The sequence below is a fragment of the Pseudomonas sp. GM55 genome (assembly GCF_000282395.1).
GTDB classification, from domain to species: domain Bacteria; phylum Pseudomonadota; class Gammaproteobacteria; order Pseudomonadales; family Pseudomonadaceae; genus Aquipseudomonas; species Aquipseudomonas fluorescens_CC.
In genome coordinates, this window is sequence record NZ_AKJJ01000035.1 from 1 (window position 1) to 57,671 (window position 57,671).

46 protein-coding genes and 3 pseudogenes (1 of these 49 running past the window's edge) are annotated in these 57,671 nt (G+C 57.1%); 16 read left to right on the forward strand and 33 right to left on the reverse strand.

The features are described from left to right. A pseudogene (locus PMI31_RS06855) lies at positions 1-377 on the forward strand (hypothetical protein); the annotation flags it as partial. Between the two features lie 106 nt (positions 378-483). Beyond that, positions 484-690: a co-regulatory protein PtrA N-terminal domain-containing protein gene (locus PMI31_RS06860; RefSeq protein ID WP_008017072.1), complete on the forward strand. Its 207-nt coding sequence runs from the start codon at positions 484-486 to the stop codon at positions 688-690. 135 nt (positions 691-825) lie between these two features. Here the strand turns inward: PMI31_RS06860 and PMI31_RS06865 are convergent, their stop codons facing one another. From PMI31_RS06865 to PMI31_RS06895, 7 genes are all read right to left on the reverse strand, one after another. Next, positions 826-1,632, reverse strand: a complete 807-nt coding sequence (locus tag PMI31_RS06865; RefSeq protein ID WP_008017073.1) for an alpha/beta fold hydrolase — start codon at positions 1,630-1,632, stop codon at positions 826-828. A gap of 305 nt (positions 1,633-1,937) precedes the next feature. Then, entirely contained in the window at positions 1,938-2,267 is a 330-nt protein-coding gene (locus tag PMI31_RS06870; protein WP_008017074.1) for a DUF190 domain-containing protein, read from the reverse strand. Between the two features lie 296 nt (positions 2,268-2,563). Then, positions 2,564-2,914, reverse strand: a complete 351-nt coding sequence (locus tag PMI31_RS06875; RefSeq protein ID WP_008017075.1) for a copper-binding protein — start codon at positions 2,912-2,914, stop codon at positions 2,564-2,566. Further along, entirely contained in the window at positions 2,911-6,069 is a 3,159-nt protein-coding gene (locus tag PMI31_RS06880) for an efflux RND transporter permease subunit (protein WP_008017076.1), read from the reverse strand. Before PMI31_RS06880 ends, PMI31_RS06875 begins: the two co-directional genes overlap by 4 nt. Then, on the reverse strand, positions 6,066-7,550 hold the full coding sequence (locus PMI31_RS06885) for an efflux RND transporter periplasmic adaptor subunit (RefSeq protein ID WP_008017077.1): 1,485 nt from the start codon (positions 7,548-7,550) through the stop codon (positions 6,066-6,068). The genes PMI31_RS06880 and PMI31_RS06885 overlap by 4 nt, the downstream gene beginning before the upstream one ends. Then, positions 7,547-8,803: a TolC family protein gene (locus PMI31_RS06890; RefSeq protein WP_008017078.1), complete on the reverse strand. Its 1,257-nt coding sequence runs from the start codon at positions 8,801-8,803 to the stop codon at positions 7,547-7,549. Before PMI31_RS06890 ends, PMI31_RS06885 begins: the two co-directional genes overlap by 4 nt. A gap of 99 nt (positions 8,804-8,902) precedes the next feature. Then, positions 8,903-9,244, reverse strand: a complete 342-nt coding sequence (locus PMI31_RS06895) for a hypothetical protein (RefSeq protein WP_008017079.1) — start codon at positions 9,242-9,244, stop codon at positions 8,903-8,905. A 359-nt stretch (positions 9,245-9,603) separates the two neighbouring features. Between PMI31_RS06895 and PMI31_RS06900 the strand changes: the two genes are divergently transcribed. From PMI31_RS06900 to PMI31_RS06915, 3 genes are all read left to right on the forward strand, one after another. Further along, positions 9,604-10,281: a DUF3313 domain-containing protein gene (locus PMI31_RS06900; protein WP_008017081.1), complete on the forward strand. Its 678-nt coding sequence runs from the start codon at positions 9,604-9,606 to the stop codon at positions 10,279-10,281. A 787-nt stretch (positions 10,282-11,068) separates the two neighbouring features. Continuing rightward, a complete protein-coding gene (locus tag PMI31_RS29430) occupies positions 11,069-11,929 on the forward strand; it encodes a lipase family protein (protein WP_008017082.1) in 861 nt (286 codons plus the stop codon). A 740-nt stretch (positions 11,930-12,669) separates the two neighbouring features. Further along, the gene (locus PMI31_RS06915) at positions 12,670-13,803 is read left to right on the forward strand and encodes a hypothetical protein (protein ID WP_238539269.1); all 1,134 of its coding nucleotides are present in this window, start codon (positions 12,670-12,672) and stop codon (positions 13,801-13,803) included. A 236-nt stretch (positions 13,804-14,039) separates the two neighbouring features. On the opposite strand, the gene PMI31_RS06920 is transcribed toward PMI31_RS06915, so the two are convergent. Together PMI31_RS06920 and PMI31_RS29435 are read right to left on the reverse strand one after the other, a co-directional pair. Continuing rightward, the gene (locus PMI31_RS06920) at positions 14,040-15,470 is read right to left on the reverse strand and encodes a UvrD-helicase domain-containing protein (protein ID WP_008017084.1); all 1,431 of its coding nucleotides are present in this window, start codon (positions 15,468-15,470) and stop codon (positions 14,040-14,042) included. Further along, complete coding sequence (locus PMI31_RS29435; RefSeq protein WP_008017085.1) at positions 15,463-17,175, reverse strand: ATP-dependent nuclease; 1,713 nt, start codon at positions 17,173-17,175, stop codon at positions 15,463-15,465. Before PMI31_RS29435 ends, PMI31_RS06920 begins: the two co-directional genes overlap by 8 nt. A 686-nt stretch (positions 17,176-17,861) precedes the next feature. Here PMI31_RS29435 and PMI31_RS29740 point away from each other — a divergent pair. Continuing rightward, on the forward strand, positions 17,862-18,224 hold the full coding sequence (locus PMI31_RS29740; protein ID WP_081500288.1) for an NUDIX hydrolase: 363 nt from the start codon (positions 17,862-17,864) through the stop codon (positions 18,222-18,224). Positions 18,225-18,390: 166 nt separating this feature from the next. Here PMI31_RS29740 and acs read toward each other — a convergent pair whose 3' ends face one another. From acs to gabT, 5 genes and pseudogenes are all read right to left on the reverse strand, one after another. Next, a complete protein-coding gene (gene acs / locus PMI31_RS06935; RefSeq protein ID WP_008017088.1) occupies positions 18,391-20,346 on the reverse strand; it encodes an acetate--CoA ligase in 1,956 nt (651 codons plus the stop codon). A gap of 184 nt (positions 20,347-20,530) precedes the next feature. Continuing rightward, positions 20,531-20,902: pseudogene (locus PMI31_RS06940) on the reverse strand (TonB-dependent receptor domain-containing protein); the annotation flags it as partial. Positions 20,903-21,081: 179 nt separating this feature from the next. Beyond that, positions 21,082-21,570: an Lrp/AsnC family transcriptional regulator gene (locus PMI31_RS06945; RefSeq protein ID WP_008017091.1), complete on the reverse strand. Its 489-nt coding sequence runs from the start codon at positions 21,568-21,570 to the stop codon at positions 21,082-21,084. Positions 21,571-21,617: 47 nt separating this feature from the next. Continuing rightward, the gene (locus tag PMI31_RS06950) at positions 21,618-22,274 is read right to left on the reverse strand and encodes an HAD family hydrolase (protein ID WP_008017092.1); all 657 of its coding nucleotides are present in this window, start codon (positions 22,272-22,274) and stop codon (positions 21,618-21,620) included. Between the two features lie 93 nt (positions 22,275-22,367). Beyond that, on the reverse strand, positions 22,368-23,660 hold the full coding sequence (gene gabT / locus PMI31_RS06955) for a 4-aminobutyrate--2-oxoglutarate transaminase (protein WP_008017093.1): 1,293 nt from the start codon (positions 23,658-23,660) through the stop codon (positions 22,368-22,370). Between the two features lie 286 nt (positions 23,661-23,946). Between gabT and PMI31_RS06960 the strand changes: the two genes are divergently transcribed. From PMI31_RS06960 to PMI31_RS06985, 6 genes are all read left to right on the forward strand, one after another. Then, complete coding sequence (locus PMI31_RS06960; RefSeq protein ID WP_008017094.1) at positions 23,947-24,873, forward strand: 2-hydroxyacid dehydrogenase; 927 nt, start codon at positions 23,947-23,949, stop codon at positions 24,871-24,873. Positions 24,874-25,294: 421 nt separating this feature from the next. Next, positions 25,295-26,635, forward strand: coding sequence for an OprD family porin (locus PMI31_RS06965; protein WP_008017095.1), 1,341 nt, complete (start codon positions 25,295-25,297; stop codon positions 26,633-26,635). A 334-nt stretch (positions 26,636-26,969) separates the two neighbouring features. After that, positions 26,970-27,827: a GNAT family N-acetyltransferase gene (locus tag PMI31_RS06970; protein ID WP_008017097.1), complete on the forward strand. Its 858-nt coding sequence runs from the start codon at positions 26,970-26,972 to the stop codon at positions 27,825-27,827. Positions 27,828-27,886: 59 nt separating this feature from the next. Further along, a complete protein-coding gene (locus tag PMI31_RS06975; protein WP_008017101.1) occupies positions 27,887-28,594 on the forward strand; it encodes a cupin domain-containing protein in 708 nt (235 codons plus the stop codon). Positions 28,595-28,678: 84 nt separating this feature from the next. Next, the gene (tatA, locus tag PMI31_RS06980; RefSeq protein ID WP_008017102.1) at positions 28,679-28,903 is read left to right on the forward strand and encodes a twin-arginine translocase TatA/TatE family subunit; all 225 of its coding nucleotides are present in this window, start codon (positions 28,679-28,681) and stop codon (positions 28,901-28,903) included. Positions 28,904-29,046: 143 nt separating this feature from the next. Continuing rightward, positions 29,047-30,231: an aminotransferase class V-fold PLP-dependent enzyme gene (locus tag PMI31_RS06985; protein ID WP_008017103.1), complete on the forward strand. Its 1,185-nt coding sequence runs from the start codon at positions 29,047-29,049 to the stop codon at positions 30,229-30,231. 83 nt (positions 30,232-30,314) lie between these two features. On the opposite strand, the gene PMI31_RS06990 is transcribed toward PMI31_RS06985, so the two are convergent. The 15 genes and pseudogenes from PMI31_RS06990 to PMI31_RS07055 all read right to left on the reverse strand — a co-directional run bounded on the left by PMI31_RS06990 (position 30,315) and on the right by PMI31_RS07055 (position 47,835). Further along, positions 30,315-31,145, reverse strand: coding sequence for a substrate-binding periplasmic protein (locus PMI31_RS06990; protein ID WP_008017104.1), 831 nt, complete (start codon positions 31,143-31,145; stop codon positions 30,315-30,317). 229 nt (positions 31,146-31,374) lie between these two features. Continuing rightward, complete coding sequence (locus tag PMI31_RS06995) at positions 31,375-32,454, reverse strand: tartrate dehydrogenase (RefSeq protein ID WP_008017105.1); 1,080 nt, start codon at positions 32,452-32,454, stop codon at positions 31,375-31,377. Between the two features lie 41 nt (positions 32,455-32,495). Beyond that, entirely contained in the window at positions 32,496-33,953 is a 1,458-nt protein-coding gene (locus PMI31_RS07000; RefSeq protein ID WP_008017107.1) for an NAD-dependent succinate-semialdehyde dehydrogenase, read from the reverse strand. 176 nt (positions 33,954-34,129) lie between these two features. Next, entirely contained in the window at positions 34,130-34,993 is an 864-nt protein-coding gene (locus PMI31_RS31830) for a methyl-accepting chemotaxis protein (RefSeq protein ID WP_443216990.1), read from the reverse strand. Beyond that, positions 34,988-36,211, reverse strand: a pseudogene (locus PMI31_RS31835) (nitrate- and nitrite sensing domain-containing protein); the annotation flags it as partial. The gene PMI31_RS31830 and the pseudogene PMI31_RS31835, both read right to left, overlap by 6 nt. A 210-nt stretch (positions 36,212-36,421) precedes the next feature. Beyond that, positions 36,422-37,579, reverse strand: a complete 1,158-nt coding sequence (gene argE, locus PMI31_RS07010) for an acetylornithine deacetylase (protein WP_008017109.1) — start codon at positions 37,577-37,579, stop codon at positions 36,422-36,424. Beyond that, positions 37,576-38,730: an NAD(P)/FAD-dependent oxidoreductase gene (locus tag PMI31_RS07015; protein ID WP_008017110.1), complete on the reverse strand. Its 1,155-nt coding sequence runs from the start codon at positions 38,728-38,730 to the stop codon at positions 37,576-37,578. The genes argE and PMI31_RS07015 overlap by 4 nt, the downstream gene beginning before the upstream one ends. Then, positions 38,727-40,118 carry an FAD/NAD(P)-dependent oxidoreductase gene (locus PMI31_RS07020; RefSeq protein ID WP_008017111.1) on the reverse strand — a complete coding sequence of 464 codons (1,392 nt, stop codon included), beginning with the start codon at positions 40,116-40,118 and terminating at the stop codon, positions 38,727-38,729. Before PMI31_RS07020 ends, PMI31_RS07015 begins: the two co-directional genes overlap by 4 nt. Beyond that, positions 40,100-40,408, reverse strand: coding sequence for a (2Fe-2S)-binding protein (locus tag PMI31_RS07025; protein ID WP_008017112.1), 309 nt, complete (start codon positions 40,406-40,408; stop codon positions 40,100-40,102). Before PMI31_RS07025 ends, PMI31_RS07020 begins: the two co-directional genes overlap by 19 nt. After that, positions 40,405-42,249 carry an ABC transporter ATP-binding protein gene (locus PMI31_RS07030; RefSeq protein WP_008017118.1) on the reverse strand — a complete coding sequence of 615 codons (1,845 nt, stop codon included), beginning with the start codon at positions 42,247-42,249 and terminating at the stop codon, positions 40,405-40,407. The genes PMI31_RS07025 and PMI31_RS07030 overlap by 4 nt, the downstream gene beginning before the upstream one ends. 1 nt (position 42,250) lies before the next feature. Continuing rightward, positions 42,251-43,123, reverse strand: coding sequence for an ABC transporter permease (locus tag PMI31_RS07035; protein ID WP_008017119.1), 873 nt, complete (start codon positions 43,121-43,123; stop codon positions 42,251-42,253). Further along, on the reverse strand, positions 43,120-44,076 hold the full coding sequence (locus PMI31_RS07040; protein ID WP_008017120.1) for an ABC transporter permease: 957 nt from the start codon (positions 44,074-44,076) through the stop codon (positions 43,120-43,122). The genes PMI31_RS07035 and PMI31_RS07040 overlap by 4 nt, the downstream gene beginning before the upstream one ends. A 46-nt stretch (positions 44,077-44,122) precedes the next feature. Continuing rightward, complete coding sequence (locus PMI31_RS07045; protein ID WP_008017121.1) at positions 44,123-45,769, reverse strand: ABC transporter substrate-binding protein; 1,647 nt, start codon at positions 45,767-45,769, stop codon at positions 44,123-44,125. Positions 45,770-45,855: 86 nt separating this feature from the next. Beyond that, positions 45,856-47,130, reverse strand: coding sequence for an NAD(P)/FAD-dependent oxidoreductase (locus PMI31_RS07050; RefSeq protein WP_008017122.1), 1,275 nt, complete (start codon positions 47,128-47,130; stop codon positions 45,856-45,858). 36 nt (positions 47,131-47,166) lie between these two features. Beyond that, positions 47,167-47,835 carry a haloacid dehalogenase type II gene (locus tag PMI31_RS07055; RefSeq protein WP_008017124.1) on the reverse strand — a complete coding sequence of 223 codons (669 nt, stop codon included), beginning with the start codon at positions 47,833-47,835 and terminating at the stop codon, positions 47,167-47,169. Between the two features lie 875 nt (positions 47,836-48,710). Here PMI31_RS07055 and PMI31_RS07060 point away from each other — a divergent pair. Next, entirely contained in the window at positions 48,711-50,198 is a 1,488-nt protein-coding gene (locus PMI31_RS07060; protein ID WP_008017129.1) for an aldehyde dehydrogenase family protein, read from the forward strand. Between the two features lie 1,076 nt (positions 50,199-51,274). On the opposite strand, the gene PMI31_RS07065 is transcribed toward PMI31_RS07060, so the two are convergent. Next, on the reverse strand, positions 51,275-51,727 hold the full coding sequence (locus PMI31_RS07065; protein ID WP_008017132.1) for an Lrp/AsnC family transcriptional regulator: 453 nt from the start codon (positions 51,725-51,727) through the stop codon (positions 51,275-51,277). A gap of 147 nt (positions 51,728-51,874) precedes the next feature. On the opposite strand from PMI31_RS07065, the gene PMI31_RS07070 reads away from it, so the two are divergent. Genes PMI31_RS07070 through PMI31_RS07080 form a run of 3 tightly spaced genes read left to right on the forward strand, consistent with a single transcriptional unit; the run spans position 51,875 to position 53,866 of the window. After that, positions 51,875-52,492, forward strand: coding sequence for a LysE family translocator (locus PMI31_RS07070; RefSeq protein ID WP_008017133.1), 618 nt, complete (start codon positions 51,875-51,877; stop codon positions 52,490-52,492). Between the two features lie 24 nt (positions 52,493-52,516). Then, complete coding sequence (gene panB / locus PMI31_RS07075) at positions 52,517-53,350, forward strand: 3-methyl-2-oxobutanoate hydroxymethyltransferase (protein WP_008017134.1); 834 nt, start codon at positions 52,517-52,519, stop codon at positions 53,348-53,350. A 30-nt stretch (positions 53,351-53,380) separates the two neighbouring features. Then, positions 53,381-53,866 carry a MaoC family dehydratase gene (locus PMI31_RS07080; protein WP_008017135.1) on the forward strand — a complete coding sequence of 162 codons (486 nt, stop codon included), beginning with the start codon at positions 53,381-53,383 and terminating at the stop codon, positions 53,864-53,866. Positions 53,867-53,962: 96 nt separating this feature from the next. Here the strand turns inward: PMI31_RS07080 and PMI31_RS07085 are convergent, their stop codons facing one another. The 3 genes from PMI31_RS07085 to PMI31_RS07095 form a co-directional block, all read right to left on the reverse strand. Continuing rightward, a complete protein-coding gene (locus PMI31_RS07085; RefSeq protein WP_008017137.1) occupies positions 53,963-54,679 on the reverse strand; it encodes a TerC family protein in 717 nt (238 codons plus the stop codon). Positions 54,680-54,837: 158 nt separating this feature from the next. Continuing rightward, complete coding sequence (gene gpmI / locus PMI31_RS07090) at positions 54,838-56,361, reverse strand: 2,3-bisphosphoglycerate-independent phosphoglycerate mutase (RefSeq protein ID WP_008017138.1); 1,524 nt, start codon at positions 56,359-56,361, stop codon at positions 54,838-54,840. Positions 56,362-56,369: 8 nt separating this feature from the next. Next, positions 56,370-57,671, reverse strand: the 3' portion of a protein-coding gene (locus PMI31_RS07095; RefSeq protein WP_008017139.1) for an NADP-dependent glyceraldehyde-3-phosphate dehydrogenase. The gene runs 324 nt beyond the window's last position; 1,302 of the gene's 1,626 nt are visible here — the last part of the coding sequence; its start codon lies off the right edge, out of view — the gene reads right to left on this strand; it ends in the stop codon at positions 56,370-56,372.

The following is a 57,671-nucleotide window of genomic DNA, read 5'->3' on the forward strand; positions in this document are numbered from 1 at the left end:
ATTTCCTCAATCCAAAACTGCAGGCCAAAATCGGCATCGTTGTGCTGTTGACCTTTAACGGTTTCCTGTTGCATAGCGCTGTATTGCCGGCGCTGAAAAAAGCCGGTTCGATACTTAATCTTTCCTTCAGCTTGCGCATGCTGGCGCTGTTCTCGGGCGCGCTCTCCGCCGTGTCGTGGTTCTATGCCGCCATGCTGGGTGTTGGTCGTCCGCTGGCCTGGAAGTACTCGCTGGTCGAGTTGCTGGCAGCCTATCCAGTTCTCATCGTCGGTGGATTCGCAGCGATGGTACTGCTCACCGCCTATGCAAAAAACAAAGGCACCGAAGGGCGTCTGGAACAAGACACCTGGACCGCACGCAACGCCGCCCTGGCTTGATGGTAAAGCCAGGCTGAACAGGCAGGTTCTGCTTTAGCCAATACATACCATTATTAGTTATTTACAAACTTTAGTTATTTACCAGTTCTCACTTGAGGAAACCCAAATGAAATCCATGAAAGTTCTCTTCGTAGCCGCCGCGCTGACCGCTTCTTCCCTGGCAATGGCCACAGGTGGCGGTGATCGGACCTTCACTCGCATGGAGTCGGCCCGGAAAGTCTCGATGGAAGCCTTCCAGGTTGCCCAGAAACAGAAAGCTGAAGCCGCTGTAGCTCAAAGTAAAGCCAAGGCCTCCGATCACAGCAACAGCTGATCCGTGCAGCGCGCCGAGGCCGCCAAAAATGTGCGGCCTCAAGCCTCAACTACAGCGCCGGTTCAACCGGAATCCTGCTTACCAGAATCCAATTCGTTGCATCACCCCGTTGAATCCACACCCAGAATCAGTCATTCAGCAATGGCTGATTCGAAGGAGTCGAGCGACTGCATCCAGAACGACATCGGGGGCCTCTCGATGGGGGACATGATGACAATTTCCCAGTATCCGGTATTCCCCCAGTGACGTCGCAAGTCTGGCGATGCGCATGGGATGCAGAACGGATCCGTACTCGTCCTGCTCTCCATGAAGCGCAAGCAGTGGGCAGTGAATCGAGTCAATGGCGTCTTCAATCGTCCAGCCGCTGAATGCCTCCGATAGCCAGGTATCCGTCCAGGCTGACAGCACCCATTGCGCTTTATCGCCATGATATTTCTCAAGACGCGCCATTTGCCCCGGCGCCTCAAACTGCGCCTTGGCTTCCCGAATGCCGCGCAGTGTCTGCTCCTCAACGAACGCTTGTGCTGAAACGGTGATCAATGCAACGCAACTCTGCGGGTACAAGAATGCGCAGTTCGTTGCCATCGCGCCGCCAACACTATGACCAAAGGCGACAAACCGATCGAATTGGAATTCGGCCCTTACCAGCGCGAAGAAGCGCTCGGCTTCGTCGCGAATGAAATCCATGGGCAAGTTCCCCGGGTACGGATCCGACTGCCCGAAGCCGAGTCGGTCATAGGCGATCACCTCGCGCTTTGTGGCCTGACAGAGTCGTTCAGGGAAATCTCGCCACAATTCGACGCATCCCAGGGAATCATGAAAAAGGATGATCGGCGGTTTTACCTGGCTGTATTCCACGCCCGCCGGAAACCAGCGCCGGGTAAACAGTCGCCCATGTGGCGTATCGATCCAAAGCGTTTCGGCACAGACAAACGATGACATTGGAATCCTCGACTGATCATTCAGGCGGATAAGAGTAAACGAAGTGTTGCGGTCGCGAGGACAGCGATCAGCACGATCGGGAAAATCCGCAAATATGTCAGTGGCGGTTCAGTCAAGGACTCTGTAGGAGCGAGCTTGCTCCGGGCGGCGTTCCGACGATGGACTCAAGAGCGCCGCGTTTAGCCAACAAACACGCGTAATCGTTAACGACCATCGCGAGCAAGCTCGCTCCTACAGTGGATCATTTTTTAACGGGCTTTTGTGTCTTGGGTATCAGGCATCAACACTCCTGTTTTTCTCAGATTTCAAGGCTGGTTCGCCTGTTTACCGACAGCTCCGAATTCAACCGGGGTCTTTATGTAAAACAGGGAGATATCTTCGGCCTCAAGTCGCTCAAACAGGCGAACGGACTCTTCTTCGGTAATTGCCATATGAATTTCGGTAGGTTGATCGGCCAGCTCAAAAAAATGCGAGGAATGCAGTTTCCCTGAATGTCCGAAGCCTTCGATACCCGTTGCCAGGGTGGCACCGCGCAGCCCCATCTCCTGGGCCAGGTCGACGAGCCAATCACCCAGCATTTTTCCGTGATGTCGACGGCTCTGTTGGGTAATGAAAATCACCAAAAAGCCTTTCATGACCCATCACCTCTCTAGCGTGTGCCAATCAATTGAAGCGATACAAGCCCTGCAACGTTCATCGCCAGCGAGCCTGCCACGTGTAGCCTGCGTTACCAGGTCCCGAGGGATGCGCCGTTAGCGATAACGAATAGTAATTTCAGCATAGCTGTCCGTCTCAGCCACGCGAAAGGGTTGAAGATGGTCATCCGATTCGTACGCAAACGCACTCGCCGCTTCGGATGACCTTGACTGTCCGCATTGGGATTGCAGCCCGTCGCGAAGAGCAACAACGGGCCACAAGCAACATCAGTGCTTCATTTTTTTATGGAAACAATCTTGGCTCTACCGCCCTCCAGCTGAAAGGAAAACGATACATGGTCTCCCACCTTCAGCCCTTTCAGCTGATCTTGCGTCACTGAAAAGGCCATGGTCATCGGCGGCCATTGCACCGCTGGAACGGCGCCGTGAGCGAGGGTCACCGTATGCTTTGTGGTGTCCATGGCCTTGATCGTGCCCTCGGCGTTGGCGACTGGAGCCTGTTTTGTTTCCTGCTCCATCTTCATGCCCTCCATACCGTCCATTTTCATGCCTGGCATGTCCTCCGCTTGGGCAGAAAGCGATAGTGCAAATACGGTGCTTGCAACTGCAATAAGGGTCAGTTTCATACGACTTTTCCTTTATGGGTGATTGATTCGATAGAGAGCTGCCGGCGACGCATCAAGCGATACGCTGCCGGAATGACAAACAGGGACAGTAAAGGCGCCGTGACCATACCGCCGACCATTGGCGCGGCGATGCGGCTCATCACTTCGCTACCCGTACCGCTGCCCAACAGGATGGGTAACAGGCCAGCGATGATGACGGCCACGGTCATGGCCTTGGGGCGAACCCGCTGCACAGCACCTTCGCGAATCGCCGCCACCAGTCCGCGCTCAGTGCTGTCACCGAGGTCTTCACGTTCGGCCCAGGCGTTCTTCAGATAGAGCAGCATGATCACGCCAAACTCGGCAGAAACACCGGCCAAGGCGATAAAGCCGACCCCGGTGGCGACCGACAGGTTGAACCCCAGCAGATAGAGGAACCATGCCCCGCCGGTCAGCGCGAATGGCAGAGTGGCCATGATCAGCAATGCCTCGTCGAAGCGGGCGAACGTCAGGTACAGCAGCACGAAGATGATCAACAGCGTGGCCGGCACCACCAGTTTGAGGCGTGCGTTGGCCCTTTCGAGAAACTCGAACTGCCCGGAGTAACTCAGGCTCATGCCCGGTTGCAACTTGACCTGTTCATTGACGACCCGCCGCAGATCGGCAACCACCGAGGCAATGTCCCGACCTCGCACATCGATGTACACCCAGCCCGAAGGTCGTGCGTTTTCGCTCTTGAGCATCGGCGGACCGTCGCTGACCTTGACCTTCGCCACCGTGCCCAGGGTGATCTGACTGCCCAGCGGGGTATAGATCGGCAGTTGCTCCAGGGCGCCGAGCGAGTCGCGCCACTCTCGTGGGTAACGTACGTTGATCGGGAAGCGTGCAAGCCCTTCAATGGTCTCGCCGACATTTTCACCACCGATGGCACCGGCGACGATGGCCTGCACATCGGCGATATTCAGTCCGTAGCGGGCGGCGGCTTTACGGTCGATATCCACATCGATATAGCGGCCACCGGTCAGCCGCTCGGCCAGCGCCGAACTGACACCGGGCACCTCCTTGGCCACCCGCTCGACGGCCTGGGTGACCGCATCGATTTCCGCCAGATTGGCGCCGGCCACCTTCACACCGATCGGGCTCTTTATACCCGTCGCCAGCATGTCGATGCGGTTTCGAATCGGCGGTATCCAGATGTTGGTCAAGCCGGGAACCTTCACCACGCGATCCAGTTCCTCCACCAGTTTTTCCTGGGTCATGCCCGGGCGCCATTGCGCATGCGGCTTGAATTGAATGGTGGTTTCGAACATCTCCAGCGGTGCCGGGTCGGTGGCGCTTTCGGCACGACCGGCTTTACCGAAGACATGTTCGACCTCCGGTACGGTCTTGATCAAGCGGTCGGTCTGCTGCAGCAGTTGCGCCGCTTTCTGCGCCGACAATCCCGGCAGGGCCGAAGGCATATAGAGCAGGTCGCCCTCGTCCAACGGCGGGAGAAACTCGCCCCCCAAACGAGACATTGGCCACAGCGCACTGGCAAAAACCAATAGCGCCACCAGCAGAGTGATCTTTGGTCGACGCAAGACTGCGTCCAGGGCTGGCTGATAGATCCGGATCAACCAGCGGTTCAACGGGTTCTGTTGCTCACTGGGAATTCGTCCGCGAATCCAGTAACCCATCAGCACAGGCACCAGAGTCACTGACAATCCCGCCGCCGCGGCCATGGCGTAGGTCTTGGTGAAAGCCAGCGGACCGAACAGACGCCCTTCCTGCGCCTCCAGGGTGAACACCGGAATGAACGACAGGGTGATGATCAACAAACAGAAGAACAATGCCGGCCCCACCTCTGACGCCGCTTCGGTCATGACGTGCCAATGACGTTCCCCCTTCAGTTCTTCCCCGGGATTGGCCAGGTGCCAGGCCTCAATCTTCTTGTGGGCGTTTTCAATCATCACCACGGCGGCATCGACCATGGCGCCGATGGCGATGGCAATCCCGCCCAAGGACATGATGTTGGCGTTGATGCCTTGGTAGTGCATGACGATGAAGGCAATAAGCACCCCCACCGGCAGGGAAATGATCGCCACAAGCGATGAGCGCAAGTGCCAGAGAAAGATCCCGCAGACCAGCGCGACTACGATGAACTCTTCGAGCAGCTTGTGACTGAGGTTCTCCACGGCGCGGTCGATCAGCTTGCTGCGGTCGTAGGTGGTGACAATCTCCACTCCGGCCGGCAGACTGCCTTTCAGTTCATCCAGTTTGCTCTTGACCGCCGCAATGGTCTGGCGAGCATTCTTGCCACTGCGCAAAATCACTACACCGCCGACCGTCTCACCTTCGCCGTCGAGTTCGCTGATGCCGCGGCGCATTTCCGGTCCCGACTGGATCGTGGCGACATCGCCGAGGGTCACGGGCACGCCGCCCGCACCGAGCTTGAGCGGAATCGCCCGAAAGTCGTTGAGCGACTTGAGGTAACCGGAAGCACGCACGATGAACTCGGTCTCCGCCATCTCCAGCACCGCGCCACCCGTTTCCTGGTTGGCCTTGCCGATAGCCTCGGTTACCTCAGCCTGAGTGATGCCGAGGCTGGCCAATTTGAGCGGATCCAGCTGCACCTGATACTGCTTGACCATCCCGCCGACCGTAGCCACCTCGGCGACGTTGGCAAGGGTCTTGAGCTCGAACTTGAGGAACCAGTCCTGAAGTGCGCGCAGCTGTGCCAGGTCGTGTCCGCCACTGCGATCCACCAGTGCGTACTGGTAGATCCAGCCCACCCCTGTCGCATCCGGCCCCAATGCCGGCTTGGCACTCGCCGGCAAGCGGCTTTGTATCTGACTCAAATATTCCAGGACCCGCGAGCGAGCCCAGTACAGGTCGGTTCCATCCTCGAACAGTACATAGACAAAGCTGTCGCCAAAGAACGAGTAACCACGCACCGTCCTGGCACCCGGCACCGAGAGCATGGTGGTGGCCAGCGGATAGGTCACCTGGTTCTCGACAATCTGCGGTGCCTGTCCCGCGAAGGGGGTACGGATGATGACCTGAACATCAGAGAGGTCCGGCAATGCATCGATGGGCGTGTTCTGCACCGACCAGATGCCCCAGGCCGTGACGAACAGCGTCGCCAACAACACCAGGAACCGGTTGGCCACGGACCAACGTATGAGGGCAGCAATCATGGCTGGCCTCCGGTTTTTTCCAGGCGCTCGACCCGCAGGCCATCGTCAGTCTGGCTCACCGCGACGCGAACCCTGTCGCCCGGCTTGAGGCCCTGCGTCAGCGCCGGATTGGCGAGTGGGAACGTCATCGTCATCCCCGGCATGCCCAGTGTCTTGAAGGGACCGTGGGCGAGCGTGACTTCCTTGTCGTTGATCTCGACGATCTGCCCCTGCGCCTCATGCAAGCCGGAGGCTGCTGCACCGGGTGGCGACGCTTGCTCCGGGCTGGCAACAATGCCCTTCAGGCTGGCCTCCGAGTCGAGCAGGAACTGGCCGGACGTAACGACCTTCTGGCCATCTTCCAGACCTTTCAATATCTGCGTCTTGCCATCGCTTTCCTGCCCGGGTTGCACCTCCACCGGCCGGTAGCGGCCCGCGTCTTCGGCAAGCATCACCAAGGCACGTCGGCCTGTGCGGATGACGGCCTCGCTCGGCACCCACAACACACTGTGCGGCGTTGAGCGGTTCAAGCGTACCTGCGCGGTCAAACCCGGCCTGAGGCGTCCCTCCGGGTTGGGCAGTTCCACCCGCACGCGCAGGGTACGGCTGTCCGGATTGGTCTCCGGCAGAATGGCGCTGACCTTGCCATTGAGTTTTATCCCCGGGAACGCTGGCAATTGCGCTTCAACCGTTTGCCCCACAGCGATGGTTCCTGCCTCCGACTCTGGAACGGCCACGGCCATCCAGACACTGCTCAAACCGTTGACGCGAGCCAGTGTCTCACCCGCTGCAACGGTCATTCCCGCGCGGACATTCAACTCTTGCAGCACACCACCAATCGGGCTGGTCAGCGTCAGGTAGGGTTGCACCTTACCGCCCCGCTCCACCTGAGTGATCAGTGCTGCCGGCATCCCGGTGAGCTGCAGTCGCTGGCGTGCCGCAGCCAACAAGTCCGCATCACCGCTGCGCTTGAGCGCAAGGAACTCGGTCTGCGCGGCGACCCACTCGGGCACCAGGATATCCGCCAACGCCGCGTTGGCTTTCAACACATCACCTGGAGCGTGGGCGTAGACCCGCTCCACAAAGCCTGGAGTGCGGGCCTGTATCACGGCGACATCCCGTTCGTTGAACGCGAGGACACCGCTCACATCGAGACTGGAATCAAAGGTCCCGCGACTGACTGTCGCAAAACGCAGACCGAGATTCTGAGTCAGGCCTGGATCGATACTGACCGTCGCACGGTCGCTACCGCCACTGGCGTATTGCGGAACCAGTTGCATGTCCATGAAGGGCGACTTGCCCGGCTTATCGAACTTTTGCTGCGGGTACATGGGGTCGTACCAATACAGCGCCTTGCGTTCGTCCGGTGAATTGGGGCTCATCTGCGGGGCGGCAAACGGTACTTCGCTCATGCGCTGGTGAGCGAACCAATAACCACCGGCAACCCCCAATGCCAGCGAGATGCCCACCAGCAATGCCCCGTTCCATTTATTCAGGATCATTGGCTGGACTCCCCATAGGCAAAATACAGTCGCGCGCTGGTCAGCGCTCGCTGCTCTTCCACGTCGATCTGTTTGAGCCGAGCTTCGATGAGCTCACGTCGGGCGGCGACAACGGCATTCAAATCACCTTTGCCAGCACGATAACTGGCCATGCTGAGTTCGACCTTTTCCCTGGCCAGCGGCAACAGGCTTTCCTGGTTTCGCTGTACCGCACGATTCAGGCGCTCGTAGTCAGCCAGCTCACTCTCCAGTTGCTGGGTATGCTCGCGTGACAGGGCTTCGCGCTCGGCCTCAAGCTGGCTGAGTTCAGCCTGTTTGGCTGCAATTTTGGGATTTTGGCGAGAGTCAGGAAACAGCGGCAGATCCCAGGAAAACTGCACACTGACCATGTCGCCGAACTCACGGCCACGGTGCTGGTAATCCACTTCCCAGCTCCAGTCCGACCGTTTCTCCGACGCGGCCTCACGAACCTTGGCTTGCGCTTCGCGGGTCATCGGCGCAAACGCTGCCAACTCGGGATGGTGTTGCAGCTTATGGGCGTAGCTTGAGGTATCGACAGGCCATTGCGGCAGGCTGCCCGCAGGCTTGTCGTTGGCGGCGGGGCCGATCCAGCGCTTGAGGGCTGCGCGTGCCTGCGTTCTCTGGCGAATCAGCTCGTCCTGTTGCTCCGCCAGTTGCACCGCTTCCTGTTTGGGCGTCACCGCGTCGGAGGGTTGAGCGCGGCCACCGGCTATCTGCGCCCGGACGGTGTCCGCCAGCAGGCGGTTTTCCTTGTACAAGTCCTGGAACAGCGCATCCTTGCGCTCGACCGAGTAGCTGCTGATCCAGGCCAATGCCGTGGATTGGCGAACGTTCAGGCGTTCGACCCGACGCTCTGCCGCAGCGCGATCAATGGCCGCATTGGCCACTTCAATGCGCGCCTTGCGCTTATCACCGTTGGGCATCTCCTGCCGAACCCCGACCATTTGCATGGTCATGAAGTCCTGGTCAATGCTCCAGCGATCCGGACCGCCAACAGGGTAGTTCTGCACACCCAGCAGCAGCTTGGGGTCAGGTAGTTCACCGGCTGGAATAGCCGCACTGGCGGCAGCCTGAATTTTTGCGTCCTGTGCCGTCAGCGACGGCGCATTGTTTTCCGCCAGCCGCAACGCTTCGTCGAGTGTCAATGCGCCAGCGAAGCTCGGCAATGCCAGTACGCTTGCCGCCAGGCCGGCCACGAGGGACCAACCTGTGCAATAGCGCTTGGAGTTCATGTTTACGATTCCTGTGATCATCCACTGCACGCATCAAAGGACACGCGCACAGCCATGCCATCCCGCTAAAACGGAATGACGCTCAATGTGGGTCAGGAATCAAACGCGGGGCGGTCGCCATACCCCGGACGGGGTCGATACAGGTACGGAATCGCTGATGAGGGAAAGCACTACGGGGCTGAACACGGTTACAGCTGGCTTGGAGATCGAGACTTGCAGCATACCGCCAGTCTTGCATTCCTGGCCCGGCTTGCAGGGTTTGCCATGCTCGGTCGGGCTTTTCATGTCGTTGCAGCAGTCCATCCCCATGTCGTCCATCATCGCCATGCCCATTGTTTTCATCGGGCACGGTTCTGTCGGCGCTTGAACACCCGCCATCCCGCTGAGGGGAAGCGCCAGGCTGATCACGAAAATGAGGAAAAACCGCAGGTAGCGTTTCATGGGGTTGGAGTGTAGCCGTCAGCAATAGCGCTAACAATCAATTGAACACACGCTCTCGATTGCCCTGCGTCAGGCGTCGATTGCGCGTGATATCAACGAGTCAGGATTAAGCCAGCATTACTGATACGAAAACAGTGCGCCGGTAATACAGGTACGGCCTCGCAGCGCGGTATCGGCCGGTAATCGTAGCGTTATGAAACCTGGTGCAGGGTCACAGAAGCTATCTATGCTCTGGATCAGGACACCGATATCAACGTCAGTCAGGCCAAGGCCTGGATTCAAGCCATGACTAAAAACATGGCTTGGCGCCTCTGACTCTCTGTTGACGGAACACGACTTAATCCCGGAGTGAACCCACCATGACCCTGGCTCATAAGCTGTTCGTAGGCGTCGCACTGGCCAGCCTGCTTCTCGGCGGTTGCACCTCCCAGGTCACTGAGCGCGAGCAGTACTCCGGTTTCCTGTCCAACTACAACAACCTGGAAGAAGTGACCACCACCACGGGTGAGAAGACACTGCGCTGGGTAAGCCCGTCGTGGAACCCGGATGCGTACGACACCATAGCGTTCAGAACGCTGGAGTTTTATCCCGCGCCAAAACCCGATGAGCGGGTCAATCAGCAGACGCTGGCCGACCTGCAGGACTTCATGTCCAGAAAGGCCAAGCTCGTGCTGGGCCGCAAATACCAGAGGGTGTCCAACGCGGCCGCAGCACCGGCCGGGTCACACCCCCTGATCCTGCGTGCGGCAATCACTGGCGTCAGCGCGTCGAACGAAGGCATGAAGTGGTATGAAGTGATGCCGATCGCGGCCGTTGTCGGAGCGACACAAGCCGCCACCGGACACCGGGATCAAGACACCAATCTGTTCATCGAAGCCGAATTCATTGACGCGAGAACCCATCAGACAATGGCCAAAGTGGTGCGCAAGGTATTCGGCAGCCAACTGGAGAACGAAAGTCAGCGCATCACCACCAAGGACTTTAAAGCCGCTATCGAAAAACTGAATACCGATCTCTGGACGTTCGTCAGCAGGTGAACTGACTGCCTTGGGTTGGATACGGCCTCTGATGAGGGGTAACTGTCGGCCAGAAGTGGACGCTCCCGAGTGTCTATTTAATCAGGGGCGATTCAGGGGTTGGGGGTATGCATAGTTGATTGCCAAGCTAATCCTCAAGCTCGAATTGCTGAAAACCTACGCGCCTGACGTAAACCCAAAAGTCATCCCTTGGCTCATACTGCTCCATGCAAACGCTGTGATCCTGGCACAGTTCATCTTCGTCGATCAGGATACAATCCCAATCGAAATCAGGGTTCTTGGAAATGGCGTAGCTAGGGTAAGGTTTGTCGAGATCGAAGTGGATCGAGTACACGAACAACGGAGATGTAGGGTCTCAAAATTGATGACTCTCTCCCACCCGAAAACACAGGGATAAATTCATCTTTTCTGTGACATCCGAAAACAGAAATCACAAAAAAGATGAGAAAAACCTATCGAGTTCACAAAATAAATGCGCCTTCAGTAGAGGCTCAACGGACCCAAGCCATTTGAAATCATTTTCTGCCAGCACGCCGATGGCTATGCAAAATTGTTGTTCTGGTCGTTAGTGGCAGGGGTCAACCAAAACTATGTCGTTAATCTCATTGATTCCATAAAAGGAAAAAAGCCCCCAGAGCGGTGATTGACACCTGAAGAATTTTCCGGGCTTGATCTTTGAACCGGCGCACCTACAGTTGATCCTACAGCCCAAGAACGACGCTGGTTTGGCTGTTTTCAGCGCCAAGGTCAAATATACAGCGAGTACTGCATTGCTAAGGAGGCATCCGTGGCATTGATTGAGTACGACCCCACCACGCATTCGCTATTGCATCCGGAAGATCGGCCATCGCTGTTCTTGCTGGGTCCGGCGCGAAGCCGCGAGGCCTTGGCCATAGAAGCTTCACGCCTGGCTTATCTACGGTTCGAGGACGGTGGCGCTTCCAGGCAGCAATTGCTGGATGAGCTTGCGTTGGTCGGGTACCGCCACGTCACGACATTCGAGCATGCTGATACCGATGGCGCCGGGTTTGGTGCCCTACATACGGACGGCTCCGCCCTGATCACCTTCAGAGGCACCCAGGCCGACCATTACAAGGACTGGCTGATCAACGCCAAAGTGATCCTGCAAGCATGGACCCTCGGCAGTGGCGAGGTGCACTCGGGGTTTGCCGAAACCGCACTGGGCCTTTGGCCTCAGGTCAATACGTGGCTCAAAGGGCCGGCCAAGAATCGCAATGCTTTATGCATCTGCGGACACAGTCTCGGTGCGGCAATTGCCACGTTGCTCGCCCTTCCCGCCGGCGCACACCAGCTGATCACGCTGGGGTCTCCCCGGGTCGGTAATCACGCCTTTGCCGCTTCGCTCAACACAAGCCCCGCGCTCGACATCATTCGCATCGTCGACTGCTGCGACGAGGTTACCCAGGTCCCGCCTCCGCTAATGGGTTACAAACACGTTGGCTCACAGAGTTACATTAACCGCGATGGCGTTCTTGATAGCAGCCTGAACACCATCCAAATCGATGCCGACCGCATTGCTGCGCGCATGGTATATACGACCAGGTATGGGCTCAAGCCAGGTAACGAGGCGTTTCGCGATCTTGCCGATCACGCCCCCATCAACTACGCCCGTGCGTTCTGGCCATAGGAGCGCACCTGTCCATGATTTTGATGGCTCGACCTCAAATTTGGGCGATTGGCGAAGTAACAGTGTGGGTCGGAGTGTTCGATACAGTCGATCCACCACTACCAACGTTCGCCATCGACGGGCTCGCCGTCACCGCCTTGGGCAACCCGAAATGGTTCGCCATTCGGGACCGGCAGACGAAGCCTGATCCAGCAAATCCCCAGGCACGCAAACCTTGCAACTACCAGGGGGTTTCCAGGCTCCCGGCGGCCACTACTGACAAGCCGCATGACATCGTCGTGAACTGTGCCGGTCAATCCTTCCCGCTTCAGGTCCTGTCGCTACCCGACAAAGTGCCGGACCAACTCTCAGACGGTTCCGCACCACATTCAGTGAGCCGAACCATATGGCCAGATCCCAACCATCCTTGTAGGAACTGAACAGCTCAATGACTTGGTGCAAGCCAAAAGCTGGCTGGAATCCATTAAGGGCACTAACGTATTTCCAGCATTGCCTACGCCCAGTCAGCAATGACTCAGCAGCTAGATCAAGATCGGTGCAGAGAACCACCGGCTGAATGCGCCAGTTAGGAATGAGGCATATCTTGTCTTGGGAATAAATAGGGAGCCGAGATGAATCTTTGTGAGTGTTTTAGGTGTATCACCTGCGGAACTGAAATCGACTGTCGGATTGGGATGTCAAATCGTGACGTCCAACCCTTCCAGTTCGCCTGCCCCAATTGCGAAGAAAGGATTTCATTTGTGTTCGGGCAAGCTGACGCCGAGCTGCTGGGGGCTGAAAAGGTCGAGGATTTTGAGGCCCCATTCAAGGGTGATAAGCCTTTCGTAGACCTCCACCTAGATTTTCCTGTCTATGTTGGGAAATACAAGATGGGGATGACTACGTTTCTTCGTGTGACTCAAGAGCTAGGTATGGGGGCGTACTCACATCTTAATCAGCGGCTGCATATGCTGAATTACCTCCACCCGGTTCAACGAGATCTGTTCAGCCTCATTACCCAATACAAAAGAGATGATCTTGACAGTTTCGAAAAGGTTTGCAAAAGGATTCCAGGGGTCAGTTTAACATCGAGAAAGAAGCAAGATGTGTTGACCGCTCTGTATTCTGCGACTTCAATCATGTCCTCGCCATTTACAATACATGAGCATAATGCTGAGATCAGCGATGTGGCTCCTAAAATCTATTACTGGCTACTTGACAATCACCGCGACAGAACTATCGAGTTCATCGACAGTATCTTGAGCAATGGCTTCCTTAAGAATTTACACAACGACTGTCTGTCTCTATACCCAAGATTAGTTTCCATGGACCTCGCGTTTCGGCCTGCCTTCTTCTACGATTACGCTGACACAGAGGAGCTGGGTGACATTCCGGCCAGGATGTCGACTGCAGACTTTGAAACTTGCAATAATTTTTACAAAGACCTTGCTGAAGTATTCTCACGTCAAATAACACTGATTGCCGGTATCAACAACCTGTTGAAACGTGGTGACTACAACCAGTTCGAATCGTCTTTAAAGCAAACTAAAAATGGCACTAGGCCGGGTCTGGAGAGCCTTGATGCGTTTGCTAACGTCGACTTGGGCAACAAAATCGATTTTATAGACAACTCATTTTATGCAATAGACCTTGATGCCATCGATAACAAACTTAGGAATGCGATCGCTCACTACAAGTATGACTACAAGGAGTCAAGTCAGTGCATCACGTATTACCCGAGTAAGGAAGGCATGAGCCGGGAGAAGTACCATGAAATCCAATTCATGAGTTTCATTAGAAAGTCACTACTTCTATTCAGGGAAGTTCACAATGTGAACCACATTATCAAGGCGACGCTTTTTTTATGTGTCCTGGTATTGAAAAAAGATATATGAAAGGCAGGAGTTTTATCGCATTCCTGCCTCGAACATAGCCCCCTGTCATAGGGGACTAGGTCGTAGGCCACCGTCTCGTGCTACGCCGGCGCCGTATGACGCGAGACTGGCTCCGCTCGAACCGATGAAAGCTGGCCCCGCCCCCCGGAACTCACGAATGCACCTCCAACCAAGCGTGGCTTGGTTGGCCCCTTTCGATTCCCCTCAACAACTACCGGATTGCCCTAAGTCATGCCTTATGCCGGAAGGTGCCGACCTGTCCCGATAATGGTGAGAGATTTCGCTCCTCGGGTCATCGCGACGTACAAATCCTTCGCATCAAGCGAGTCGGCATCGAGAATGACGGCGTGGTCATACTCAAGGCCTTTGACCAGCAACGTGGTTCCAATCAGCTTGCGATGGCTGATCGGCCGCCCCGAATGCCTCATGTCGCGCTGGTACAAATTACCGGCCTCCACGAGTGTCGCGGCTTGGCCATCAACATGGATCTTCAGTACGTTGAAGAAGCGATAGAGCAGATCACGGCGGTAGGCTGAAGTCTCAGGGTTGTTCTTCAAGGCTTGGAAGAATGCCCTGAGATGTCTGCTCGACGGGTCAGCTAAATAGCCATTCGCGGCTTGGAGCACCAGTGGGTACTTCGTGGTCCTGCGAAGGTTAGTAACTTCACCTCGTTTGGTTCCTGCCGTCAGCGTGCGAGTTACACCGGTGAAGCATTTCGTTGCGAACTTCACAGCGAGGAGAAAGCCAGCCTGAACGGTCTTTGCAGCCCCAAGTTTTTTGAGAAAAGAATGCAAATCTCTCCCTTCGATTTCCTCGATTGAGGAAAAACGGCCGGCCATGCGGTTGGCCAAGCGGTGAGTTTTGTTCTTGGACTGCTGATCGCCACCGTGAAGTGCAATGACACTCTCATCATGGTTCAACAGGCCACAAAGCGCCGTGTACTGTTTAGCTGCGAGATAGTCGGGCTGGGTGTAGGCACGAATTACGCTCGGTGGCAGATGGGCTGACAGATCAATCTTTTGGCCTAGCTCGATCTTTCGCCTCGCATCTTTGAGCCATTCGCCAAGTTCCGGACTCTTCGCCTTGACCCACCGCCAAGGGATCTCCAGCTGTCCCAAGCAATCAAACTCGGGGTAGACGCTGGCTTCCCAATCAACGGGCTTGCCGTCGTCAAAATCGAATATGGCTTGCAGGGGGTCTCCCAAGAGTCGGCTTGGAAGAAATTCTGCCAGGTTACAGACCAAATCATGTTGCAAGTCTGAGCAGTCCTGGTACTCGTCGACGTAGAGACCTACGTAGCTGGACGACACGGCCTCACGAATGAACCTCTTCCCCAGCAAACGGGAGCAGCACTCGTACAACTTATTCCACTGCTTGCTGGTCGGGTTTTCAATTTTCCACCCCGATGCCTTCGGGTACGCCAGACAGAGTCGAAGTGCCCAGCTAGCGATCGTATCGACCTGGTACTGGGAAGCGCGAACGCCCAAGCCCGCCATTTTCGTTTTGATCGAGTTCACGCCAGCGAAGGTGTGCGTCAGGATAAGCTGCCGTCCACTGGACGCTCGCACCGCCATCGCGATGAGATGAGTCTTTCCAAACCCAGCAGGCGCGATTACATAGCCCTTGGTGGCACAGTCGTTGAGCTTGATTGCCAGATCTTCAGACACGCTCTGCCCACTCCCAAAGTTTTCCCAACTCTAAGGCAAGATTCGTTTTTCCAAACACGGGATCCTTGAACGCCGGGGACACTGTCTTAAACCATAAGTCGCCTCTGGTCGTGTCCTTAAACCAGCCCGCGTTCTTGTTCTTGGCTGCAGCACCAATGGCAGTCCGCAGCTTAGGGCTATCCGGCCATGTGCTCAGGTCTTCGGGAAGCACTTCCTGGTACTGGGTCCGCACTTGGTCGTACACAGGGTAGGAGAGTTCATCTTGGGCAAGCTTCAAACTGGCTAGAACGTATGCCCAAGGCAGATCCTGGAAAGCCCGCTCTTCGAGTGAAAGCTTGTCGCTCCATATGTACGTTGGAACTCCGACGGCCGCAAGATTAGCCGCGTCGTCAGGTGAAAATAGCTTCTCGGCATCGCCGTCAGCGAGTACCGACACGTCGTAGCAAAGCGACTTGAAAGCCTTTGCCATACCCTTGAGGTTGCCGGCGCCTCTGGCATCCAACAGAGCCACACCATTGTATGAAAACGGGTCTCGGCCGTTCTCAACTTGGTGATCGTCAAAGCCTCTGAGGAAGCCGACCTCGGTTGCACCCTCACACACGATGACCTTCTTCGACAAGAATGCTTCAGCGTTTGAGCGAATCTTCCCCTGAACCTCATGCTCTTCGAGTCCTTTCTCAGCAGCAGAAATGATCGTCACAACGCCACCCTTTTTGTGGACGATATGTAGGTCATGCACCGTGAGTTCACGAAGCACCATGGGCGAATGAGTGGTCAGAAAATATTGCCCGCGTTTGTCCTCTCTTATGTGCTTGATGAGCCGTGTGATCCGGTGGGGCTCCAGTCCGAACTCCAACTCATCGAACAAGGTGATATGGCCTTCCTCCAACCCCGCTTTCTGGATTCCACACTGAAGCATGCGGCGAGATCCGAGACCTAATTGGCGCAACGGGATTTCGCCGTCATGCAGGGAAAGACCGCCGACTTTCAGGTTGATGGAGGCCAAGTCGAGATGCGCCTTATACGCATCAAGTACTGGAACACCCAGGAGCTTCGCAATTTCTTGCGACTTGGTTGCTGCAGCGTCGAAATTTGTCAGGGTGATAGGCCGGTCGACATCCAACGAATTCCTGGCGGTCCTCGATGCATTGGCCAATAGTTCGCTCAAGCTCTGCGCCGCGGTAAGCTTGGCAAGGGCAGTTCCGTTTGCCCAAGAAAGCTCTCGTTCGCTGAAAACGCCGATGAGGCCAGCCCCGACCTTGTTTCTGTCTGCCTGCTTAAAGGGAACCCCGTCTGGGTTGCGATCGCACACCACTGTCCATTTGGGCTCCAAGTCCTTTTCGACGGTTAGCCGGACGGTCAATACACTCTCCAGGTCATCATCTGGCTCATCAAACAGCGTCTGAGCGGCAGCATTCCAGCCCCGAAGGTAGAGCCCATACTTATTGAGTGCAGAGAAGTCTGCGACTAGATGACCGATCGTGATCTCAATGGTGACGGGATCAGTGATCTTGCACTGGTAAAAATCAGCGTCGCTAAAGGCTAGATTCCATTGGGGATGGAACGTGTATCGGATGGCTTCCAGGATTGTGGACTTAGAGGAGTCGCCTTTCCCTATGAGGCAAAAGATGTCAGCTGTTGGCACGTTCCAATCAAGCGCTTTCACTCCGCGAAAGTTCTTGATCACGATCTTTCTGATTTTCACCGGCCAGTATCCTTCTGAACTTCATGTGTGAGTAAGGGCGAAATCCGTTGGTTGCGCTCCGATTGGCTCTCTGGAGCGCAGCGGAAGTGGCTATTCGCCTTTCCCCATCATAGATACTGTTGACGCCAACGCCGAATTGACCCACGTGCTGACGCAAGACTGACCCACCTCCAAATCTACACAAACTCAGAAAAGGCAATGGTTCGCGAGGAACAGACTGGGTCAGTGACATATTGGCAACTGCGTCAATTTGCCGTCGACGCCAACATCAGGCGCCCCTAACGCGCGTCAAACCGTGGTTATGGGAGGTCCGTGTCATGTGGAATCATGCTCTGATGCTCGTGGTGGTCTACCTGACTATCACTCTCAGCATCGGCTGGTTATATACCATTGCGCTCCTGTATTGGCTTTGATCCAATTGGTGACGATCGGTCGGGCCGCATTTGGTGCCGTTTTCGGCAGGTAGCTTTGTCCCGATCACAGTCGTTGGGGAGTGCCTGCAACGGGTCGACTGCAGCCCTTATGAAGCGGTCATTTCGCTAAACCCCCATCAAAATCACTCACGCCTAAGACAATCTGGCACTTTTTTGAGTTTGGCTGGCTCTAAACTCTGCGTTCGTCGATAAACGCGCCTTGAAGATGACATTTTTTATTACAATTTAATGACATGCCTTCCAGGTCAAAAGATGAAAGTCAGAGCTACCGTCATATGTGAGAGAGATAGGCATGTCCTGCTCGTTCGCAAACCGAAGTCAAAATGGGCCTTGCCTGGTGGCAAGGTAGAAACTGGCGAGGCTATCGCTGGAGCTGCGGCTCGAGAACTCCAAGAAGAAACCGGGCTAAATGTAGATCAGCTCCTGTACATTTTTGAGTTCGATGCGGGCAACACACGCCACCATGTTTTTGAAGCCTCTGTCCCAGATTCCGAAAACGCTACGCCTCAAAACGAGATCATCGAGTGCATTTGGCATTCTCTGAACAGGTTTCATGACTCAGACACAAGCGATGCTACGAAATCGATTGTCAGATCATTTCTACGTCGCCTTTAACTCCCTCTGGATCGTTCTGGTTCGCACAAAGGTTAATCGCCTCTTCGCATCATTCTGAGTGTCCACAGTTGACTGCGGCCCTTCGCGACTGGCAGCAATCGGCAAAGAAGCTCCTCCCGGTAAATGACCGGGCGAAACTTCATGCTCGACATGGCTTTTTTGTAGTTTATGAAGCGCTCATGGTTTTGTGGGTGTCGATCAGATGCTGCACCACACCCGGATCGGCCAGGGTCGAAATATCGCCCAACCCCTCGTACTCAGCCGTCGCAATCTTGCGCAGAATCCGGCGCATGATCTTGCCCGAGCGGGTCTTCGGCAGCCCCGGCGCCCACTGGATCACATCCGGTGAAGCAATCGGACCGATCTCTTTACGCACCCAGTTTTTCAGCTCCAGGCGCAGTTGCTCGCTCGGCTCTTCGCCATTTTTCAGGGTGACATACACATAAATGCCCTGCCCCTTGATGTCGTGCGGCACACCGACCACCGCGGCTTCGGCGACTTTCGGGTGAGCGACCATCGCGCTTTCGATCTCGGCGGTGCCCATGCGGTGGCCGGACACGTTGAGCACGTCGTCCACGCGACCGGTGATCCAGTAGTAACCATCGGCATCACGACGGGCGCCGTCACCGGTGAAGTACATGCCGCGGAACGTCTTGAAGTAAGTGTCGACGAAGCGGTCATGGTCGCCGTACAGCGTACGCGCCTGGCCTGGCCACGAATCGAGAATCACCAGGTTGCCCTCGGCCTCGCCCTCGACGATGTTGCCCAGGTTGTCCACCAGCGCCGGCACCACGCCGAAGAACGGACGCGCCGCAGAGCCAGGCTTGAGGGCGTGAGCACCCGGCAGCGGGCTCATCATGTTGCCGCCGGTTTCGGTCTGCCACCAGGTATCGACGATCGGGCAACGGGATTGGCCGACGTTCTTGTAGTACCAGTCCCAGGCTTCCGGGTTGATCGGCTCGCCGACCGAACCCAGCAGGCGCAGGCTGCTGCCGTCAGCGCCTTCAACAGCGGCCGTGCCCGAAGCCATCATGGCGCGGATCGCGGTCGGTGCGGTGTAGAGGATGTTGACCTTGTGCTTGTCGACGATCTTCGCCACCCGGGTGATGTCCGGGTAGTTCGGCACGCCTTCGAACAGCAGCGTGGTCGCGCCGTTGGCCAGCGGGCCGTAGACGATATAACTGTGGCCGGTGACCCAGCCGACGTCGGCGGTGCACCAGTAGATTTCACCCGGGCGATAGTCGAACACGCGCTCGTGGGTCATGGCCGCGTACAGCAGGTAGCCGCCAGTGGTGTGCTGCACGCCCTTCGGCTTGCCGGTGGAGCCGGAGGTGTAAAGGATGAACAGCGCTTCTTCGGCGCCCATCTCTTTCGGCGCACAAACGGTGCCGGCCACTTTCATCAGGTCCTCGAACCAGATGTCGCGATGCTGGTTCCACTTGATGTCGCCACCGGTGCGCTTGCACACGATGACTTTCTGGATGCTGCTGGTTTCCGGGTTGGTCAGCGCGTCGTCGACGTTGGCCTTGAGCGGGATCTTCTTGCCGGCACGAATGCCTTCGTCGGCAGTGATCACCACTTTCGAGCGGCAGTCGATGATGCGACCGGCCAGGGCTTCCGGCGAGAACCCGCCGAACACCACCGAGTGAATCGCGCCGATCCGGGTACAGGCCAGCATGGCGACCACGGCTTCGGGGATCATCGGCATATAGATAGTCACCACGTCGCCGCGGTGCACGTCCTGGCCACGCAGGGCGTTGGCGAACTTGCAGACTTGCTCGTGCAGTTCACGGTAAGTGATGTTGCGGCTTTCGGCAGGGTCATCGCCCTCCCAGATGATCGCGACCTGATCGCCGCGCTCGGCCAGATGACGGTCCAGGCAGTTGTAGGAAACGTTCAGGGTGCCGTCGGCGAACCATTTGATGTCGACATGGTGATCGTCGAAGGAAGTCTGCTTCACCGTGGTGAAAGGCTTGATCCAGTCGAGGCGCTTGGCTTGCTCGCGCCAGAAGCCGTCCGGGTTGACGACCGACTGCTGGTACATGGCCTTGTAGGTCGCCTCGTCGGTCAGCGTATTAGCCAGAACCTCGGGACGAACGGGATACAGGGAAGCCGCACTCATCTTTCTTACCTCGGTGGAATAGTTGTTTTTGTTAAATGTTGGCACTGATTAAACGTGCTCGGCTCGCAAGCGCTACAGCCGACGTCTCAAGCCCGTCCGTGATTGTGTTGTGCTCTTTTAATGACAAGTCATATCCAGAAGCGACTGAGCAATACCCCTCGCGCGCGCCCCAGGAAAGTCCTCCCTACAAGGTGTATGAAATACCAACCTGTACGGTTCTCGGCGCCCCTGGATAGGCGTAGACATTGCCGAAAGCGCCTTCCTCATAATCTTCGTCAGTCAGGTTCTTCACATCCAAGTTGAGCCTGATCCGGTCGTTGAACTTGTAGTAGCTCAGTGGATCGACAACCGTGTAGCTGCCCATCGAAAACGCCATGTTGGCTGTCTGCCCTGCGCGTTCATCGACGTACTTGAGCCCGGTGCCAAGCCCCAGCCCCTTGAGCGCGCCATCCTGGAAATCGTAGACATTGAGCAGGCTGAGGCTGTTCTGCGGAATGTTCATCAGCCGGGTGCCGGACTTGATGACGTTGTCCTTGGTCACTTCACCTTCGAGAAAATACCAGGCACATCAAGAGCCGGCAGGAATGGCGATTAGTGCTATGAATTCTCACTTGATAGCTTTTACTTTCAAATAAAAGTGCTAAATGCACAATTAACTGCACCAACATCCGTCTCATTGGCAATCGAGATTAAGCCGCCAGGGAAATCAGCAGACATCAAGTGACCGGAGTGGCATCAGTGACGTAATAGCCGACGCAGCGGGACCCCATCTTTAAGTACTGGGGATTTAATTACGATATAACTGAAGTACTTGGAGATACCGATATTCTTGTCCAGCAGCCCTTCGATTACTTCCTGATAATGCTGAATACTGCAGGTCATGAAGCGCACCAGGTAATCGTAACCGCCACTGACTAAATGGCACTCAAGTACCTCATCGACCAAACGAATATTGGATTCGAACTTGGCGAAGTCCTCACGTTTATGGTCGCTGAGCGTGATTTCAGTAAATACCGTGACCGAATCGGTGATCTTGGCAAGGTTTAGATGAGCTCTATACCCGGAAATATAGCCGGCCGACTCGAGCCGCTTTACCCGCTGCAAGCATGGGCTGGATGACAGACCCACCGCATCGGCCAGACTGACGTTGGTCATTCGGCCGTCTTTTTGAAGTTCAACCAGGATACTGATATCAATTCGGTCTAGTTTAATTAAACCTTCCATCGGGTACCTCTTGATTGCCGTTCAGTTAGACAGTGGTTTTAGCAAACTCAACGTCGCAAAGATAGCTGATGCTGAGCGACCAGGTCAGCCATGCTAGTGATGTAAAAATCTGCGGAATATTCCTGAGTATAATTCTCATGGCTACGACGGATCAGGCACAAACCAGCCGCTTTTGGCGGCTGCGCAGGAGGTCTGGAAACCTGCAGAATATTTTTGGGCTCCAGGTTGTTGGCCCGCAACCATTCGCTGTCCTCCAATGGATTACTGGCTCGGGAATGCAAGTCTTCGGGCAGAATCCCCAAACGCTCGCAGAGCTGTTCGCGATCCTCGGCATCACGATCGCAGTACACCAGCAGCCGATAGAATTTGCGCAGATACAACATGGCACCGGGCGCGTCCTCGAACAGCGACCAGTTGCATGCCGAACGGGCGAAACTCATACCCTCTTCCCAACTGGCCTTGAGTCCAAAACGCTCTGCCAGCTGACGATGGGCAAAGCACAACAAGCCACTGAAGCCCAGATCGGAAAAACGTGGATAGAGCGTGCGCTCCGCCTCGTCAAACTCAGCCAATACCTCTTCCCTGCCTGGTATGCCCGGATGGTTTTCGAGCAAAGGTTGCAGGGCCGTCCAGATACCGGAATCCCGATCGACCAGGACTTCGTCGCAATCGATCAGCAGTGCACGATAATCAGTCAGGTACATGGTGTGTAGCCTCCCATGATGCATTCATCAATCCATGTGCTCTAAATGCCCTCGGTCGGCGCATTGCCACATTGCGCCAACCGAGACCTGAGATTAATCCAACACTCGCAACAATGCCGCTTCAAGAATTGTCAGCGCTTCGTCGATCTGATTTTCTTCGGTTACCAGAGGAGCAAGGAAGCGCAGCACATTTCGGTACACCCCGCATTTGATCACCAACAGCCCACCAACCCTGGCCTGATCGATCAATTGTTGGGTGAGCTCTGCATCGGGGCTGCGGGCCTCATCGTCCTTGATCAATTCGATTGCCAGCATGAAACCGGTGCCGCGCACGTCACCAATACGAGGGTGACGTGCCTGCAAGCGCAGCAGGCCCTGACGCAGCCGCTCGCCCAATACCTCACCACGCTCGAGCAACTGATCCTGTTCGTAAGTTTCGATCACCGCCAACGCCGCTGCGCAAGCCAAGGCGTTACCGCCGTAAGTACCACCGAGACCACCAGGTGATGGCGCGTCCATGATGTGCGCACGACCCACCACGCCCGATATTGGCAAACCACCTGCGAGACTTTTCGCGACTGTGACCAGATCCGGCTGAATCCCGGCGTGCTGGAAACCGAACCATTTGCCGGTACGGCCGAAACCGGTCTGAATTTCATCCAGAATGAGCACGATGCCATGTTGTTCGGTCAGAGCCCGCAACGCCTGGAGAAACTCCGGCGGCGCGCTAAGGAAGCCTCCATCGCCCTGCACTGGCTCGATGATGATCGCAGCTACTCGATCCGGAGCGACTTGGGTCGCCAGCAATTCGTTCAGAGCTTGCAGCGCCATCTCGCTGCTGAAACCGCGATAGGCGTTAGGGTATGGGGTATGGAAGACTTCGGGAGCGAAGGGCCCGAAGTTCTGCTTGTAGGGTTGGCTCATGCCCGTCAGCGTCGTACCGAGTAAAGTACGCCCATGGAAACCGCCACGAAAGGAGATAACGGCTGGACGATTGGTATGTGCGCGGGCGATCTTCACCGCGTTCTCCACAGCCTCTGCACCGGACGTAAACAGCGCCGCCTTGTAGGCTTCTTGACCACCCACCAACTCGCACAAACGCTGTACCAGGTCGATATAAGGTTTGTACGCCACCACCTGGAAGCAAGCATGGCTGATCTTTTGCAATTGGGTCTGCACTGCCGCGACCACCTTCGGATGATTGTGACCGATGTTCAAAACGCCAATGCCGCCGACGAAGTCCAGGTAGCGCGTCCCATCCACATCCCACACCTCAGAACCCTGGGCCCGGTCGACAACCAACGGGTGGGCCGTGACCAAACCCCGTGGCACGAATTGATCGCGCTGACGGAGCAAACTCGGGGTTTCTTCGACTTTACTGTTCATGGCATCTCCCATAGTGAGCCTGGCAACCGGGAAACGGCTGCAATGTGTTCCAAAGGTTAAGCTTTCGACGCAATTGTCTAAGCCGAACTTGGCCTCTGAGAAATTCGGATCGACTGTTTTCACCCCCGTAAACAGCAGAATCCTTCAGCTGTGGCCTGCCCCATGGAATCTGCCGACATGCGCCCCTTACAACGCAACGTTATGCGTTTAAGCAGATTCTTTCGACATATCCTGCTCTGCCACTCGGGCATGCTGGATACTCCCTATCTAATGCGAGAAGTTACCCATGGCCCTGCTCTATAAAGCTGACCCGGTACGCGGCGAACGATGGAAGCGTCTATTCGCCGAGCACGCTCCGGATATCGAATGGCGTGCCTGGCCGGACATCGGCGATCCGAAGGATATTCGCTACCTGGCGGCCTGGCAGGCACCGGATGATCTCGAAACATTGTTGCCAAACCTGCAGGTACTGTTCGCCTTGTCAGCTGGGGTCGACCAACTTGACCTTGACCGCCTGCCAACGACCTTGCCGGTAGTACGTTTACTCGACCCGAGCATCACTCGGGGCATGTGCGAGTACGCCAGTTTTGCAGTGCTTAGCCTGCATCGGGATATGCTCCGTTATCGCCAGCAACAAATGGCTCGGTGCTGGCAGGCTCACTTGCTACAGCCGGCAGCCAAACGTCGGGTAGGTGTCATGGGGCTCGGCACGCAAGCTCAACAGATTCTGACCACCTTGCAGACCTTTGGGTTCGACTTATCGGGTTGGGCACGCAGCGAGCACCACATTGCCGGGGTGGACTGCTTTGCGGGTGCCGAGCAACTTCCAGCGTTCCTCAGCCAGTGCGACATAGTGCTTTGTGTCCTGCCATTGACCGAGCAAACCAAAGGGATTCTCAACCGTCAGTTGTTCCAGCACCTCCCCAAAGGCGCGGCCTTGGTCAACATGGGAAGAGGCGGGCACCTGATAGAAGAGGATCTGCTTGAGGCTTTGGCCAGCGGCCAGCTCAGCGCGGCGGTGATAGACGTACTGGAACAGGAGCCGGCGGCGCCGGACCATCCCTTCTGGCACCACCCGCAGATATTGCTAACACCGCATATCGCTGCGATGACCCAACCGGAAAGCGCGTTTAGCGTGTTACTGGAAAATATCCGCCGTCATCAACGCGGTGAGTCAATGCTTGGCCAGGTTGACCGCGAGCGAAGTTACTGACCAACGACTGCCAACCCACCGGTAACAACCAACCGGCGCCAGATTTTTTACTTCTCTGAGGCAAATCTGGCGCTATACAAAGCAAACCAGTTATTCATCCCACTTTGCTGTTTTTGCGCATACCCACCCAAAAAATCAGCCGACATTTGCTGCTGATCCCCCTCCCCGATTGAGTAGTTATTGCGGCTCGTGAAGTCGCAACTTATGCAATCTACCGAATTGACTGCACCCCATTGTCAGGTCTCGCCGTAACTGCGATACAGCCACCGCTGCGCAGCCCCGACTGCTGGTCAAGTCCACCGTAAGGCGCTGATCGACAGGACTCTCCCGGGTTTACTTCGCAGTGGTTTACCTGAGCTGCCGCAAGAGCGTTGCTTGCCGCGCAGGCAACGAACACTAATAAGAACTCATGGAGTAAGCGATGAACATCGCAAAACTTAGCTCTCTCTCCTTGGCTGTCATTGCCGCCACCACGCAACTGGCAATAGCTGGTCAGCAACAGGAAGCCAATGGCTTCATTGAAGACAGCAGCCTCGGGTTGCTCAATCGTAATTTCTATATGAATCGCGACTTCCGAAATGGCGGCAGCAATAGCCAAGGTACTAACGGCTCCAAGCCGGCCAGCGAGCGCAATGGCTTTCGCGAGGAGTGGGCACAGGGGGCCATGCTCAACTTCGCCTCTGGTTTCACCCAGGGCACCATCGGTTTCGGCACCGATGCCTACGCGTACGGTGGAGTCAAGCTGGACACTGGCCGCGGCCGGGCCGGCAATGGCCTGCTGCCGATCAGCAACAACCGCACCGCTGCAGCTGAAGTGCCGGACAGCTACGGCGAGATCGGCGGCGCAGTGAAAATGCGCATTTCCTCTACCGTGCTGAAGTACGGCGAACAACGCCCGACCGCTCCGGTATTCGCCACCGGCGACAACCGCTTACTGCCGGAAACCGCTACCGGCTTCCAACTGTCGAGCAAAGAGTTCGACGCAGTTTCTTTCGAGGCTGGCCACTTCACCGCATTCAACAATCGAGCCTCGACCAACTCCGATGACAAACTGCTCACCACTTACGGTGGGACCGAAGCTGACAGCGTCGACTTCATTGGCGGCACCTATAAAGTCAACAGCAACCTCAGTCTGATGGCGTACACCAGTGAGGCAGTCAATGTCTGGCGTCAGCACTTCGGCAGTGCCTCCTATACGATCCCTCTGACTGATCAGCAATCGCTGAATTTTGGCTTGAATGCCTATAAGACCCAGGACCAAGGCGAAGCGCGTGCCGGTAAACTGGACACCACGAGCTGGTCGGCAAAGGCGGCCTATTCCTTGGGGGCCCACAAGTTCACCCTGGCTTATCAGAAGATCGATGGCGACGAGTATTTCGACTACATCGGTGTGGACTCGATCTGGTTGGCCAACTCGATTCAGTACTCCGACTTCAACGCCCCCAACGAGCGCTCCATCCAGGCTCGTTATGACCTAAATATGGCCACGTTCGGCATACCGGGGCTGAGCTTCATGGCCCGCTATGTCAAAGGTGATCAAATCGATGGCACCAAGGCCGATCCGCACGGTGCCTATGCCAACAAGGTGGGCGACGACCAGAAGGAGTGGGAGCGTGACCTGGAAGCCAAATACGTGATCCAGGCAGGGGCCGCCAAGGACCTGTCCTTCCGCCTGCGCCAGGCTACGCATCGCGCGACCTCGTTTGAGAGCGATATCGACGAAGTCCGCCTGATCATCGAGTACCCGCTGAGCATTCTGTAACGTTAGGTCCTGGCCGGTTTACCTGTGGACTGGCCGGTTTTATTGAAGGTCTGCTCCACGCTCCCTTTGCCTTGAGGCGCCCATCCGGACGCCTTTTTTTTGCAATCTCCCCATCAGAAGTGGCTTTTGCTTTGCTCTGCATCCTGAAAGTCGATCCAGTATTTGCTGCCGATACTGCTTCTCATTTGAGCAGTAAATGTGGCCTGCAAAGCTATCGCTTAAAGAATCTACCGAATCAATGGAGGCCTCTTGTCAGGCCTCGCAGCAGGTGAGATACAAATACTTTCCACGGAGAAATCCGACCGGTCACGCTCCCTGTATACGGAGATCTGTCATGTCCAACTCGCAACGCCCTACGTATAGCTATCGCCCCATGACCACGGCCGATGTGCCGTTGGCCCACGCCTTGTCCGTACAGCTGAAATGGCCCCACCGCCTAGAGGAATGGGCCATGTTGCAGCGCATCGCGCAGGGTTTTGTCGTAGAAGATGGAGGTCGCCTGATAGGTACCGCGTTCACCTGTGCGCAGGGAGATTACGCCACTATCGGCCTGGTGATCGTGAGTGATGAGTACCAGGGCCAGGGTATCGGTCGCAAGCTGATGGAACTGGCACTTGAGGCTTGCGGATCACGTACCGCCATGCTCAATGCGACGTTAGCCGGTGCCCCACTTTATGCCAGCCAGGGATTCATTGACTTTGGACATATTCAACAACATCAGGGGCATGCACTCTCCCCTGTACCAAATGTTCTTCCAGCCGATGAGCGCTGCCGTCCGCTGACCGAAGCCGATAGAAACGATCAAGTCGTACTGGCCAACGACGGCAGCGGCCTGAACAGGCACGCCGTGCTCAATGATCTATTCGATGTTGTCGAACACTCGGTCGGCATCGAGCGCGAGGGTCAGCTACGCGCCTTCGCCATGCTGCGCCCATTCGGCCGTGGTCGCTGCATCGGCCCGGTCATCGCGGAAAGTCCAGAGCAGGCCAAGCACTTGATCGCGGTGTTGTTGGCCCGAGTTCCGGACGCATTCGTGCGCATGGATATACCGTCCGATAGCGGACTGGCCCCTTGGCTGGAAGAAGCCGGGCTGAAGCAGGTCGACACCGTTGCGCAAATGGTTCGTGGCACCCCACCGCAGGCTATCGGCGCAGTGCGCCAGTTTGCGCTGGTGACTCAGGCCATCGGCTGACTACCCCCCCGCAAATCCATACAACGCCACACGACGCATATTTCTGGAGCAACTCCTTCATGCAAGAGCCCACTGCAGTGCTGCTGGCACACGCCGATGGCAGCCCCGTTTCAACAAAATTTACCCCCGGCTCGCTAGGGGCCAACGATCCGTTCGACAGGCACATTGCATATGTCGGGACGGATGACATTGCTGCCGGCGTGGTCCAGGCGAGTGGACAATTCAGCGTCAATGAATATCCCTACAGCGAAATGATCGTGGTACACACAGGACAAGTCACCCTGCAGAGTCAGGATGGCACGCTCCAACTCAATCCCGGTGATAGCGCAGTGATTGCCCGAGGTACATCTCTTCAAGTCGAAGCGCAACCCAACTCTCTCTGGGCATTCTGCGCCGATACTCAGCTCGTTGCCGCGTGCAATCCCGGATTAACGCCTCTCCCCCCGCTAACCCTGCTATCTCCCTCGGCAGCACCGGATGCAGAAATCCTGCTAAGCCCGGCACCTCAATGTCGCTCGCACAATGTGTTTGTCGAAGAAGCGACCAACCTGCGTATCGGCGTCTGGGACTCGACACCCTATACCCGCAAGGCGAGGCCGCACATGCTGCATGAACTGATGAACCTGCTCGAAGGCAGTGTGACCCTCCAGATAGCGGACGGGACGCATCTGACGGTCAACACTGGCGATACAGTGTTCGTGCCCCGAGACGCACCATGCGCCTGGAACAGCAGCACCTATGTGCGCAAGTTCTACGTCGTCAAATAACTCGAACCGCCTTAGCGCCGGCAGATGGATTTCTCCTTCGCCGGCCCACCACAAAACAGATCAATTGCTTGCGGAGTACAGACAATGGGATTGGGTGGCTTCAGTACCGGAAAACTCCTGATCATCCTGTTGATCGTGATCATGCTGTTCGGAACCAGGCGCCTGAAAGGCTTGGGGTCAGATCTCGGCGACACGATAAGGGGGTTCCGCAAATCCATGGGCGACGATAAGCCAGTCACTGAGCAGCCCAGGGACCCGCCCATTGACGCTCAGGCACGCACGCTCGAAGACTCGGTAAAAAAATACTAACCCCTAATCTATATCGTCTTTAGCGAACGGCTATTGGTGGTCCAGACAGCTCTGAAGAGATCACTAATCGTGCCATTGAAGCTCGTCGGCGTGGCGAATGCCCAAGCCCAAGTAAACAATTCAAACAGAGGTGAGAAGCGAGAATGGAAGTGCAGCTGATGTCAGACAAGTCTGTCGCTGAGGAAGCATTCTGGGAGCGCGTTTGCGCAGCCTATCCTGAGCAGCGCCCCTTATTGAACCTGAACAACGCGGCAGTGAGTCCGCCACCGCTGGTGGTAGAGCAGGCTATGATTGATGCCTATCGGCTGATCAGCCACAACCCGGACGTCAATATGTGGAGCAAGCTCGACGCCGAGCTCCCCACGATCAAGCAACAGCTGGCTGACATGGCCGATTGCGATCCCGATGAGATCGCCCTGAACCGCAACTCATCCGAAGGCTTGTCGACAGCCATCTTCGGCATTCCATTGAAGGCCGGCGACCAAGTGCTGGTCTCACTGTGGGACTATCCGAGCGTAATAGCCGGATGGTTGCAGCGTCAGCAGCGCGAAGGCATCGAAGTGGTGACCGTCGACTTCGACCTGATGGACGATGAGAATGTCATCGTGGAAGCTTATGCACAGGCAATTACCCCGCGTACACGGGTGATCCAGCTGACCCACATGCTTCATTGGACCGGGCGAGTCCTGCCGGTCAAGCGCATCTGTGCGCTAGCCAGAGCGCGGGCAATTGTCACTGTGGTGGACGGTGCCCAGACGTTTGCGCAGATGCCGCTCAGCTTCCGTGAACTGGATTGCGACTACTTCATCACCAGCCTCCACAAATGGCTGGGGGCGCCGGTTGGCAATGGCATGCTAATTGTCAGGCGCGACCGAATCGACAGCACTTGGCCGTTGCTGGGGCCTTTCGATCCGCCGCCGCTTCAAATCGACAAATTCGACCACTGGAATCTCGGCACCTATAACTCGGCGATACAGGCGGGCATTGCCCCGGCTATCCGTTTCCATACACAAATCGGCACGCGAGTCATTCACGCGCGCCTACAGGAGCTGACCCGTTACTGGGTTGACCTCGCCAAAGACATTCCTGGTTTCAGGCTCCACACGCCACTTGATACCGTCGAGCTGGGCGCAGTAAGCCTGTTCTCTATCGATCAATGTGATGCTCGATGGGTTGAGCAGGAGCTTCGAAAAACCCACCAGGTGCATGTCAAGTTCCGCCAGATCGGGCACATCAGCGGACTTCGGGTGTCGCCGAGCATCTACACGAAGAAGAGCGATCTAAGCCGCTTTGTTGAGGCGCTAAAGCAGGTGGTTGCAAGCAGGTAACCCCGGTGGGCCAGGGGATACACTTGAGACCCGCAGAGGCAGTGGCCCCTGAAGGTAGCTTGGGTGTGTTCCCCCCACCGCTGCTAGATGCCATCACCCGGGGAGTACAAAGGGTTAACCAAATCGTAATTCTTTGTCAGGCGCTCGATGCTGCCATCACGCTCCAACTCCGCCAGAACCTTATCGAGACGCTGCATGAACTGGGGCTTGTAAGGATAAGCCGAAGCATTGAGCCGGGTATAACCAAGGTACCCCGCCTCACCGGAGAGCCAAGGTCCTTCGACTAGCCAGTTGAGATCGTTCTGGGCAAAGACGCCCTCGCGTTGCATCTGCTCAAGTTCCCATTGGACCGAAAGGCGGTCATTGATATAGACATCTATTCGTCCATGATAGAGCCTGGCCAGGTTGGTACGATTGTCGTTGGCATAACTCTGCTTCAAGGCACCTGTAGCGAGCATGCTTTGGTAGTACTGATCGTCAATGCTCATGAACCCTCTGTTCATGCCAATACGTAGACCGCTATAGCCGAACGGGAAGTGTTCGACCGGTCGTATTCGCGCCAATTCTGCGCGTACAAAGACAACTACCTTTTCCCTCAATATAGGCCGTGAGTAGTCCATCCAGGGCCGTGCGAGGGGGCGATAGTAGGGTGGATAGAGAGCAAAGGCGCGACCGCTGGCCACTTCTGCCAGGCCACGCGCCCAGGGTACGGGACGAATGTGCACGTTGTATTCCGGCATGCGGGTAAAGGCTTTGCGCAGAATATCGGTGTAAAGCCCTTTGGCTTCATCCCCCTCGGCATAGCTGTATGGCGGATAGCCAGCGTCACAGAGAATGACCACGTCTATGGGGGCGCTCGCCCAACTCTTGGCGTGTATGGCGCAGCCCACCAAAATCATCAATAACAACCGCATACTCGCCTTCCTTCACATTCCTTTGATCCCTCTTCTCTGGATCTTCGCAACACTGAAGGAAAGAGCCGTTAGAAGCAGTTCCACTGTGCAGGCGCTCAGCAGGGCACCTTGAAAAGAGACTGTCAGAGGGGTATTGGCACACGATAAAAAAAGCCCGCAGTGAGACGGGCTAAAAGGGTGAGACACAAGAAGGGGTGGAGCTCTCCAGCCGACCTGTTGTTATCTGGAGTTAAAGCGCCGCAGCGATGGCCATACCGACATCCTGGGTCGAGCCTTGTCCACCCAAATCAGGGGTGATCGGCCCCTCGGAGATGATCTGCTCGATAGCCTTGAGAATGCCGTCATGGGCCGCACGGTAGCGCTCATCGCCATTGCCCAGGAAGTCCAGCATCAAGGCACCGGACCAGATCATCGCAATCGGGTTGGCGATGTTCTGTCCATAGATATCCGGCGCTGAGCCATGGACCGGTTCGAACAGCGAGGGAAAGCGCCGCTCCGGATCGAGGTTGGCCGAGGGGGCGATGCCGATAGTACCGGCGCAGGCCGGTCCCAGGTCGGACAGGATATCGCCGAACAGATTCGACGCCACCACCACATCGAAACGATCTGGTTGCAGCACGAAGCGCGCACAGAGAATGTCGATGTGTTGCTTGTCCCAAGTGACGTCCGGGTACTTCGCGGCCATTGTCGCCGTGCGCTCATCCCAGTAGGGCATGCTGATGGAAATGCCGTTGGACTTGGTGGCCGCGGTCAGACGTTTGCGCGGCCGGGTCTGGGCCAGATCGAAGGCGAACTTGAGAATCCGGTCCACGCCGCGCCGGGTGAACACCGACTCCTGCAGCACGAACTCATGCTCGGTGCCTTCGAACATCTTGCCGCCGACCGACGAATACTCGCCCTCGGTGTTCTCGCGGATCACCACGAAATCGATGTCCCCGGCTTCGCGCCCGGCCAGCGGGCACGGCACACCAGGAAACAGCCGCACCGGACGGATATTCACGTATTGATCGAAGTCACGGCGAAACTTCAGCAGCGAACCCCACAGGGAAATGTGATCCGGCACTTTATCTGGCCAGCCCACGGCGCCAAAGTAAATCGCATCGAAGCCCTTGAGTTGTTCGAACCAGTCGGCAGGCATCATCTGCCCGTGTTCCAGATAGTAATCGCAGTGGGCCCAATCGAGCACTTCGATGCTCAAGTCCAGCTGCCATTTCTTCGCGGCCTGCTCCAGTACCCGCAGCCCTTCAGGCAAGACTTCCTTGCCGATACCATCGCCGGCAATCGCGGCGATTCTGAATGGTTTACTCATCAATCGTGGCTCCTCAATGTCCTGTTCAAACGGTGACCGGATCACAGCCCACCGATGTGGAAGGCTTTGACTTCTAGGTATTCATCCAGGCCGTATTTGCTGCCTTCACGGCCCAGACCCGATTGTTTGATACCGCCGAATGGGGCGACTTCCATGGAGATGAGCCCGGTGTTGAGACCGATCATGCCAAACTCCAGCGCCTCACCGAAGCGCCATGAACGGCGCAAATCCTGGGTGAAGAAATAGGCGCCCAAGCCATAAGGCGTGGCATTGGCCAGGGCCAGCGCTTCTTCTTCACTGGTAAAGCGCATCAGCGGTGCGACTGGGCCGAAAGTTTCTTCGTTAGCCAGCAACATCCCGGCATGGGCCTCACCGAGCACCGTCGGCTGGACGAACTGGCTGTCGCCCTCGGGGACGCCGCCACAGAGCAGACGGGCTCCCTGACTCAAAGCATCGTCGATATGTCGAGCGACCTTGCTCACCGCCGCCGCATTGATCAGTGGACCGATGGTGACGTCGGCATCCAGACCATTGCCGACCTTGAGCTTGCCCACCTCCTCCACCAGACGCTGGGCGAAGCGCTCGTAAATCCCGTCCTGCACCAGAATCCGGTTGGCGCAAACGCAGGTCTGGCCGGCGTTGCGGAACTTGCTGAGCATGATGCCGCCCACTGCCTGTTCCAGATCAGCGTCGTCGAACACAATGAACGGCGCGTTACCGCCCAGTTCCAGACTCAAGCGCTTGATGTGTTCGGCGCTCTGGCGCATCAGCAGCCGACCGACAGCAGTGGAACCGGTGAAGGAGATCTTGCGCACCGTCGGGTTGCCTGTCAGTTCTTCGCCGATGCCGGCGGGCATACCGGTCACTACGTTGAACACACCGGCCGGAATGCCGACGCGCTCGGCGAGCACCGCCAGAGCCAGGGCGGACAGTGGAGTCAGATCCGAGGGTTTGACGATGACCGGGCAGCCGGCCGCCAAAGCGGGTGCGCATTTGCGGGTGATCATCGCGTTGGGGAAGTTCCACGGGGTGATCGCAGCGCAGACGCCAACCGGCTGCTTAAGCGTGAGCAAGCGGCGGTCGCCGCTGGGTGCCGGGATGGTTTCGCCGTAAACCCGACGGGCTTCTTCGGCGAACCATTTGACGAAACTGGCGCCATAGCGGACCTCGCCCTTGGCTTCATTCAGCGGCTTACCTTGCTCGCAGGTCATGATCAACGCGAGATCGTCCAGGTTGTCGATCATCGCCTGATACCAGCGTTCCAGCAGCGCCGCCCGTTCTGCCGCCGGGCGTGCGCGCCAGGCCGGCCAAGCGCGTTCGGCAGCGTCGATGGCGCGTCGGGTTTCGCTGCCTTGCATCGCGGGTACGCGGGCGAGCAACTGGCCGCTGGCCGGGTCGATAACGTCCAGGGTGGCGGCGTTGTCGGCGCTGATCCACTGACCGTCGATGTAAGCGAGTTCTACCAGCAGGCTGGGGTCTTTCAGGCGATTGTTGAGCATGGTCGAGTCCTGTTCCGAGACAGGCTTCAGTCTATTGTGTCGCCACAGACGAGGATGCTGAAAGCGCCGCCCGGGCAGCCTTGAATGCTGAAAATCAGCATTCGACAGCAGGCTCTACTGTTGGTTTGTGAGGGCTTTCGTCCCGGTTCCCGTTGCCGAGACGCAGCGAGCCCCGGTCAGACGACAAAGTGCTTGACCATGCCATTCAGCTCGCTGGCCAAGCCCGCGAGTTCCCGGCTAGAGGCCTGGCTCCGATTGGCGCCAGCTGAGGCCAGTTGGGAAACATCACGGATATTGAGCAGGTTGCGATCCACCTCACGGGCTACATGGGATTGCTCTTCGGTGGCACTTGCAATACATAGATTGCGTTCGTTGATCTGGGCGATGTCGTCTACGATGGCATTCAGTGCCGTGCCTGCCGCACGGGCGACCTCCAAAGTTTCCCGGGTTTTACCATTGCTGCTCTGCATGGCTCGCAGGGTGCCTTGACTGCTTTTTTGCACCGAGCCGATGATGGTCTCAATCTGTTTGGTCGACTCCTGGGTTCGTTGCGCCAAGGCCCGGACCTCGTCGGCCACCACGGCGAAACCCCGTCCGCTTTCGCCCGCGCGAGCCGCCTCGATTGCCGCGTTCAAGGCGAGCAGATTCGTTTGTTCGGCAATGCCGCGAATCACATCCAACACCGAGCCGATGTCACCTATCTGGCCTGCCAGGGTTTGCAGGGCGCTTGCGGTATCCTCGATATCCTCGGTCAACGATTCGATGGCACCGACTGTACGGCTGACGCTCTCTTGCCCCTGACGCGAACGCTGGTCTGCGGCTTGGGAAACCTCCGAGGCCCAGGCGGCATTCCGCGCAACGTCTTCGATCGCACCCGTCATCTCTGTGACCGCAGTGGCCGCCTGGTCGAGTTCAGCGCTCTGCCGTCGCACACCACGGGTGGCGTCATCGGTCACTGAACTTAACTGAGCGGACGTCGTGGCCAGTCGCTCGGAAGAACTCAAAACCTGCCTGACCGTACTACGCAGGTTCATTTGCATGCGCTCAAGCGCCTGCAACAGGCGCGCCGCTTCATCCATACCAACGATATCCAATGGTTGGGTCAGGTCACCCTCGGCGATACGCTCGGCTGCTGCCATGGCCATCGCCAACTGTTTAAGCAGACGCAGCACGATCAAAGTGGCCAAGGTACCGCCAGCTAACAGCAGCGCCAGCAAACCTGTGGACATCAGGATGACGCTCTGCCGGCCGCTGTCGCGACGCTCTATCAGCGCTTCATCGAGCGCCGTCGCCGCTGAACGGCCAAGGGCGTACAAGGCGTCAACGGGTTTACTGTAAGCAGTCAGATAGTCGCCGACCGGATAACTCAGCTTAAGCGCGTACAAGGCATCGGTAGACTCGTTATTTCCGGCGGGACTTACGCTGGGCGCGAAATCCATGTCCATTTCGACGGCCGATACCAATCGCGCATTGCTGAGTTCAAGCGCCTGCTGGATTTGCGGTCCTAGCGCCGTTAGCGGCGCTTCTAGCAGAGCCTTGAGTTCCGGCTCGGCGGCACTCGCCTTGGTCAAGGCACGTATCGTCTTGTCAACGCTGCTCAGCGCCTGGGTAGCCAAACCACGCAGTGCACCTTGTTGCTCAGGCAGGATCCGGCCCTGCGCCAGATACAGGCCGCCGGCACCCCGCAACTGACCTAATAACTCGGTGGCTTGCGGCAATTCGATCAAGGCACCCGCCATCAGCGAGTAAGTCCCTAAAACCGGATCCAGGGAAAGTTTGAAGTGATCGAGCATTGCGTCTTCGATCAGCAGGTAGCATGCGATCAACTGGCTATGACGGGCCAGGCTCTGCGGGCCCTTGACTGAGGTCTGAGCAACCTGGCCGGCCAGCTCTTGCCATTGTTGCTGCGCCTGTCGCCAGGCAGCCAGAATGGTGGGGGACACTTGGGCCTCCTGTAAAACCCGATCGGTTGCCTTGATGGCGCGATCCACTTCGGCCTGTTTATCCAGACGGGCTTTGTGGAAGTCCCGGTTGCCGGCCAGCGCGACGGATGACAAATCGCGATGCTGCTGCGTCAAGTGGATAAGCTCGAGCAACGCCTGCACCGGTCGTACGCCGCGAAGCTCCTGATTTGTCTGGTAGCTACTCTGATAGGCGCCAAGTACGTAAAGGCAGGTTGGAATGGTAATCAGGGTCACGGCTAGCAAGCCGAGCAAGACGAACTTGCCAGAGAATGACAGGCGCTCAAGCACTTTCATGGGGGGGACTCCGGAAGGGTTGCGAGTGGCTGGCGGTTTTTCTTAATAGGCGCAGTCAAGCAAGCCTGGGAAGCCTTTCTCAGCACTTCCCACACTGTCAGTACGATGAGCGGGTGAACTCAAGCTCGGGACGTCACGCGTTCCTGGACGCCATTCCATAAAGGGGCCATAAGCGCGGTGAGCGAGTGTTCGGAGTAGGCAAGCGAAACACTAAAGCCGCATCGAGCCCAATAACCCTTGTAGAAAGTGCTCGCCGGCTTCCATCTGGCTGATCTCGATGAACTCGTCAGGCTTGTGTGCCTGTTCTATCGAGCCTGGGCCACAGACCACCACCGGCACATCCAGGCGTTGTTTGAACAACCCGCCCTCGGTGCCGAATGAGACTTTGGCGGTGCCGGTGTCCGGGGCGGCGAAGTTTTTCAGAAAACGCACCGCTTCGACGCTCGGGTGGGTATCGAGGCCCGGATAGACGTTCAGGGTTTCGATCTCGATATCCGCCACGCTGGACAGCTTTTTGGCTTCGCGAACGATCAGCTCGGCCCGTTCGCGCATCTGCTCCAGGAACTGATCGAGGTCGTCCGCCGGCAAGTTACGCACTTCGAAATCCAAGGTGCACAGGTTCGGCACGATGTTCAGCGCCTTGCCGCCGACAATCTGCCCGACATGCACGGTGCTGTAGGGCACGTCGTATTCGGCATCCCGAGCGCCCTGCTCTTGCAGTTGCTGCTGGCCCTGACGCAGCGCAGCGATGAAATCGCAAGCCACGTGAATCGCATTAACCGAGCGTGGCGCCAGGGAGGAATGGGCCTCCAGGCCGCGACAGTAAGAGCGGTAAGAACCCTTGCCCTTGTGCCCAAGAACAAACTGCATGTTGGTCGGCTCACCGATCACGCACAGAAACGGCCGCACCGGCGCCAGATGCAACACATCCAGTAAGCGTCGTACACCCACGCAGCCGATTTCTTCGTCATGGGACAGCGCCAGTTGCAACGGCCGACTCAACGGATGATCGGCGGCATCGAGCATGGCGTCGATAGCCAGTGCGACAAAACCCTTCATATCGCAACTGCCACGGCCATAGATCCGACCGTCCTGCACGGTTGCCTGAAACGCCGGAAAGGTCCAGGCCTGCCCCGCTGCCGGCACCACGTCGGTATGGCCGGACAGCAGAATCCCCGGCACCTCCCGCGGACCGGTACTGGCAAACAGGTTGGCCTTTTTGCCGCTGGAGTCTTTGACGATCAGCGACTCGATGCCCTTGGTCAACAGCAGATCGCGCACGTACTCAATCAAGGCCATGTTCGATTCCGAAGAAACGGTTTCAAAGGCCATCAGGCGTTTAAGAATGTCCAGTACACGGGGCTTCATGAGGCCTTGCTCCGTTGCTCGACTGAAGAGGCGAACCGGTTGATGGAGAACGGCAAAATCGAAGTGCTGGTGCTGCCGGTGCTGATCAGCTCGGCCATCACGTCGCCGACGCCCGGGCCAAGTTGGAAGCCATGACCGCAGAAGCCGAACGCATAGAACAAACCATCAACGGTGCCGCTTGGCCCCATCACGGGCAGTGAATCAGGCAGGTAACCTTCGATACCACTCCAGACCCGAATGATGTTCAGGTTGCCGACACCTGGCAGCAGGCGACGCATCTGATCGAACTGATTGAGAATGCTGCGCGGCTCGACATAGGCCCGGCGGTTGAGCATGTCCGGTTCGCTGCGATAGCCGCCACCGATGATGATGTTTCCACGAGGTATTTGGCGGAAATAAATCACTTCCTCGGGAATCTTGGTATAGACACCGAGCACTGTCGGCAAGGCGTAAGGCACTGGCTCGGTCACGGCCATTTGCGGACCATGGGTTTCCAGCGGCACCGGCTCGCCGAACTGCGCCGAGAGTTTTTGGCCCCAGGCGCCAGCGGTGATCAACAGCTGAGCGGCGCTGAACTGACGACCGTCGGTGGTGCTGATGTGGAACTCACCGCCGATCTTATGCACCTCGGCCACTTCCGTGCGCTCTTCGATCCGCGCACCGAGGCGTCGTGCTGCACGGGCAAACGCTGGGGCCGCCAGACGCGGATTGGCGTGACCATCGTGGGGGGCATAAGAGCCGCCCTTCACATCCGGGCCGAGAAATGGAAAGCGCTTGTGCAACTCGTCGCCACAAAAGATCTTCAGGTCCAGCTGCTCCGCCTCAGGAGCGTCTGCGTAGGCTTGCAGCTCGGCGATCTCGTCTTCGCGGTAACACACCCGCATATGCCCGCTGGCGATGAATTCCAGGTCATCGTCGATCAGCTCCGGCAAACGCTTCCATAACGCCCAGGAACGATTGGCCAGTTCCAGCTGCCCGAGAAAACGCCCTTGACGTCGCACGTTGCCGAAATTCACGCCGCTGGCGTACTGACCGATCTGGTCTCGCTCCAGCAAGATCACCGACTGCCCGCGCAGGCGCAAGAAAAACGCCGCCGCTGAGCCCATCAGGCCGCCGCCAACAATCACAACATCGGCTTTCTGTACCGTCATGGCGACACCTCCTCGGTGAGTATCGAAAGGGGTTTAACCGGCGCCTGACCCCGTTGTCGGCCGACCTGTTGCACGCTGACGCCCGCGGCAGCGGCAATCACCTCTGCCCCGGCTTGCGAGCAATAACGCCCCTGGCAGCGGCCCATGCCGACCCGGCTGAAGGCCTTGGCCCGGTTGACTTCACAGGCCCCCTTCTCACTGACGGTCCGACGCAACTCGCCGGCCGTGATCATTTCGCAGCGGCAGACGATCGCCTCATCCGGTAGCGCTTTGGCCTGGGCGGAAGGCCAGGGAAACGCCTGTGCCAGACCGAGGCGAAATTCATCCATCACCGCCAGGGCATGGCGTTGTTCGTCGCGCAACCCGACGTTTATCGGTTGCTGCTGATCCTCCAGCAGCGCCATGGCCACCAGGCGCCCGGCGTGCTCGGCGGCATCGGCGCCGCGAATCTTCGAACCGTCACCGGCGGCATACACGCCGCTGACCGAGGTCCGGCCGTCTTCATCCGTAGCCAGCCACCATTGGCTCGACGCTTCATCGAAGCGCATACGGCAACCGGCCAGGTCGGCCAATTGAGTTTCCGGGCGCAGGTGATAACCCAGCGCGACGGCATCGCAATCCACCGTCAAGGTCTCACCACGTGCCGTGCGCACGCGTACGCCACTGACACCGCTGGCCGCATCGCCCTGCACTTGAAGCGGCGAAATGCCCAGATGCACCGGGATCTTCGCGCGATACAACTGCGCCAATAACTTCATCCCAGTGAACAGCAACCCCGGGCGTGCCAGCAGTTTCGGCATGGCAAGGATGCGTTTGCTCAGAGGCGAAGTGTCGAGCACTGCCGCGACCTTGGCTCCCGCCTTCACATACTGACTGGCAACCAGATACAGCAACGGCCCGCTGCCCATGAACACCACGCGGTGGCCGATGGACACAGCCTGAGATTTCAGGGCGATCTGCGCACCGCCGAGACTATACGTGCCCGCCAACTGCCAGCCTTCGATCGGCATCAAGCGGTCGGTGGCACCGGTGCAGAGGATCAGCGCGTCGTAATCCACTGTCGAATGCTTGCCCTGGCTGACACAGCACAGTTGCCCCGGTGTCAGGTTCCACACCAGCGTGTCCGGGCGATAGTCGATCTGCCCGCGCAAGCGATCGAAACTCTGGTGCAGATCGTTGGCCTTGGCGGCTTCGGTACCATACAGCGTGGCGTAATCCCGGGTAAAACCTTCAGGCTGGCGACGGTAGATCTGCCCGCCATCCCGGCGATTCTCGTCGATCAGGATGGGCTTGAATCCAGCGGCGACCAGGGTTTCGGCACAACGTGTGCCGGCCGGTCCGGCGCCGACGATAACGACTCGATGAGTGCTCAGCCGCGCAGTGGCCATATCGCCTCCGGTTGTGTGGTGACAATATCCAGGCCTTCACGGACCTCATTGGAACACGCGCGTAGACGCTCGCCGCTGCGGGTCCAGACCCAACAGTCCTGGCAGGCTCCCATCAGACAGAAACCGGCGCGCCGACCCGGATCGAACTCCGACTGGCGCAACGCCGAGCCCTGAGTCAGCAGCGCGACCATCAGCGTATCGCCTTGCAATGCTTCGATGGGCATGCCGTCCACCTTCAGTTTGACGGTTGGCCGATCCTGTTCGGCCAGCCTGACGAAACGCCCGTTCATGCATAGGCTCCCACGATCATGTTGTTTGAATACTGCTGAGTTTTTATCAACTCCGCACTGTCGTGATGGCAAAGGATTTCACTGCCGCCAACAATCATCCGGCGGTCCGGCGGGACGCAATTACACAGACCGTCAACCCGCACAGGACAGCGATTGAGGAAGGTGCACAGCCCTGGCACATTGGCCTTTGCACCTATGGGCGGCAGCGTGCCACAGGTCGTTGTTCCGCAGCTTTCCAGCCAGCCCTGGCGCAACTCCGGAACCGAATGGATCAACAGGTCGGTATAGGGATGGAATGGTGCTTCGGCGTACGATTGTCGAGTACCGGCCTGAATCTTGTGGCCGCTGTACATCACCACAATGTCGTCGCACAGGGCTCGCACGGTGGAGATGTCATGGCTGATGAACAGATAGGACACCCCCAGCTCCTGTCGCAGGTCGCGCAGCAGTTCGAGAATCGCTGCACCGACCACGGTATCCAGTGCCGAGGTCACCTCGTCGCAGAGAATCAGATCCGGCTTGGCCGCCAGGGCCCGGGCCAAATTGACCCGTTGTTTCTGCCCGCCGGACAGTTCGTTCGGACGACGTTCAGCCAGCGTGCGCGGCAAACGAACGAGATCCAGCAACTCACCGATACGCTCGCGCAAAGCCGCACCCTTGAGGCCGAAATACATCTTCAGCGGGCGACTCAAAATAGTGCTGACACTGTGCATCGGGTTGAGTGCGGTGTCGGCATTCTGAAAGACCATTTGAATGCGTCGGAACTGCTCGTCGGTGCGCGACGACAGACTGCCACCCAGGGGCTGGCCATCGAAGGTCAGCCCGCCGAGGGCCGGCGCCAACAACCCGGCAACCACCCGTGCCAAAGTCGACTTGCCAGAACCTGACTCACCGATGACGCCAATCGCCTGGCCCCGACGCACGGTCAGATCAATGTCCTCCAATACGAGGATCGATGGCATGCCATGCGAGTTTTTGTTGCCGTAACCGGCGGTCAGACCCTGAATGGTCAGCAAAGGCGTGTCTTCAGCGACACCGCAGGGTGGACGGATAGTGGTGTCCGGCCGTGCTGCCGCCAGCAAGCTGCGGGTGTATTCGTGGGCCGGGCCTTTAAGCAAGGGTGCTGTGGCGCTCTGCTCGAAGATCTCACCGCCATTGAGCACCACGATCTGATCGGCCATCTGCGCCACTACCGCCAGGTCGTGGGATACGTAGACCGCCGTCGCGCCACGTTCACGGACCACCCGTTTAAAGGCGCGCAGCACATCGATCTGGGTGGTCACATCAAGTGCCGTCGTCGGTTCGTCGAGCACCACCAGCAATGGATCGCTGATCAGCGCCATGGCCGCCATTACACGTTGCAGTTGCCCGCCGGAAACCTGATGAGGGTAACGCTGGCCAATGTGATCGGGGTCTGGCAGGGCCAGGTCGCGGAACAACTCGATGGCCTTGGCCTCAAGCACAGTCCTGCTGCCCAGGCCATGAATCAACGCGCCCTCCACCACTTGGTCGATAAGTTTTTTCGCCGGATTGAACGCCGCGGCGGCGCTCTGAGCGATGTACGACACACGGTTGCCGCGCAAGCCTTGCAGCTCGCCTTCGCTCAACGCCAGCATGTCGTGTTCGCCGATCTGCACCACCCCGCCCGCCAACCGACAACCGCGTCGGGCATAACCGAGTAACGCCAGGGCGATAGTGGTCTTGCCGGAGCCGGACTCACCGATCAATGCCAGCACTTCGCCTTTCTGCAGGGAGAAGCTTACGCCCTTGACGATTTCCACCTCACCAAGCTCACCACAGGCGACCACTCGCAGGTCCTGAACCTTAATTAACTCACTCATTTCAATGACCTCCCGAACGTCGACTACGTCGCGACGACAGTCGGTCGATAAACAGATTCACACCGATGGTCAGGGTGCCGATGGCCAAAGCCGGAATCACGATGGCAGGCGCACCCTGGTTGAGACCGCCGATGTTTTCGCGCACCAGCGACCCGAGATCGGCATCCGGCGGTTGCACACCCAGGCCAAGAAAACTCATACCGCTGAGCAACAACACGATGAAACCGAAGCGCAGCCCCAGATCTGCAAGCACCGGGTTGAGCATATTCGGCAGAATTTCCACGCAAGCCACATACAGCCGGCGCTCGCCACGGGTACGAGCTACCTGCACGTACTCCAGCGCCTCAATGTTCACCGCCATGCTGCGGGCGATGCGGAATGCACCCGGGGTGAAGCTCAATACCGCCGTGCAGATCAACAAGGTGACCGAGGAGCCGAAGGCCGAGACCATGATCAACGCCAGCATCTTGCTGGGGATCGAAATGAAGGCGTCCATCAAGCGACTGATCAACTCATCCAGCCACTTCGGCGACACCACCGACAGCAACGCGAAGCTGGTCCCCAGACCGCTGGCCAACACCGCCGCCACCAAGGCCAGGCCGACGGTGAATCGTGCGCCGACGAGGATCCGGCTGAGCATGTCGCGGCCCAGGTAATCGGTGCCGAACGGGTAAGCAGCGCTCAGGTTGTCGAAGACATTGTCGGAGACCACTTCCCCCACCGGATGCGGTGCCAGCCATGGGCCGAAGATGGCCACCAGCAACCAGATCACACACATCGCAGCGCCGATCAGGCCGAGCCAGGACGATCTGTGGGAAACCTTGCCCAGCGCCAATTTGGTGGTAGCCGGCGATTTCACAATGAGATTGTTCATTGATTTCTCAGCCTCGGATTGGAAAGAATCGCGCACAGGTCGGCAATCAGCACCAACGTCAAATACGCCGTACAAAACAACATGGTGCAGGCTTGAACCAGGGCCATGTCGCGGTTGGTCACGGCATCGACCATCAGGCTGGCGATGCCGGGGTAGTTGAAGATCGTTTCAACGATCACCACCCCGCCCAACAGGTAAGACAGGCTCAAGGCGATGGCATTGGCGATGGGCCCGATGGCGTTGGGCAAGGCATGGCGTAGAACGATCCGAATCTTGCTCACACCTTTGAGCCGGGCCATTTCCACGTAAGGGCTGTCGAGCTGATCGATCACCGCCGCCCGGGTCATGCGTGCCATTTGCGCGACAATCACGCAGCACAGCGTCATCACCGGTAAGGCGTAAGTGCGCATGAATTGCCAGGGTGACGTGATGTCACTGGCGTAGGACAACGCCGACAACCAACCCAGGTTCACCGCGAAAATCAGCACCGCCAGGGTCGCAACCAGAAACTCTGGCACAGCCACCATGGTCAAGGTAAAAAAGCTGAGGACACTGTCGATGCGCCCGCCCCGGCCCATGGCCGAACCGATGCCCAGAATCAACGCCACCGGCACTGATACCAGCGCCGTGGCGGCCGCCAGCATCAGGGTGTTGGGCAGACGCCCAGCCATCAAGTCTCGGACCGGCATGGCGTTGGATACCGACTGCCCCATGTCACCGCTGAGCAGGCTCATCAACCAGTGCAGGTAACGCAACACACCGGGCTGATCCAGCCCCATTTTCAGGCGCAAGGCTGCCACCTGCTCGGGCGTGGCGAATTGCCCCAGAGACTGTTGTGCCGCGTCTCCCGGCAGCACCGCCGTGATGGCGAACACCACCATGGACACAATCAACAAGGTCACGATCGCCGCGCCCAAGCGCCGGCCGATCAACCACAGTGTGTTGCTATTCATCACCCTATCCTCATGCAATGTAGCTGCAGCAAAAACCCGACTTTCATCAAGCGTCCAGCCAGACCTGCTCGGCAAACATGTACCCCATGAAACCGCCTAGAGGGTTGGTGCCGTAGCCCTTGACTCGCTGATCGGCGGCATCGATGTTGCTGATGAACACTGGCACGCCGATACCGCTGTGCTCATGCACCAGGGTTTGCATATCTGCGTACATCTTGCCGCGCTTGGCCTCGTCGGTTTCACCTCGGGCTTGTACCAACAGCTGGTCGAACTGTTCGTTTTTCCAGCCGGATTCATTCCAGGGTGCTGTCGACTGGAAGAACTGCGAGAAAAGCATGTCGGCATTGGGGCGCGGGTTGATGTTGCCGAAGCTCAGCGGGTGCTTCGCCCAGTGATTGGACCAGTAGCCATCGCTCGGCAGACGGTTGACGTCGAGCTTGAGTCCAGCCTCTTTGGCTGACTGCTGCAACAGCACGGCGATGTCCACCGAACCGGTCGCGGCCGGCGAGCACATCAGCGGCATAGTGATGCTTTCCATGCCAGCCTTTTTGAGCAGGAACTTGGCTTTTTCCGGATCGTAGGCACGTTGTGGCAGGTCGGCGTTAAAGAAGCGCGCACCCGGTGCGATCGGGTGATCGTTGCCAACCCGGGCGTAGCCACGGAATATCGCCGACTTGATTTGCTCGCGGTCCATCAAGTATTTCATGGCCTGCGTGAACTCCGGGCTTTGGCCCGGCATCTGGTCTTGACGGATAATCAGGTCAGTGTAGTTACCCGACGGCGAGTCCACGACCCGATGCTTGGGGCTGGCCTTGATGCGAACCGTTGAGCGCGGGTTAACCTCGTTGCATATGTGCACGTCGCCCGACAACAGGGCGTTGATCCGTGACGACTCATCGGCGATTGAGATAAATTCGATCTCGTCCAGATAGGGCAAGCCGGGTTTCCAGTAATTGGTATTGCGCACAGCAATCGAACGCACCCCGGGCTGGAACTCCTTGGCCTTGAACGGACCGGTACCGATGCCCTGGCTGAAATCGCTCGTACCCTCGGGAACGATCAACATGTGAGAGACGGCAAGAACCGACGGCAATTCAGCATTCGGGCCGCTCAATTGTATCTGCACTTCGTGGGTACCGACGGCCTTGACCTCGGCGAACTGCGACGCCAGCGGCAGGACCTTGGAACCGGTGAGTGGATCCTTGTGCCGCAACAGCGAAAACACCACGTCGGCGGCGGTCAGCGCCTTGCCGTTGTGGAAGGTCACTTCCTTACGCAGGCTGATCACCCAGAGCGTGGCGTCAGTGGTTTCGATACGCTCGGCCAACTCCAGTTGCGGCACCATATGACTGTCGAAACGCGTCAGACCGTTGTAGAACATGTAATGGCGCACGTAGTCGGTGGACCCTGAACCTTTGGCCGGATCCAGAGTGTCGGCGGTGGAACTGGACGAGCCTGCGACGCGGATACGACCGCCGGGCTTGCCTTTGCCAGGGCTTGCAGCCTCATCATCGGCAAACAGCTTGCCAGCGGCGCCGAACAGACTACTGGCGCCCGCGACAGCCACCCCGGCCAACCCCAGCATCTGCAATGCATTGCGGCGTGACATGCCGCGATTGAGCCCTTCGAAAACGCGCAGACTTTCTTCACCGGTGATCAGCTGGGAGTCGATATTCTTTTTATTGTCAGTCATGTCAGTCCTACCTTTCGTCATTGATAAGGCTCGAGTGCTGGCGATTAAGCGCAGCGTGGTTGAAACGTAAAACAAACTCCATGAACTCAGTGCAGGTAGTCCTGCAGGCGGTAATACGCCCCCACCAGAGGCAGGAACCAGGGTTTTCCGAAATGCCCGGGAATGGCTGGCCAATCGAGTTCGCGCCACGGATTGGCCTCAACCTTGCCGGCCATTACCTCAGCCATGACCTGCCCCATGTGCACCGACATTTGCACCCCATGACCGCTGTAACCCATGGAGTAATAAACCCCTCCATGCTGCCCGGCGCGGGGTAACCGATCGGAGGTCATATCCACCAGGCCACCCCAGCAGTAATCGATCTTCACGCTAGCCAGTTGCGGAAACATCTGGACCATCGCCGCCTGCAATACCTTGCCGCTCTTGGCGTCGGAAATGCTGTCGGACATGGCAAACCGGGCACGACCGCCAAACAGCAAGCGGTTGTCCGGCGTCAGGCGGAAGTAGTTACCGATCATGCGGCTGGTGACATAGGAACGCCGTGCCGGTAGCAAGCTGTCGATCAGGGCCTGCGGTAGCACCTCGGTGGCGATCACGAAACTGCCCACCGGCACGATCCGCCGCCGATACCAGCCCAATCCGCCCTGCTGGCAAGTGCCTGTGGCCAGCAGAACCTGCGTGGCGTGTAGCGAGCCCTTGGTGGTATTGACCTGATAGCCGCCGGCACTGGCTTTCCAGTCCGTCACTGACACGCCCTGAAAGATCAATGCGCCGTGACGAGCTGCCGCCTCGGCCAACCCAACACCGAAGCGCCCGACATGCATCTGCACGCCGTTACGCTGCAGCATGCCTCCATGGAACTGGGCCGAGTTGGCTTCAGCACGGGCTTCTTCTGGAGAGAGCAACTCGACCTCGGCGTCGACCTCCCGCCGAATCAATTCGCAGGTGCGCGCCAAACCTTCGTAATGCATCGGTTTGGCGGCCAGCTTCAGCTTGCCATTGCGCTTGAGGTCGCAGGCGATCTGCTCCTGCTCCACCAACGAAACGACGCTCTGTACGGCGCTTTCATAGGCTTGGTAATAAGCACGCGCCTTATCAGCGCCAAGGCTGGCGCTGAGTGCCGCGTAGTCTTGGGCAACGCCAGTGCTGCAGTGGCCACCATTGCGCCCCGAAGCCTCGCCAATCACCCGCCCTCCTTCCAGCACCACCACACTGGCCCCCTTCAAGGCCAGGGCTCGGGCCGCGGCCAGGCCAGTGAGACCACCACCGACGATGGCCACATCGACCTGCCCGGGCAATGCGCCGAGCTGTGCACCGGTGAATTGCGGTGCGGTATCGAGCCAATAGGACTCACTGCCCATGTCTAACCCCTTTTGCCTTGAAGAGTGCCTTGAGACTTAGAGACCGACCAAACCGGGCAATGCGCCGATATCCGGAATCTGGTGGTAGCCATAAACGGCATTCGCCGGCTGCTCATGACCACGAGCAACGAAGGCTTTGTTTTTGATCTTCATGTCGTTGGCCGGCATCAGGTCGTAACGGAAGCTCGAGGACACGTGCAGAACGTCCTCAGGCCCGCAACCGAGGTTATCGAGCATGAACTCGAAGGCAGCCAGGCGCGGCTTGTAGGCCTGGGCTTGCTGGGCGGTGAAGACTTTATGGAAAGGTGCGCCGAGCTTGTCGACGTTGGACATGATCTGCTCGTCCATCGCGTTGGAGAAAATCACCAACGGAATCTTGTCGGCAATTTTTGCCAGGCCAGCCGGTACATCGGCATGTGGACCCCAAGTCGGTACGGCGTCGTAGTAGAGCTGGCCTTCGCCCTTGTACTCGACACCCCAACGCTTGCAGACGCGCGCCAGGGCGGTCTTGATGATTTCATCATACGGCCGCCAGTCACCCATCACCTGATCCAGGCGATAGGCAGAGAAGTCCTTGACGAACTGATCCATTTGCTCGAAAGGGACACGATCAGCGAACAGTTCGCGCGTCATGTTCCCCATTTGAAAGTTGGTCAACGTGCCGTAGCAGTCAAAGGTAATAAACTTGGGTCGAAGAAAGCTCATGAGTGCGGTCCTTATGATTGTTGAGGTCATGACGGGGCAAGCAGTTACTCCGCTCTGGAAGCATCGGTGCAACGCTGCATCACGGATTTATTACAACACCAAGAGACCATGCATAAACTGTTAAAAGTATAGGCTGCTTGGTACAAACCACCGTTTTGCAGGGCTTGCTCAGCAGACTTTGCGGGACGCTCCAGACTCGGGCGCTCAACCCCCTGCTCTTAAGCCTTTGCGGGCTTTTATGGTGCGCTGGTAAGCCACGCACAACGCCATGTGCGGCAGTATTTATGACTTACGGAAGGAGAAAGAGAGCTTTCGTTGAGGATGCGCCCGCTGATTGTGCTGCGAGGTGAGGCGGGGGCTAATTAAGAGTCATGCGCTATGGGACAACCTTGCTTCTATCAGCGATAGGCGTGACATACCGGTCAAAGCAACATCTGTATGCGTCGCGATAGCTCTACAAAGGTGGCGCGTTGCACGATGCATCACCACACCCCCACCGGCCTATCTATATGCCCCATCACCGCCACCGATGTGCCTACGAACGCACTGACCAGGAATGGTCTCACTGGGCGGTCTATCAGAAGGTTTACTGACGAAATCGGTTCAACTTGCTCTCATACAAAGTCAGCCTGACAGAAACAGCAGATTCTCCCTTGCGAACCTGAAGAACAGCACATTTTATCTGGCCCGCTTTGTTAGCTTATTGAGAAGACCCGGCATAGCGATGTCCTAGTCGCCACCGCGATGTTCTGGTGATTTGCCAATCCCAAGGCCACCTTCGGCTTGGTCGTTTATTTCAGCGGCCTTGCAAGGTCGCGAGCCAGACCGCCCTCTGCTGCTTGCAGTGCCCATCACCGCTCTAGGGAGCCAGTTAGATGACAATACAATCTTCGAATAGCTACAGCGTTGATCCGCAAACGTCTCACAAATTTTATATCAATGGCTGTTGGTCTTCCCCGGCAATTCCGGCAAGTTTGCCCGTGGTAAATCCGGCAACTGAAGAGGTCGTCGCAGAGGTCGCGCAAGGCTCTGCCGAGGATGTTGATCGGGCAGCAGCTGCGGCGCGTGCAGCGTTTCCTGGTTGGTCTGCTACCTGCGCAGAGTCGCGCGCGCTTGTCCTTGGAAAGATCTACGATCTCATCCTTGAACGAAAAGAGGTGCTCGCGCAGGCTCTCTCTCTCGAAATGGGCGCTGCCATCAGTTCCGCTCGGGCAATGCAAGTGCCTCTCGCGGCCGAACACGTTCGGGTCGCCCGTGACCTCCTGTCCACTTATCGCTTCCGGACGATTGAAGGGGGAACCGCGATTGAACGCGAACCCATCGGCGTCTGCGGTCTCATCACTCCGTGGAACTGGCCGCTTTATCAAATCACCGCGAAAGTCGCCCCGGCTATAGCTGCCGGATGCACTGTGGTCCTCAAACCAAGCGAACTGTCGCCTCTGAGCGCCCTTCTTTTTGCACAACTGGTCCACGACGCGGGCCTTCCACCTGGCGTCTTCAACCTCGTGAACGGAAGTGGTCACGAGGTCGGCGCAGCAATCGCTGCGCACCCAGATATCGATATGATTTCGATTACCGGCTCAAACCGCGCGGGCGCGCTGGTCGCGCAGGCAGCCGCCCATACGGTGAAGCGCGTCACGCAAGAGCTGGGAGGCAAATCTCCGAACATTCTGCTTCCCGACGCCGACTTTGCCAAAGCCGTTCCATTAGGAGTGATGTCGGCATTCCGCAACGTCGGACAATCGTGCAGCGCCCCGACACGAATGATCGTACCTAAGGACCGGCTGGCGGAAGTCGAATCGCTGGCAGCCGAAACCGCCAATGCAATCATCGTGGGTGATCCGCAATCCGAAGATTCAGTGCTCGGTCCCATTGCCAACGAGGCCCAGTTCAATCGCGTGCAAGCCATGATCGAGGCTGGCTTGAGAGAGGGCGCAAAACTCGTTTGCGGCGGACCTGGACGTGTGCCAGGTTTTGAAAAGGGCTTCTACACTCGACCGACAGTATTCTCCGACGTAGATACCGCAATGCGGATCGCCCAAGAAGAAATTTTCGGGCCGGTGCTGTGCATTATTCCGTATGAAACGATCGATGAGGCGGTCGTTATCGCAAACGATACGGTATACGGACTGGGCGCCCATGTTCAATCTCAGAACCTCGATCTTGCTCGTGCAGTTGCCTCTCGTATCCGCGCGGGACAAGTGCATCTGAATTACCCCGCTTGGAATCCAATGGCTCCATTCGGTGGTTACAAACGTTCTGGTAATGGTCGTGAGTATGGTGTCTACGGCTTGGAGGAGTATCTAGAAACCAAGGCAATCATTGGGTTTGGCGGATCACTTGATAGTACTTCCCGCACGTAGAACTCATTCACATGTTCGGTGCCGTCCAATTCGGCTAACCGCTGATGCGGACGCCCATTGCGCAGATCGGTAGCTTACGCTTTTTGCGCCAACAGAATGCGTTCGATGTCGATGTAATGAAACTGACGCACCCAGGCTAGGCACCAGTTCGTTCAGCCCCCTTGCAAGTCACCAATGAACAGCAGGTCGGAGCCGATGTGGTTGCAGGCATAACAGGACAAGGTCGGCGCTGGCCTGGCCGTATTCGAATGCTGCGAACGTCTTCTGTCGGGCGTAGCCATCGCCCGGGTCCCATTTTTCTGATATCAAAGCGGAGGATCGATCTTTTAGATGCCAGTCGATCAGTTTTGCGAAAACCTCTAAACCACCCGATTTAGAATCCCAAAACCGCTCAGCTTTCGTGGACTGACCGGCCTTGGGGCTGTCTTACAACAACTCTTTCAAGGCTATGCCTCTAGCTCGCGTGCAAAACCCTTATGCAATTCACCGCCAGTTTCTCTTCCTCCAGCCCCCTTCCCACTTGGCAATGAACAGAGTCGTAACACCGTACCGATGACGTTGATCAACGCCCCGCCCTCGGACACGAATCAGTAGAGCGCAAGTACCAACACCTGCCCTGCTGCCAAAAACACATCCAGGCTTCCGAGGGTGAGCGCAAGGGCAATGAATGCGCCGCCGACCTTGCAGTCTGAGTTATCTGGCATGGTGGGCGTCCTTGAGGAGTGGTTGAGTGTGCGTATGAGTTGCGACACTACCTCTTAACAGCTAAAGACGTTGTGGTCAGACACGTTCACATGATGTGCCCCCCTTCTCTAAGCGGACGCAGCGCCTGGGCTCTAGAAGAACTTGAAAGCATCGTAGCTTTCACTGGAGTCGAAAACGACCAAAGCGCGGTTGTGTATCGGACATCAGTTTTTTCTGGCTTTCGGTGTAATAGATCCGAGGTCTCTGCTTCATCTGCAACACTCCTTCTGCTTACACAGAATTTAGTTGTGTTGCGTCAACCGGTTGAATCCACAACCAAAAGCGGACCTTCGGCAGATCAAGCTCGCAGATTTTTTCACCCGCATTTCACGCTACAGCGGCAGAGGTCGATCCTGCACGACACGTTTCATAACAAGCGTTGAGGTCAACCGTTGAACATTAGGCAATGTCGAAAGGCTCTCATCGTAGAGCCTTTGAAAGGCCGGTAGATCCTGGGTGATGACGTGCAGCAGGTAGTCCGGCTCGCCAAATAACCGCTGGGCATCGACCACTTGCGGGATATCAATGAGCGCCGTCTCAAACGCTTCGACAGCCTGCCTGTCTCCCTCACGCAACGTGGCAAATACCATGGCGGAGAAGTTGAGACCCAATGCACCCGGATCCAGTTGTGCCCTATAGCCGAGCAACACACCCGACTCTTCCAATGCACGCACCCGTCGATGGCAAGGGGAAAGACTCAGCCCCACACGTTCGGCAAGCTCGGTGACTGACAGGCGACCATCTTTTTGCAATTCAGAAAGAATCTTGCGATCAATCCTATCCACGTAGAAGAATCTCCCATTTCGAGATAGCTGCATGACCGTTTTTGAAAACAAATTCTAACAACATTTACTTATTCTTCCTCTGACCAATATTTGCTGGAGCGGGACGATGCGGAACGCTGTATGTCATCTGCGGGAATGGCTAGCGCCATGACCTTAAGTATTTTCGTGGCCTTCTGGGCGGTATCGATTTTGTTCGTCATCACACCGGGCCCTGATTGGGCTTACGCCATTTCGGCGGGGTTGCGGGGACGGGTGGTCATACCCGCCCTGGGCGGGCTGTTATCCAGTCACTTGATCGCAACCGTGATTGTTGCCGGTGGCGTCGGCACGCTGGTGGCGAACCACCCTGTTGCCTTGTCGCTGCTGACCGTTACTGGTGCGAGTTATCTACTGTGGTTGGGCATCAACATGCTTACCTGCCCCACTACACCCCACGCAGATGACATTCAGGCATCGGGCTCATGGAACCACTGGGCGATCAAAGGGCTCTGCGTGAGCGGGCTCAATCCGAAGGTGTATCTGCTGTTCCTGGCCCTATTGCCTCAATTCACCGACGCTGCCGCTGCCTGGTCCGTGCCGACGCAGATGATCGCGCTAGGGCTTATCCACACCGTCAGTTGCGGCGTGAACTATCTGCTGGTCGGATTTGGCTCTCAGGTCGTACTGCAAGCACGTCCCGCCGCGGCTCGATTCATCAGCCGCTTCTCCGGAGCGGCCACTATCATCATCGCCGTCGTTTTGCTCTGCGAGCAGATGCTCGGTTAATTCATTTTTCAGCGAGACAACCTCATGAGCGATCAGCCCTCCCCGTATGGCAACGCCCAACCGACGACACGAGTCCGAATTCCGCATCTGAAGCAGATGAAAATTGAAGGTCAGAAATGGGCGATGCTCACCGCGTATGACATGTACACCGCTGCAATTTTCGAAGAGGCCGGAATACCCGTTCTACTGGTGGGCGACTCCGCGTCCAATAATGTCTACGGCAATGACTCCACGTTATCCGTCACCGTAGACGAACTGATTCCTCTGGTTCGCGCCGTCAGCCGTTCGACACGGCGGGCACTGGTGATCGCCGACCTCCCTTTCGGCTCTTATCAAGCATCTGCGGAGCAATGCTTTCACACGGCCGTGCGTTTCATGAAAGAGGCCAGTGCGCATGCGGTCAAACTCGAAGGCGGCATCGAAATGCTGCCTCAGGTCGAGAAGCTGGTTAGCTCAGGCATACCCGTCATGGCGCACATTGGCTTCACACCTCAGATGGAACATCAACTGGGTGGCTACCGCGTCCAGGGCCGGGGCGAAGATGCACAGCGCCTGATAGACAGTGCTAAGGCTTTTGAAGCAGCAGGCGCATTCGCTATTTTGATTGAGATGGTGCCAGGAGATGTGGGTCGAGCGATCACTGAAGCCGTTTCAATTCCTACGGTCGGGATTGGCGCAGGCAACCAATGCGATGCTCAGGTGCTGGTGTGGCAGGACATGATGGGCTTGCGCAGCGGTCGCCTGCCGCGGTTCGTCAAACAGTACGCCGATCTTCGTTCAGTGCTTCACACGGCAGCAAAGGACTTTGCACTTGAGGTGAATGCAGGAACATTTCCAGGTCCCGAACATACGTTTTAACCGCCCAACCGCATCATCCAAGGTGTCGTTATGAAAAGTCTAAGGGAACGTGCTGCCGACGGCCTCCAAGTCGGAGACTGGTTCACGATAGTCCGCTGTTTCTCAGATGACGATATTCGTCAATTCGCGCAGATTTCTAGAGACTACAATCCGGTTCACTGCGATGCACGCTACGCGAAGCTTCGCAGTTTCAAGGCGCCCATTGCCCATGGACTTCTAACGGCCAGTCTCGTCACCGAAATTGGCGGGCAAATCGGGTGGCTGGCAACCGGGATGAATTTCGTGTTCAAACGACCGGTTTATGCGGGAGAACAGATCACCTGCCACTGGCTCATCGCTGACATCGATGATCGCGGCCACGCTAAAGCCGAAGTCAGGATAATGAATGCAGAATGCATCACTGTGATGGAGGCAACGACTTCTGGTCTGCTACCTGGAACTGAAGAGCGTGAATGCCTCAAGCAAATGCTTTCTGAAGGGGATTCCACCAACGGTGCCGCCAACTCTATGAATTGACGGCTTGGAAATAGCGATAGCTGTTGTCCTCTGTGTCCGATTTCTATCGCAGAAATGGTTTACTGAGGCAGGCGTCCTTGCCCTGTTGTCACGAATTTATGCAGTCTTAAGCATTCTGAACCGAATGTTTAAAGCCTCCACCGCTAGCGAAAAAGCCATGGCAAAGTAAACATAACCTTTGGGCACATGCTGCCCCATTGCGTCCGCGATGAGCACGAAGCCCACAACAATCAAAAACGCCAACGCAAGCATTTTCAAACTCGGATGCTTATCGATAAACGCACTGATCGCTCCAGCAGCCAGCATCATGATCAGCACAGCGACGACGATGGCAGCGATCATCACTGGCACGTGGGAAACCATACCTACCGCAGTGATGACCGAGTCCAGAGAAAAGACGATATCGATGATCGCGATCTGAATGATGGTGCTCAGAAAGCCAGCCCCCTTTTTACCAAACTCTGACTCCCCTTCTTCCCCACCTTCGAGTTCTTGGAAAATTTCGCTGCTGCTTTTCCACAACAGAAACAATCCACCGAAGAAGAGAATCAGGTCACGGCCTGATATCCCTTGATCGAAGACATGGAAGAGATCAGCAGTCAGACGCATGATCCAAGTGATGGAAAGCAGTAAAAGAATGCGAGTAACCATGGCCAGGGCCAAGCCAAAAAAACGTGTTTTCGGCTGCATTGCTTTCGGCATGCGGCTGACCAGAATCGAAATCATGATGATGTTGTCGATACCCAAAACAATTTCCAACACTGTCAGGGTAAAAAACGCGATCCAGATTTCCGGATTGAGAAACCATTCCATAACTTCAAAACTCTCGATTGCCCAGAAAAAAAGGCACTACCAAAATTGGCAATGCCCGCATGCTCAAATGAGCGAGTCGTGTTAAGCCACATCGCCTCGACGGGGGCGACCAAACCAATCGTCGGTGCGGCGATGCACTGATGGCACCTGTAAGCCAATCAGACGGTAAGAAGTGAGTTGCCATCCATCTCAGACGGAATCGGCAAGCTCAGCATCTGCAACAAGGTAGGAGCGATATCGCACAACCGGCCATTCTTCAGTCCCTCTCGGCCAGGTTGCTCACTGACCAGAATCAGCGGAACAGGATTCAAGGTATGAGCTGTGTGTGCCTGGCCAGACTCGGTGTCGAGCATTTGTTCGACATTGCCGTGATCGGCTGTAATTAGACATTCACCGCCGGCGGCGAGGGTTGCCTCCACCACCCGGCGCAGACATTCATCGAGCACCTCAACTGCCTTGACGGCAGCGTCAAAGGAGCCGGTATGACCCACCATATCGCCGTTGGCATAGTTGCAAACGATCAGATCGAATGCGCCGCCAGCGATGGCGTTGACCAACTTGTCCGTCAACAGGGAGGCGCTCATCTCAGGCTGAAGATCGTAGGAAGCAACGTCAGGAGAAGGAATCAGGATTCGCTCCTCCCCCTCAAAAGGCTGCTCTCTACCGCCGTTGAAAAAGAACGTCACATGGGCGTACTTCTCGGTTTCAGCAATGCGCAATTGCGTCTTCCCAAGAATGGCCAGGTGTTCCCCCAAGCTGTTGCTGATCGCCTCCGGAGCGAATGCGCATGGGCAGCCCAACTCTTCGGAATACCGGGTCAATGTCAGCAGCCGATCCTTTGGCAAAACAAAAGGTCGTTCAAACCCTTCGAATTCGGGCTTGATCAATGCTTGGGTCAATTCGCGTGCACGATCAGGTCGAAAGTTCATGAAGATCATCGCGTCATCGGGGCCGACACTGACAGGTTGCCCAATCGTCGTCGGCTTGACGAACTCATCCGATTCACCACGTTCGTAAGCCGCTGACAAAGCTGCAGTAGCGGTTGCCACTTGATGTTCAGCATTCGCCGAAACAATCAGGCGGTAAGCGGTTTCGATCCGCGGCCAGCGGTTATCGCGATCCATTGCATAGTAACGACCGACCAACGAGACAATCCGTCCCGCGCCCAAGCGAGCGAATTCACTCTCCAAGGCCTCCAGCGATGCCTGCGCGCTCTTGGGCGGAGTGTCTCGGCCATCTAGAAATCCGTGCACATAGACTTTTTCGACACCCTGCTCAACGAGGCAACCGCATGCCGCGACAATCTGATCGATGTGGCCATGAACACCGCCGGGGGAAAGCAGCCCCAAGACGTGCACAGCACCATCGCGCGTTTTTACTCCCTGGAGTAACTCCAACAACGCTGGGTTGCTAGAGAACTCTCCATCCGCGAGTGCTTTATCAATCCGGGTCAGGCTCTGGTACACCACACGGCCTGCTCCCAGGTTCATGTGGCCTACTTCGGAATTCCCCATCTGACCTTTAGGAAGGCCTACCGCCAGACCCGATGTTTCGATTTGGCTGTTCGCATAGCGCTCAAGCAGCGCATCAAACGTTGGCTTTTTGGCTGCTGCAAAAGCGTTCGAGTCAGTTGCCTGACGAATGCCGACACCGTCGAGAATAATCAAAGAGCGCGTAGTCATCACTCCCCCTAGAAGATGTAATCAGTGGTCAAGAAACTCGACTCACGATTTCGGATGATGTCGCTGACCAGCTCTTTGTTGCTCTCCTGGAACTTGGTGGCGACCAGCGTTCGGATGGAGAACACCCGCAAGGCGTCGTCGACGGACAGTGTCCCTTCAGCTGAGTTTTTACGCCCGTTGAATGGAAAGCTGTCCGGCCCACGCTGGCATTGTGCGTTGATGTTGATACGCCCCACCTGGTTTGCGAACGCATCTACTAGGCGTCCAACCTGCGCCGAGTTGTTGCCGAAGATACTCAGCTGCTGGCCGAAATCTGAATCGAGGACATAGTTGATAACTGTCTCCAGATCGCGATAGACCACCACCGGCACTACAGGCCCGAACTGCTCCTCGTGATACACGCGCATGTCAGATGTCACTGGGTACAACAAGGCCGGGTAGAAGAATGTTTCGCAGACTTCACCGCCACCCGCATTGACTACTTTGGCACCTTTACTCACCGCGTCGTTTACCAGACCAGTGAGAAAATCAGTCTTGCCTGGCTCCGGCAGTGGAGTTAATGCCACTCCTGCCTCCCAAGGCATGCCCGGTTTCAGCTGGGCAAGCTTCGACTGAAACTTATCCAGGAAAGCGTCCACAATGGTTTCATGGACGAACAGGATTTTTAGTGCGGTACAACGCTGACCATTGAACGAAAGCGACCCGGTAACAGCCTCCGCAACTGCGTTATCCAAATCGACATCAGGCAGGACGATGCCTGGATTTTTCGCATCCAGGCCAAGCGCGGCACGCAAGCGGTGCGGCTTCGGGTGCAGTTTTTTGAGATCACTGGCAGCCTTGTTGGTACCGATGAAGGCAAAGACATCGATCTTGCCGCTGGCCATCAAAGCGCTTACGGTTTCTCGGCCGCTACCGTAGATGATGTTGATGACCCCTGCCGGAAAGCTGTCACGGAACGCTTCTAGCAAAGGCCGAATCAGCAAAACACCAAACTTGGCGGGTTTGAACACGACGGTGTTGCCCATGATCAAAGCCGGGATCAACGTAGTGAACGTCTCGTTCAGGGGATAGTTGTACGGCCCCATGCACAGAGTCACACCCAAGGGAACGCGGCGAATCTGCCCCAAGGTGTCTTGCTCAAGCTCAAAACGGCTGGAACGACGATCCAGTTCCTTCAGAGCATTGATGGTGTCGACGATGTAATCGCAGGTGCGATCGAACTCTTTCTCCGAGTCCTTCAGGTTCTTGCCTATCTCCCACATCAACAACTTCACCACGGCTTCGCGTTGTTCACGCATACGCTTGAGGAA

Coding starts and splice junctions, on each gene's coding strand:
- PMI31_RS06860 (WP_008017072.1), top strand. CDS start 484: ATGAAATCCATGAAAGTTCTCTTCGTAGCCGCCGCGCTGACCGCTTCT.
- PMI31_RS06865 (WP_008017073.1), bottom strand. CDS start 1,632: ATGTCATCGTTTGTCTGTGCCGAAACGCTTTGGATCGATACGCCACAT.
- PMI31_RS06870 (WP_008017074.1), bottom strand. CDS start 2,267: ATGAAAGGCTTTTTGGTGATTTTCATTACCCAACAGAGCCGTCGACAT.
- PMI31_RS06875 (WP_008017075.1), bottom strand. CDS start 2,914: ATGAAACTGACCCTTATTGCAGTTGCAAGCACCGTATTTGCACTATCG.
- PMI31_RS06880 (WP_008017076.1), bottom strand. CDS start 6,069: ATGATTGCTGCCCTCATACGTTGGTCCGTGGCCAACCGGTTCCTGGTG.
- PMI31_RS06885 (WP_008017077.1), bottom strand. CDS start 7,550: ATGATCCTGAATAAATGGAACGGGGCATTGCTGGTGGGCATCTCGCTG.
- PMI31_RS06890 (WP_008017078.1), bottom strand. CDS start 8,803: ATGAACTCCAAGCGCTATTGCACAGGTTGGTCCCTCGTGGCCGGCCTG.
- PMI31_RS06895 (WP_008017079.1), bottom strand. CDS start 9,244: ATGAAACGCTACCTGCGGTTTTTCCTCATTTTCGTGATCAGCCTGGCG.
- PMI31_RS06900 (WP_008017081.1), top strand. CDS start 9,604: ATGACCCTGGCTCATAAGCTGTTCGTAGGCGTCGCACTGGCCAGCCTG.
- PMI31_RS29740 (WP_081500288.1), top strand. CDS start 17,862: ATGAAAGTCAGAGCTACCGTCATATGTGAGAGAGATAGGCATGTCCTG.
- acs (WP_008017088.1), bottom strand. CDS start 20,346: ATGAGTGCGGCTTCCCTGTATCCCGTTCGTCCCGAGGTTCTGGCTAAT.
- PMI31_RS06945 (WP_008017091.1), bottom strand. CDS start 21,570: ATGGAAGGTTTAATTAAACTAGACCGAATTGATATCAGTATCCTGGTT.
- PMI31_RS06950 (WP_008017092.1), bottom strand. CDS start 22,274: ATGTACCTGACTGATTATCGTGCACTGCTGATCGATTGCGACGAAGTC.
- gabT (WP_008017093.1), bottom strand. CDS start 23,660: ATGAACAGTAAAGTCGAAGAAACCCCGAGTTTGCTCCGTCAGCGCGAT.
- PMI31_RS06960 (WP_008017094.1), top strand. CDS start 23,947: ATGGCCCTGCTCTATAAAGCTGACCCGGTACGCGGCGAACGATGGAAG.
- PMI31_RS06965 (WP_008017095.1), top strand. CDS start 25,295: ATGAACATCGCAAAACTTAGCTCTCTCTCCTTGGCTGTCATTGCCGCC.
- PMI31_RS06970 (WP_008017097.1), top strand. CDS start 26,970: ATGTCCAACTCGCAACGCCCTACGTATAGCTATCGCCCCATGACCACG.
- PMI31_RS06975 (WP_008017101.1), top strand. CDS start 27,887: ATGCAAGAGCCCACTGCAGTGCTGCTGGCACACGCCGATGGCAGCCCC.
- tatA (WP_008017102.1), top strand. CDS start 28,679: ATGGGATTGGGTGGCTTCAGTACCGGAAAACTCCTGATCATCCTGTTG.
- PMI31_RS06985 (WP_008017103.1), top strand. CDS start 29,047: ATGGAAGTGCAGCTGATGTCAGACAAGTCTGTCGCTGAGGAAGCATTC.
- PMI31_RS06990 (WP_008017104.1), bottom strand. CDS start 31,145: ATGCGGTTGTTATTGATGATTTTGGTGGGCTGCGCCATACACGCCAAG.
- PMI31_RS06995 (WP_008017105.1), bottom strand. CDS start 32,454: ATGAGTAAACCATTCAGAATCGCCGCGATTGCCGGCGATGGTATCGGC.
- PMI31_RS07000 (WP_008017107.1), bottom strand. CDS start 33,953: ATGCTCAACAATCGCCTGAAAGACCCCAGCCTGCTGGTAGAACTCGCT.
- PMI31_RS31830 (WP_443216990.1), bottom strand. CDS start 34,993: ATGCAAATGAACCTGCGTAGTACGGTCAGGCAGGTTTTGAGTTCTTCC.
- argE (WP_008017109.1), bottom strand. CDS start 37,579: ATGAAGCCCCGTGTACTGGACATTCTTAAACGCCTGATGGCCTTTGAA.
- PMI31_RS07015 (WP_008017110.1), bottom strand. CDS start 38,730: ATGACGGTACAGAAAGCCGATGTTGTGATTGTTGGCGGCGGCCTGATG.
- PMI31_RS07020 (WP_008017111.1), bottom strand. CDS start 40,118: ATGGCCACTGCGCGGCTGAGCACTCATCGAGTCGTTATCGTCGGCGCC.
- PMI31_RS07025 (WP_008017112.1), bottom strand. CDS start 40,408: ATGAACGGGCGTTTCGTCAGGCTGGCCGAACAGGATCGGCCAACCGTC.
- PMI31_RS07030 (WP_008017118.1), bottom strand. CDS start 42,249: ATGAGTGAGTTAATTAAGGTTCAGGACCTGCGAGTGGTCGCCTGTGGT.
- PMI31_RS07035 (WP_008017119.1), bottom strand. CDS start 43,123: ATGAACAATCTCATTGTGAAATCGCCGGCTACCACCAAATTGGCGCTG.
- PMI31_RS07040 (WP_008017120.1), bottom strand. CDS start 44,076: ATGAATAGCAACACACTGTGGTTGATCGGCCGGCGCTTGGGCGCGGCG.
- PMI31_RS07045 (WP_008017121.1), bottom strand. CDS start 45,769: ATGACTGACAATAAAAAGAATATCGACTCCCAGCTGATCACCGGTGAA.
- PMI31_RS07050 (WP_008017122.1), bottom strand. CDS start 47,130: ATGGGCAGTGAGTCCTATTGGCTCGATACCGCACCGCAATTCACCGGT.
- PMI31_RS07055 (WP_008017124.1), bottom strand. CDS start 47,835: ATGAGCTTTCTTCGACCCAAGTTTATTACCTTTGACTGCTACGGCACG.
- PMI31_RS07060 (WP_008017129.1), top strand. CDS start 48,711: ATGACAATACAATCTTCGAATAGCTACAGCGTTGATCCGCAAACGTCT.
- PMI31_RS07070 (WP_008017133.1), top strand. CDS start 51,875: ATGACCTTAAGTATTTTCGTGGCCTTCTGGGCGGTATCGATTTTGTTC.
- panB (WP_008017134.1), top strand. CDS start 52,517: ATGAGCGATCAGCCCTCCCCGTATGGCAACGCCCAACCGACGACACGA.
- PMI31_RS07080 (WP_008017135.1), top strand. CDS start 53,381: ATGAAAAGTCTAAGGGAACGTGCTGCCGACGGCCTCCAAGTCGGAGAC.
- PMI31_RS07085 (WP_008017137.1), bottom strand. CDS start 54,679: ATGGAATGGTTTCTCAATCCGGAAATCTGGATCGCGTTTTTTACCCTG.
- gpmI (WP_008017138.1), bottom strand. CDS start 56,361: ATGACTACGCGCTCTTTGATTATTCTCGACGGTGTCGGCATTCGTCAG.